General features: G+C 69.7%; 67 protein-coding genes (2 of these 67 running past the window's edge). 53 read left to right on the top strand and 14 right to left on the bottom strand.

What is annotated here, in order from left to right; all coding sequences use genetic code 11:
* Positions 1–1,194: the 5' portion of a poly(A) polymerase gene (locus ACWCXB_RS18055; protein WP_450723895.1), read on the bottom strand. The gene continues 2,037 nt to the left of window position 1, outside the view; only the first 1,194 of its 3,231 coding nucleotides appear in the window; it begins with the start codon at positions 1,192–1,194; its stop codon lies off the left edge, out of view.
* Positions 1,195–2,880, bottom strand: a complete 1,686-nt coding sequence (locus tag ACWCXB_RS18050; protein WP_450723893.1) for an RNA ligase family protein — start codon at positions 2,878–2,880, stop codon at positions 1,195–1,197.
* A 312-nt stretch (positions 2,881–3,192) separates the two neighbouring features.
* Between ACWCXB_RS18050 and ACWCXB_RS18045 the strand changes: the two genes are divergently transcribed.
* Positions 3,193–3,609, top strand: a complete 417-nt coding sequence (locus tag ACWCXB_RS18045) for a hypothetical protein (protein ID WP_450723891.1) — start codon at positions 3,193–3,195, stop codon at positions 3,607–3,609.
* 151 nt (positions 3,610–3,760) lie between these two features.
* On the opposite strand, the gene ACWCXB_RS18040 is transcribed toward ACWCXB_RS18045, so the two are convergent.
* Positions 3,761–4,621, bottom strand: coding sequence for a hypothetical protein (locus tag ACWCXB_RS18040; RefSeq protein WP_450723889.1), 861 nt, complete (start codon positions 4,619–4,621; stop codon positions 3,761–3,763).
* Between the two features lie 305 nt (positions 4,622–4,926).
* Positions 4,927–6,039, bottom strand: a complete 1,113-nt coding sequence (locus tag ACWCXB_RS18035; RefSeq protein ID WP_450723887.1) for an FAD-dependent monooxygenase — start codon at positions 6,037–6,039, stop codon at positions 4,927–4,929.
* A gap of 184 nt (positions 6,040–6,223) precedes the next feature.
* Between ACWCXB_RS18035 and ACWCXB_RS18030 the strand changes: the two genes are divergently transcribed.
* From ACWCXB_RS18030 to rplO, 22 genes are all read left to right on the top strand, one after another.
* On the top strand, positions 6,224–7,195 hold the full coding sequence (locus ACWCXB_RS18030) for a TetR/AcrR family transcriptional regulator C-terminal domain-containing protein (protein ID WP_450723885.1): 972 nt from the start codon (positions 6,224–6,226) through the stop codon (positions 7,193–7,195).
* A 529-nt stretch (positions 7,196–7,724) separates the two neighbouring features.
* On the top strand, positions 7,725–8,033 hold the full coding sequence (gene rpsJ, locus ACWCXB_RS18025) for a 30S ribosomal protein S10 (RefSeq protein ID WP_003948644.1): 309 nt from the start codon (positions 7,725–7,727) through the stop codon (positions 8,031–8,033).
* A gap of 13 nt (positions 8,034–8,046) precedes the next feature.
* On the top strand, positions 8,047–8,691 hold the full coding sequence (gene rplC / locus ACWCXB_RS18020) for a 50S ribosomal protein L3 (RefSeq protein ID WP_450723883.1): 645 nt from the start codon (positions 8,047–8,049) through the stop codon (positions 8,689–8,691).
* 8 nt (positions 8,692–8,699) lie between these two features.
* Positions 8,700–9,350 (top strand): 50S ribosomal protein L4, encoded by a 651-nt coding sequence (gene rplD / locus ACWCXB_RS18015; RefSeq protein WP_450723881.1) that lies wholly within the window; start codon positions 8,700–8,702, stop codon positions 9,348–9,350.
* A complete protein-coding gene (rplW, locus tag ACWCXB_RS18010; protein WP_385417348.1) occupies positions 9,350–9,673 on the top strand; it encodes a 50S ribosomal protein L23 in 324 nt (107 codons plus the stop codon). Before rplD ends, rplW begins: the two co-directional genes overlap by 1 nt.
* Positions 9,674–9,713: 40 nt before the next feature.
* A complete protein-coding gene (rplB, locus tag ACWCXB_RS18005) occupies positions 9,714–10,550 on the top strand; it encodes a 50S ribosomal protein L2 (RefSeq protein WP_450723879.1) in 837 nt (278 codons plus the stop codon).
* Positions 10,551–10,562: 12 nt separating this feature from the next.
* Positions 10,563–10,844 carry a 30S ribosomal protein S19 gene (gene rpsS, locus ACWCXB_RS18000; RefSeq protein ID WP_017949661.1) on the top strand — a complete coding sequence of 94 codons (282 nt, stop codon included), beginning with the start codon at positions 10,563–10,565 and terminating at the stop codon, positions 10,842–10,844.
* A gap of 43 nt (positions 10,845–10,887) precedes the next feature.
* The gene (gene rplV / locus ACWCXB_RS17995; protein ID WP_009327087.1) at positions 10,888–11,235 is read left to right on the top strand and encodes a 50S ribosomal protein L22; all 348 of its coding nucleotides are present in this window, start codon (positions 10,888–10,890) and stop codon (positions 11,233–11,235) included.
* Positions 11,235–12,071: a 30S ribosomal protein S3 gene (rpsC, locus tag ACWCXB_RS17990; protein ID WP_384238635.1), complete on the top strand. Its 837-nt coding sequence runs from the start codon at positions 11,235–11,237 to the stop codon at positions 12,069–12,071. The genes rplV and rpsC overlap by 1 nt, the downstream gene beginning before the upstream one ends.
* 5 nt (positions 12,072–12,076) lie before the next feature.
* Positions 12,077–12,496, top strand: a complete 420-nt coding sequence (gene rplP / locus ACWCXB_RS17985; RefSeq protein ID WP_005313579.1) for a 50S ribosomal protein L16 — start codon at positions 12,077–12,079, stop codon at positions 12,494–12,496.
* Positions 12,496–12,720: a 50S ribosomal protein L29 gene (rpmC, locus tag ACWCXB_RS17980; RefSeq protein ID WP_017949657.1), complete on the top strand. Its 225-nt coding sequence runs from the start codon at positions 12,496–12,498 to the stop codon at positions 12,718–12,720. Before rplP ends, rpmC begins: the two co-directional genes overlap by 1 nt.
* Positions 12,720–13,007, top strand: a complete 288-nt coding sequence (rpsQ, locus tag ACWCXB_RS17975; protein WP_262006829.1) for a 30S ribosomal protein S17 — start codon at positions 12,720–12,722, stop codon at positions 13,005–13,007. The genes rpmC and rpsQ overlap by 1 nt, the downstream gene beginning before the upstream one ends.
* A 108-nt stretch (positions 13,008–13,115) precedes the next feature.
* A complete protein-coding gene (gene rplN / locus ACWCXB_RS17970; RefSeq protein WP_003956455.1) occupies positions 13,116–13,484 on the top strand; it encodes a 50S ribosomal protein L14 in 369 nt (122 codons plus the stop codon).
* Positions 13,485–13,486: 2 nt separating this feature from the next.
* Entirely contained in the window at positions 13,487–13,810 is a 324-nt protein-coding gene (gene rplX, locus ACWCXB_RS17965; protein WP_105868304.1) for a 50S ribosomal protein L24, read from the top strand.
* Positions 13,810–14,367 (top strand): 50S ribosomal protein L5, encoded by a 558-nt coding sequence (gene rplE, locus ACWCXB_RS17960; RefSeq protein ID WP_019329632.1) that lies wholly within the window; start codon positions 13,810–13,812, stop codon positions 14,365–14,367. The genes rplX and rplE overlap by 1 nt, the downstream gene beginning before the upstream one ends.
* A 5-nt stretch (positions 14,368–14,372) precedes the next feature.
* Positions 14,373–14,558 carry a type Z 30S ribosomal protein S14 gene (locus ACWCXB_RS17955; protein ID WP_003956452.1) on the top strand — a complete coding sequence of 62 codons (186 nt, stop codon included), beginning with the start codon at positions 14,373–14,375 and terminating at the stop codon, positions 14,556–14,558.
* 212 nt (positions 14,559–14,770) lie between these two features.
* Positions 14,771–15,169: a 30S ribosomal protein S8 gene (gene rpsH / locus ACWCXB_RS17950; protein ID WP_450723877.1), complete on the top strand. Its 399-nt coding sequence runs from the start codon at positions 14,771–14,773 to the stop codon at positions 15,167–15,169.
* Between the two features lie 24 nt (positions 15,170–15,193).
* Positions 15,194–15,733, top strand: a complete 540-nt coding sequence (gene rplF, locus ACWCXB_RS17945; protein WP_450723875.1) for a 50S ribosomal protein L6 — start codon at positions 15,194–15,196, stop codon at positions 15,731–15,733.
* Positions 15,734–15,736: 3 nt separating this feature from the next.
* Positions 15,737–16,120 (top strand): 50S ribosomal protein L18, encoded by a 384-nt coding sequence (gene rplR / locus ACWCXB_RS17940; RefSeq protein ID WP_336547169.1) that lies wholly within the window; start codon positions 15,737–15,739, stop codon positions 16,118–16,120.
* Between the two features lie 43 nt (positions 16,121–16,163).
* On the top strand, positions 16,164–16,775 hold the full coding sequence (rpsE, locus tag ACWCXB_RS17935; protein ID WP_242329302.1) for a 30S ribosomal protein S5: 612 nt from the start codon (positions 16,164–16,166) through the stop codon (positions 16,773–16,775).
* The gene (gene rpmD, locus ACWCXB_RS17930) at positions 16,775–16,957 is read left to right on the top strand and encodes a 50S ribosomal protein L30 (RefSeq protein ID WP_071273185.1); all 183 of its coding nucleotides are present in this window, start codon (positions 16,775–16,777) and stop codon (positions 16,955–16,957) included. Before rpsE ends, rpmD begins: the two co-directional genes overlap by 1 nt.
* A gap of 2 nt (positions 16,958–16,959) precedes the next feature.
* Positions 16,960–17,415, top strand: coding sequence for a 50S ribosomal protein L15 (gene rplO / locus ACWCXB_RS17925; RefSeq protein ID WP_351226540.1), 456 nt, complete (start codon positions 16,960–16,962; stop codon positions 17,413–17,415).
* A gap of 81 nt (positions 17,416–17,496) precedes the next feature.
* Here rplO and ACWCXB_RS17920 read toward each other — a convergent pair whose 3' ends face one another.
* From ACWCXB_RS17920 to ACWCXB_RS17910, 3 genes are all read right to left on the bottom strand, one after another.
* On the bottom strand, positions 17,497–18,123 hold the full coding sequence (locus ACWCXB_RS17920) for a LuxR C-terminal-related transcriptional regulator (RefSeq protein ID WP_450723873.1): 627 nt from the start codon (positions 18,121–18,123) through the stop codon (positions 17,497–17,499).
* Positions 18,124–18,352: 229 nt separating this feature from the next.
* On the bottom strand, positions 18,353–19,009 hold the full coding sequence (locus tag ACWCXB_RS17915; RefSeq protein ID WP_450723871.1) for a hypothetical protein: 657 nt from the start codon (positions 19,007–19,009) through the stop codon (positions 18,353–18,355).
* 105 nt (positions 19,010–19,114) lie between these two features.
* Complete coding sequence (locus ACWCXB_RS17910) at positions 19,115–19,600, bottom strand: hypothetical protein (protein WP_450723869.1); 486 nt, start codon at positions 19,598–19,600, stop codon at positions 19,115–19,117.
* A 334-nt stretch (positions 19,601–19,934) separates the two neighbouring features.
* Between ACWCXB_RS17910 and secY the strand changes: the two genes are divergently transcribed.
* The 10 genes from secY to truA all read left to right on the top strand — a co-directional run bounded on the left by secY (position 19,935) and on the right by truA (position 27,250).
* On the top strand, positions 19,935–21,251 hold the full coding sequence (gene secY, locus ACWCXB_RS17905; RefSeq protein ID WP_450723867.1) for a preprotein translocase subunit SecY: 1,317 nt from the start codon (positions 19,935–19,937) through the stop codon (positions 21,249–21,251).
* On the top strand, positions 21,251–21,916 hold the full coding sequence (locus ACWCXB_RS17900; protein ID WP_450723865.1) for an adenylate kinase: 666 nt from the start codon (positions 21,251–21,253) through the stop codon (positions 21,914–21,916). Before secY ends, ACWCXB_RS17900 begins: the two co-directional genes overlap by 1 nt.
* 202 nt (positions 21,917–22,118) lie before the next feature.
* On the top strand, positions 22,119–22,955 hold the full coding sequence (gene map, locus ACWCXB_RS17895) for a type I methionyl aminopeptidase (protein ID WP_450723863.1): 837 nt from the start codon (positions 22,119–22,121) through the stop codon (positions 22,953–22,955).
* Positions 22,956–23,096: 141 nt separating this feature from the next.
* Positions 23,097–23,318, top strand: a complete 222-nt coding sequence (infA, locus tag ACWCXB_RS17890; protein ID WP_003956442.1) for a translation initiation factor IF-1 — start codon at positions 23,097–23,099, stop codon at positions 23,316–23,318.
* Between the two features lie 58 nt (positions 23,319–23,376).
* A complete protein-coding gene (gene rpmJ / locus ACWCXB_RS17885) occupies positions 23,377–23,490 on the top strand; it encodes a 50S ribosomal protein L36 (protein ID WP_003956441.1) in 114 nt (37 codons plus the stop codon).
* A gap of 200 nt (positions 23,491–23,690) precedes the next feature.
* The gene (gene rpsM / locus ACWCXB_RS17880) at positions 23,691–24,071 is read left to right on the top strand and encodes a 30S ribosomal protein S13 (RefSeq protein WP_093656368.1); all 381 of its coding nucleotides are present in this window, start codon (positions 23,691–23,693) and stop codon (positions 24,069–24,071) included.
* A 64-nt stretch (positions 24,072–24,135) separates the two neighbouring features.
* Positions 24,136–24,540, top strand: a complete 405-nt coding sequence (rpsK, locus tag ACWCXB_RS17875; protein ID WP_003948617.1) for a 30S ribosomal protein S11 — start codon at positions 24,136–24,138, stop codon at positions 24,538–24,540.
* 127 nt (positions 24,541–24,667) lie between these two features.
* Positions 24,668–25,690: a DNA-directed RNA polymerase subunit alpha gene (locus ACWCXB_RS17870; protein WP_003956430.1), complete on the top strand. Its 1,023-nt coding sequence runs from the start codon at positions 24,668–24,670 to the stop codon at positions 25,688–25,690.
* Between the two features lie 117 nt (positions 25,691–25,807).
* Entirely contained in the window at positions 25,808–26,302 is a 495-nt protein-coding gene (gene rplQ, locus ACWCXB_RS17865) for a 50S ribosomal protein L17 (protein WP_450723861.1), read from the top strand.
* 75 nt (positions 26,303–26,377) lie between these two features.
* On the top strand, positions 26,378–27,250 hold the full coding sequence (truA, locus tag ACWCXB_RS17860; RefSeq protein WP_450723859.1) for a tRNA pseudouridine(38-40) synthase TruA: 873 nt from the start codon (positions 26,378–26,380) through the stop codon (positions 27,248–27,250).
* On the opposite strand, the gene ACWCXB_RS17855 is transcribed toward truA, so the two are convergent.
* A complete protein-coding gene (locus tag ACWCXB_RS17855) occupies positions 27,218–28,081 on the bottom strand; it encodes a hypothetical protein (RefSeq protein ID WP_450723857.1) in 864 nt (287 codons plus the stop codon). The genes truA and ACWCXB_RS17855 overlap by 33 nt on opposite strands.
* A 56-nt stretch (positions 28,082–28,137) precedes the next feature.
* On the opposite strand from ACWCXB_RS17855, the gene ACWCXB_RS17850 reads away from it, so the two are divergent.
* The 5 genes from ACWCXB_RS17850 (at position 28,138) to ACWCXB_RS17830 (ending at position 34,161) form a co-directional block, all read left to right on the top strand.
* A complete protein-coding gene (locus ACWCXB_RS17850) occupies positions 28,138–29,757 on the top strand; it encodes an ABC-F family ATP-binding cassette domain-containing protein (protein WP_450723855.1) in 1,620 nt (539 codons plus the stop codon).
* A gap of 258 nt (positions 29,758–30,015) precedes the next feature.
* Positions 30,016–30,459 carry a 50S ribosomal protein L13 gene (gene rplM / locus ACWCXB_RS17845; protein WP_450723853.1) on the top strand — a complete coding sequence of 148 codons (444 nt, stop codon included), beginning with the start codon at positions 30,016–30,018 and terminating at the stop codon, positions 30,457–30,459.
* Positions 30,460–30,501: 42 nt separating this feature from the next.
* On the top strand, positions 30,502–31,023 hold the full coding sequence (gene rpsI / locus ACWCXB_RS17840; RefSeq protein WP_450723851.1) for a 30S ribosomal protein S9: 522 nt from the start codon (positions 30,502–30,504) through the stop codon (positions 31,021–31,023).
* Between the two features lie 178 nt (positions 31,024–31,201).
* Positions 31,202–32,560 carry a phosphoglucosamine mutase gene (glmM, locus tag ACWCXB_RS17835; RefSeq protein ID WP_450723849.1) on the top strand — a complete coding sequence of 453 codons (1,359 nt, stop codon included), beginning with the start codon at positions 31,202–31,204 and terminating at the stop codon, positions 32,558–32,560.
* Between the two features lie 209 nt (positions 32,561–32,769).
* Positions 32,770–34,161 carry an alpha/beta hydrolase family protein gene (locus tag ACWCXB_RS17830; protein WP_450723847.1) on the top strand — a complete coding sequence of 464 codons (1,392 nt, stop codon included), beginning with the start codon at positions 32,770–32,772 and terminating at the stop codon, positions 34,159–34,161.
* On the opposite strand, the gene ACWCXB_RS17825 is transcribed toward ACWCXB_RS17830, so the two are convergent.
* Together ACWCXB_RS17825 and coaA are read right to left on the bottom strand one after the other, a co-directional pair.
* Complete coding sequence (locus ACWCXB_RS17825; protein WP_450723845.1) at positions 34,150–35,097, bottom strand: DUF389 domain-containing protein; 948 nt, start codon at positions 35,095–35,097, stop codon at positions 34,150–34,152. The two genes, ACWCXB_RS17830 and ACWCXB_RS17825, sit on opposite strands and share 12 nt — an antisense overlap.
* Before the next feature lie 10 nt (positions 35,098–35,107).
* Positions 35,108–36,100 carry a type I pantothenate kinase gene (gene coaA, locus ACWCXB_RS17820; RefSeq protein WP_450723843.1) on the bottom strand — a complete coding sequence of 331 codons (993 nt, stop codon included), beginning with the start codon at positions 36,098–36,100 and terminating at the stop codon, positions 35,108–35,110.
* A gap of 186 nt (positions 36,101–36,286) precedes the next feature.
* Here coaA and glmS point away from each other — a divergent pair, with 186 nt between their 5' ends.
* Together glmS and ACWCXB_RS17810 are read left to right on the top strand one after the other, a co-directional pair.
* Complete coding sequence (gene glmS, locus ACWCXB_RS17815; protein WP_450723841.1) at positions 36,287–38,134, top strand: glutamine--fructose-6-phosphate transaminase (isomerizing); 1,848 nt, start codon at positions 36,287–36,289, stop codon at positions 38,132–38,134.
* Positions 38,131–38,499 carry a holo-ACP synthase gene (locus tag ACWCXB_RS17810; protein WP_450723839.1) on the top strand — a complete coding sequence of 123 codons (369 nt, stop codon included), beginning with the start codon at positions 38,131–38,133 and terminating at the stop codon, positions 38,497–38,499. The genes glmS and ACWCXB_RS17810 overlap by 4 nt, the downstream gene beginning before the upstream one ends.
* Before the next feature lie 48 nt (positions 38,500–38,547).
* Here the strand turns inward: ACWCXB_RS17810 and ACWCXB_RS17805 are convergent, their stop codons facing one another.
* Together ACWCXB_RS17805 and ACWCXB_RS17800 are read right to left on the bottom strand one after the other, a co-directional pair.
* Positions 38,548–39,993 carry an extracellular solute-binding protein gene (locus ACWCXB_RS17805; protein WP_450723837.1) on the bottom strand — a complete coding sequence of 482 codons (1,446 nt, stop codon included), beginning with the start codon at positions 39,991–39,993 and terminating at the stop codon, positions 38,548–38,550.
* On the bottom strand, positions 39,990–40,139 hold the full coding sequence (locus ACWCXB_RS17800) for a hypothetical protein (RefSeq protein ID WP_450723835.1): 150 nt from the start codon (positions 40,137–40,139) through the stop codon (positions 39,990–39,992). Before ACWCXB_RS17800 ends, ACWCXB_RS17805 begins: the two co-directional genes overlap by 4 nt.
* Before the next feature lie 126 nt (positions 40,140–40,265).
* Between ACWCXB_RS17800 and ACWCXB_RS17795 the strand changes: the two genes are divergently transcribed.
* From ACWCXB_RS17795 to ACWCXB_RS17775, 5 genes are all read left to right on the top strand, one after another.
* On the top strand, positions 40,266–41,699 hold the full coding sequence (locus ACWCXB_RS17795; RefSeq protein ID WP_450723833.1) for an NAD(P)H-hydrate dehydratase: 1,434 nt from the start codon (positions 40,266–40,268) through the stop codon (positions 41,697–41,699).
* A 137-nt stretch (positions 41,700–41,836) separates the two neighbouring features.
* The gene (gene alr, locus ACWCXB_RS17790; RefSeq protein ID WP_450723831.1) at positions 41,837–42,985 is read left to right on the top strand and encodes an alanine racemase; all 1,149 of its coding nucleotides are present in this window, start codon (positions 41,837–41,839) and stop codon (positions 42,983–42,985) included.
* A 66-nt stretch (positions 42,986–43,051) separates the two neighbouring features.
* Positions 43,052–44,242 carry an alpha/beta fold hydrolase gene (locus ACWCXB_RS17785; protein ID WP_450723829.1) on the top strand — a complete coding sequence of 397 codons (1,191 nt, stop codon included), beginning with the start codon at positions 43,052–43,054 and terminating at the stop codon, positions 44,240–44,242.
* Positions 44,243–44,383: 141 nt separating this feature from the next.
* Positions 44,384–44,896: a tRNA (adenosine(37)-N6)-threonylcarbamoyltransferase complex ATPase subunit type 1 TsaE gene (tsaE, locus tag ACWCXB_RS17780; protein WP_450723827.1), complete on the top strand. Its 513-nt coding sequence runs from the start codon at positions 44,384–44,386 to the stop codon at positions 44,894–44,896.
* A gap of 168 nt (positions 44,897–45,064) precedes the next feature.
* Complete coding sequence (locus ACWCXB_RS17775) at positions 45,065–45,253, top strand: hypothetical protein (RefSeq protein WP_450723825.1); 189 nt, start codon at positions 45,065–45,067, stop codon at positions 45,251–45,253.
* 85 nt (positions 45,254–45,338) lie between these two features.
* Here ACWCXB_RS17775 and ACWCXB_RS17770 read toward each other — a convergent pair whose 3' ends face one another.
* Positions 45,339–45,902, bottom strand: coding sequence for a hypothetical protein (locus ACWCXB_RS17770; RefSeq protein WP_450723823.1), 564 nt, complete (start codon positions 45,900–45,902; stop codon positions 45,339–45,341).
* 100 nt (positions 45,903–46,002) lie between these two features.
* Here ACWCXB_RS17770 and tsaB point away from each other — a divergent pair, with 100 nt between their 5' ends.
* The 8 genes from tsaB (at position 46,003) to ACWCXB_RS17730 (ending at position 52,101) form a co-directional block, all read left to right on the top strand.
* Positions 46,003–46,656: a tRNA (adenosine(37)-N6)-threonylcarbamoyltransferase complex dimerization subunit type 1 TsaB gene (tsaB, locus tag ACWCXB_RS17765; RefSeq protein ID WP_450723821.1), complete on the top strand. Its 654-nt coding sequence runs from the start codon at positions 46,003–46,005 to the stop codon at positions 46,654–46,656.
* Positions 46,653–47,159 carry a ribosomal protein S18-alanine N-acetyltransferase gene (gene rimI / locus ACWCXB_RS17760; RefSeq protein ID WP_450723819.1) on the top strand — a complete coding sequence of 169 codons (507 nt, stop codon included), beginning with the start codon at positions 46,653–46,655 and terminating at the stop codon, positions 47,157–47,159. Before tsaB ends, rimI begins: the two co-directional genes overlap by 4 nt.
* The gene (gene tsaD / locus ACWCXB_RS17755; protein ID WP_450723817.1) at positions 47,152–48,252 is read left to right on the top strand and encodes a tRNA (adenosine(37)-N6)-threonylcarbamoyltransferase complex transferase subunit TsaD; all 1,101 of its coding nucleotides are present in this window, start codon (positions 47,152–47,154) and stop codon (positions 48,250–48,252) included. The genes rimI and tsaD overlap by 8 nt, the downstream gene beginning before the upstream one ends.
* Entirely contained in the window at positions 48,249–48,518 is a 270-nt protein-coding gene (locus tag ACWCXB_RS17750) for a hypothetical protein (protein ID WP_450723815.1), read from the top strand. Before tsaD ends, ACWCXB_RS17750 begins: the two co-directional genes overlap by 4 nt.
* A 169-nt stretch (positions 48,519–48,687) precedes the next feature.
* Positions 48,688–49,512 carry a polysaccharide deacetylase family protein gene (locus ACWCXB_RS17745; protein ID WP_450724011.1) on the top strand — a complete coding sequence of 275 codons (825 nt, stop codon included), beginning with the start codon at positions 48,688–48,690 and terminating at the stop codon, positions 49,510–49,512.
* 120 nt (positions 49,513–49,632) lie between these two features.
* The gene (locus ACWCXB_RS17740) at positions 49,633–49,989 is read left to right on the top strand and encodes a YciI family protein (protein WP_450723813.1); all 357 of its coding nucleotides are present in this window, start codon (positions 49,633–49,635) and stop codon (positions 49,987–49,989) included.
* Positions 49,990–50,136: 147 nt separating this feature from the next.
* Positions 50,137–51,411, top strand: a complete 1,275-nt coding sequence (locus ACWCXB_RS17735; RefSeq protein ID WP_450724009.1) for an RNA polymerase sigma factor — start codon at positions 50,137–50,139, stop codon at positions 51,409–51,411.
* 33 nt (positions 51,412–51,444) lie between these two features.
* Positions 51,445–52,101, top strand: a complete 657-nt coding sequence (locus ACWCXB_RS17730; protein WP_450723812.1) for a hypothetical protein — start codon at positions 51,445–51,447, stop codon at positions 52,099–52,101.
* Between the two features lie 92 nt (positions 52,102–52,193).
* Here ACWCXB_RS17730 and ACWCXB_RS17725 read toward each other — a convergent pair whose 3' ends face one another.
* On the bottom strand, positions 52,194–52,800 hold the end of the coding sequence (locus tag ACWCXB_RS17725) for a class I SAM-dependent methyltransferase (RefSeq protein WP_450723810.1). It continues 665 nt past the right edge of the window; only the last 607 of its 1,272 coding nucleotides appear in the window; its start codon lies beyond the right edge, outside the window; the stop codon is at positions 52,194–52,196.

Here is a 52,800-nt window from a genome sequence, read left to right as displayed (position 1 = left end):
CCATAGCTCCGGCGGCGGGAGCCACGCCACCGCCGTACGGGCCGTCGGCCGTACGTCGAGGACGCCCGCCGGCGCCTCGCCGACGCCGTCGTGGCTGTCGAGGCTCAGGTCGGCCTCCACGCCGTAGTGGTCGGAGACGTACAGCCCGTCCGGGCCCGGCGCGTCTCCCGTCAGCGCGACGCCGTCCACCCGCAGCCCCTCCGCGCGCAGCAGCACCCGGTCCAGCCGGGATGCCCGCCCGTGCAGCGACGAGACCGCGGCGAGCGGATTGACGCCCGGGTCGAATGTGGGCGTCCGGTCGTCGAGGCCGTGGAGCTCGCTCCAGGCGTCCCGCATGCCGAGCGCGGTCTCGGGTCCGTCCCCGCCCTCGTTGAAGTCGCCGAGCAGGACCACATCGCCCTCGATGCCCGCCAATCCCTCCGCGAGCTGGGTGAGTTCGGCGTCCCGCCGGGCCGCCCCGTTCTCGGAGTGGTCGCTGCTCAGATGGGTCGCGGCGACGGTGACCGGCCCGGACCCGGTCTCCACGACGACGGCCGTGACGGCCTTGTGCGGGCCGAGGGCGTGGGCACCGGCCTCACGGACGGGCAGTCGGCTGAGGAGCAGCAGCCCGCAGTCGTCCACGTCCCTCCCGCCCGGATCGGCGCCCAGCGTGTACTCCTCGCGTACCCACTCCGCCTCCAGCAGCAGCGCGAGCAGCTCCGCCTCGACCTCCTGCAGCGCGATGACGTCGGCGTCGGCGTCGCGCAGCGCCGCGAGCAGCAGCGGGCGGCGCAGGGCGGTGTCGATGAGGTCGCTGTCGTAGCGGTCCCAGAGCGTGTTCCAGGTCAGCACGCGCAGGCCGGCCGTGGCCGGTACGCCGCGGGGCTCCGCCGCCGGGACCCAGCCGCCCGCCGCGTCCCAGACGTACGGCGTCCTCGCCGCGAAGAACGGCGCCCGCAGCCGCCGCGGGTCCCGCACCCGCCCCGCGTCCGTGGCGTCGATCCGGTCCACGCCCGTGGACCGGTCCCAGACCACCTCGCCGTCCGCCTCGAAGAACAGCACCCGGTGCCACGGGATCTCCCCGCCGGGGTCGAAGTCGTCCAGCGGCATCCGCTCGGGCGCGGCGCCGCGCTGGTTGACCCCGATCACGAAGCGGGCCGGGTCGAAGCGCGGATCCCAGCGGACCCGGTGGTAGATCTCCTCGCTCGTACGCACCTACGCCTCCTCCTCGACGGTTCCGCCCGCTCCGATGTACCAGGTGCGGTGGGCCTGACCCGGGTACGGCGGGACGAACCGGCGCAGCTGCGAGGTGAGCACCTCGGGCGGCACCGGGTGCGTCCGGCCGGCGTTGCGCCGGGCCAGCTCGTCCTCGTCGACCAGCACCACCGCGTGCGTGACGAGCGCGTCGCGGCGGTGGGCGACCGCGTGCACCAGGGAACGCTGGTGCGGGTTGAGGGATGTGGCGTCCCACACCACCGTGCCACCTCCGGCCAGTGCGGTGTCGAGCTCGGCGAGGGCGGCGCGGAGGATGTCGCCGTTGGCGCGCTGGTCGGCGCGCGAGCCGCGGGCCTCACGCAGCTCGTCCAGCGAGACGTACGCGTCGACACCCGGCAGAGCCCGTGCGAAGGAGCTCTTCCCGCTGCCCGAGGGGCCCACCGTGTGGATCAGCTTCGGGAACTCCCCGGACCGCCACCGCCAGGTCGCCGCGACCGCCTCCTCGACGGTCCGGATCCGGCCCTGCGCGTACGCCTCCCGCGCCTCGGCCCAGCAGCGGGCGGCGGCGTCCCGGGGCAGGTCGGCGAAGGCCTCGCGCAGCCCCTCCAGGGGGCCGGCCTCCTCGGCGTGCAGCGCCGACCACTCCACCAGCTCGCGCGCCTCGGCGTCGGGCGCGAGCGCCCCGGCGACGGCATGCAGGACGCCCAGGTCTACGGCGCACGACATCCGTACGAGCCCGGTCCTGCGCTGCTCGTCGGGGTACGGGCGGTGCAGCCCGGCATGCAGCCCGACCAGGTCAGCGACCTGCCGGGCGAGCGGCAGCCCCAGCGCGCCGGCCAGCCGTCCGGCGAGCGCGCCCCGGCGACTGCGATGCAGGAGCGCGGCCAGCACGCCCGCGAGCCGCGCGTCCCCGGTCGTCCCGATGCGGGTGGCCACCTCGGCGGCGGCCGTCTTGTCGCCCTCCGACACGCCCACGGCTTCCAGCAGGGCGGAGGTGTCCGGCGCGGCCCCGGACCGCACGGCCCAGAACGGGGCGGCCCGGCCGAGACCGTTCTCGACGACAGCGGCGTGCATCCAGTGCGTATCGGTCTGTACGTGCCCGGGCCGCACCCACTTGGCGATCCGCCGCGCGAACTCGTCCGACCCGAAGCCGTCGACGGTCCGTACGACGTACCCCTCCTGCCGGGCGGTCTCCGGCTTGATCCCCCGCAGGGCCTTCTCGTCGAAGACCCCTCGCCACAGCACGGGCGGCACCGGAACCCCCAGCCCCTGCAGGAACCCCACGGTCCGGTCCCAGTCCAGGCACCGCCCGCCCCCGTCCCAGACCGAGAACCCGTAGAACCAGCTCTCCAGCTCCTCGTACGCGAGCGAATGCCGCGCGTACATGTTCTCCCCGCACACCCGCCACCCGGCCGGGATGCTCTGCCCGATCCGCCCCTGCAGCGCCTTCACCCAGGCCCGCGACGGGTGGTGCGCCGAGTCGAGCGACCGCGCGTGCAGCCCGTCGGCGTACAGCGTCGTGTTCTCGCCGTCGAGCTTCTCGGTGACGACGACCTCCCGGCCGGCGAACCCCGACAGATCGGCGACCCGTACGTCGTCGGAGGTCGCGCCGGGCGACCACGGCAGGTGCGGCGTCCGCGGATAGTGCGTGCGCGGATGGTGCGTGCGCGGAGGGTGCGTCCGCATGGTGATCGGCCCCCGGTCAATCGGTATGTGGTGCCCGGTCACTCTAGGAGCGCGGGGGAGCGGTGCTCGATCGAATTTCGCCGACTCCATGCCGAGCTCCGGGGCTCAACCCTGAATCGAATACTCCGGAAATGAGGTGAGAAAAAGCTGGGCCTGAGGGAACAGCTGATGGCACTGTTTCCTCAAGTGGTCTGCATGAGGCCGCAGTTGGGGGATTTCGTAGTGACGCGAGCATTGCGGCGTCCCATCCGAGGGCGACGCCCTACGCCTTCCGTACCTGATGGCGGCGGGCGGCGCCTCGCCGCACTGCTCATGGCCGCGCTCTGCGCGATCCTCCTCTCCGCGTGCGGGGGAAGCGGGGGCGGGGACGACTCCAGGGCCCCGGACCTCGCCGACCAGGACCGCTTTCTGCGTGAGTACGTGGAGTACCTCAACGAGTCGGACGAGGCCGGGCTGGAGCGGCTGCTCGGTGCTCACCCCAAGGGCTCGGAGGACGCCCGCGCCAGGATCAAGGCGTACGGCGGGCAGGACTGGGACGTGCGGTGGAACCGCACCTCCGAGTTCGCCGGGGTGTGGAACGTCGAAATGACCGGCACCGCACGAGCCGACAACCGGTCCGTCCAGGTCACCGAGACGGTGGCCTGGGAGGACGAGCACTGGGTGATGACACCGCTACCGGGCGTCGTCCCGACGCCGTCGAACGCCGCGGGGACCACACCGCCGGCATGAGGTGGCGCAGCAGGTGACAGGAGGTCTGCGCTTTCCCGGACAAGAACGTGCGGACCTCTGTCCGCCTCGGCGAGCCCCAGGTGACGCCTCGCCCGGACCCGGCAGAGCGCCGTCCGGCTCGGCGGTGAGTCGCTGGGCTACGAGTACCGGGCTACTCCTCGGCGAAGATCTCCTCGGTGGAGGAGGCGGTGACGGCATGGCCGAGCCATTGGCGCAGGATCTCGGGGTCGTCACAGTCGGTGATGCGCTCACGAACCTCGTCCGACACGTCCATGCCGCGCCGCTCCAAGACGAGAAGGATGTCCTGGGCGCGGCTCTCGGCGCGGATCTCCTCGGAGATGGGGGACTTGAAGAACGACAGGTCGACGGCCATCAGGTGCCTCCAATAGCGTGCGGCTGGGCGCCTGCCCAGGCCTTGCGCGACGAATTCGGCGAGGATGATCGAGAGGTCTTCAGGGACGGCGCGCAGGGCGCTGGAGAGTGCCTTCAGTATCCCACTGAATTCCTGGGCGTCGGCGTGGGTGATTGCCGCCAGGGTGGCCAGTGCGAGGTCCTTGCTGGCGTCGCCAGGGTCGGTGATCTTGGGCATGTTGTGCGGGCCCGCCACGAGGGGACGCAGGGTGAGCGCGGCCCACTGTCGGGGGCCGATGTCGACGGGGCGTGTCGCCCATTCGGCGGTTGCGCGGTCCTGGCAGACGACGAGCAGCACGGGCGGCAGCCGGTGCTTCGTGTGCAGATACGAGAGGTAGTACGCCCAGCTGGCGGGCTTGTCCGGGTCCTTCTTGCCCTGGGCCTCGACCGCGAGGAGGAAGGACTCGCCGGCCTCCGTGTCGAGCTGTAACAGGGTGTCGACGCGGCGTTCGACGGGTCTGGCCTCGGTGAGGTCGGTCGGGAGGACGGTGACTGATGTGGGGCGGGGGAAGGGGACACCCAGCACCTCGGAGACCCGGGAGAAGAGCTCCGGGTGCTCCTGGAAGATGCGGTGCATCGCCTCATGGGACGAGCTGACCATGCGGCTCCTTGCTGTCATGACGGACGGCATGTGCCAACGGCGTATGCCGCAATGTCTCGTCGGCGAGCTTAGGTGGGCAAGGCGCCGTGAATGCGGGCGAGTTCGCGACGTTCACCCGCAGGGGTGAGAGGGCCGCACGAGGTCCAGCTCGGTCCATACCGTCTTGCGCGGAACCGGGCCCGACGTCACACCCCACCGGTCCGCCAGGCCCTCGACGAGCAGGAGGCCACACCGCAACACCCAGCACCGCAGCACCGCAACACCGCACCCGGCTCACCCGAGCGCGGGGCGCACTGCCGTCTCGCTCACCCGTCGAGCGCGATCGCGTTCTTCGCCCCCGTCACCGACTCCTCCATCGCGGGCCCGTCAGGGTTCTCCGTCGCCAGTGCCTGGTTCAGCGCGACGAACGGCCGCATCCGCTCCTCGTACCGGGCGAACCCCGCCACATGGTCCCCTCCCGCCCCGCCGAGTGCCTCCGCCAGGACGTACGCCCCGACCAGGGCCAGGCTCGTCCCCTGCCCCGACAGCGGTGACGCGCAGTACCCGGCGTCACCCAGCAGCGTCACCCGGCCTCGCGACCAGCGGTCCATGTGGATCTGCGCCATCGCGTCGCAGAAGAAGTCCGGAGCCTCGCGCGCGGCTTTGGCCAGCCGAGGCGCCTCCGCCCAGCGCAGCCCCTCGATCCGGTCGAGGATGAGCCCGCGCAGCCACTCCGTGTCCCGGTGGTCGCCGTCCAGAGGCCCGGACTCGAACCCGACCGCCACCCGCAGCCCTGCGTTGCCGCGCACGGACATGGCGGCGAGGCCGGCCTCGCCGTCGCGGAGCCATACCTGCCAGTCCTCCAGACCCAGGAAGTTCTCCGCGCTGAAGACCGACAGGTACTTGCCGAGGTGACTGCTGAACCGCTCCTCCGGCCCGAAAGCCAGCCGCCGCACCCCGGAGTGCAGCCCATCGGCGCCCACGACCAGATCGAACTCCTGAGACCGTCCGGACGCGAAGTCCACCCGCACCCCGTCCGCCGTCTCCGTCAGCCCGCTGATCGCGTCCCCGAACGCATACTCCACGTCGTCGCGCGTGACCGTGTGCAGCAGCCCCACCAGGTCGTCGCGCATCAGCTCGATGTCCTCGCTGTCGAGGCGCCCGCTGCTGAACGCGTACTCCGTCGACCGGTGCACTTCGTTGCCGTCCGCGTCGAGGATCGACATGCCCTGCATATGGGTGCGCAGCTCCTGGGCCTGCTGCCGCAGTCCCATCCGGTCGAGGACGTCGAGTGCGACGCCCCGCACGTCGATCGCCTGACCGCCGCGGCGCGGCTCGGGCGCCCGCTCGACGACGGTCGGCGCGAACCCGTGCCGACGCAGCCAGAACGCGAGCGCGGACCCGGCGATGCCGCCGCCGGAGATGAGTACGGTCTGCATGTTCCTCTTCCCTTCGTACGGTGTACATGCTGAATGTACGACGTACATTCACCCTCCCCAACAGGCAATATTGGCCGTCTGTACTAGGTCAGGTTCAGTCGGCGACGGCCATTCAGGCGGTAGGGTCTGCACTAGTACAGATCTGAAGTGGCCGAAGAATGGCCGAAAGACTCCGGAGGTGCGCATGGCCGATCGCGTCGACCCGCCCTATCTGCGCATCGCCGCGGACATCCGGCGGCGCATCACCACCGGTGAGCTCGCCCCCGGCGACCGGGTCCCCTCCACCCGCTGCATCGCCCAGGACTGGGGCGTCGCCCTCGCGACCGCGACCAAGGCGCTCACCACCCTCCGCCTGGAGGGGTACGTGGAGGCCCGCCCGCGCGCGGGCACCGTCGTTGCCGGACGGCGGCCGGCGGCGCCCGGACCGCCGCGCCACGCCACCGCCGCCCCGGACACCGCCGAGCGGATCGCCCCCACACCTGCCGCCGACCACGAACTGACCCAGGAGCGCATCGTCCGCGCCGCCATCGGTATCGCCGACGCCGAGGGGCTCGCCGCCCTCTCCATGCGCGGTGTCGCCGCCCGGCTCGGCGTGGCGGCGATGTCGCCGTACCGCTACGTCGGCAGCAAGGAGGAGCTCGTCGCGCTCATGGCCGACGCGGCGTTCGGCGAGCTCGGCTACCCCGAGCCGCCCCCCGAGGGCTGGCGCGCCCGCCTGGAACTGGGCGCTCGCACTCAGTGGCGCCTCTACCGCCGCCATCCGTGGCTGGCGCAGCTCAGCCCGCTCACCCGCCCGATGATGCTGCCGAACCTGCTGGCGCACGGCGAGTGGCTGCTCAGCGCCCTGGACGGCCACGGGCTCGACCCGGTGACGATGATGGACCTCCAGATCGTGGTCTACACCTATGTGCAGGGCGTCGCCGTCAACCTGGAGCGCGAGGCCCATGCCATGGCCACCACCGGGCAGACCGAGGACGAGTGGATGGACGACCAGGCGGCCGCGATCCAGATGCTCGTCGCCTCGGGGCGGTACCCCACGTTCAGCCGGATGCTCCGGGGCTTCGACGGCGGGTACGACCTCGACCTCGACGCCCTCTTCGAGTTCGGACTCCGGCCCCTCCTCGACGGCCTCGCCCCCGTCGTGGAGGGCGGCTGAGCGGGGCGGGGGACCGCTTTCACGGTCACCCGTACCTGCCGGAGCCCGGCAAGCCGCCGGCATGACCACCCCGCACCTGAGCAGAACCTGTCAAGACGCGGGACTTCGCGTGCCGCGGTTTGACACGCGACCCCGTCGGGGTAATCTCTTCCGCTCGATTGGCGGCCCGAGCGCTCCGTATGGCAGACTGTCGGGGTTGCTCGGTTGAGTGCCGATGCTGCGCGCCTCCCGCCGGGAGGACCGGAAGCGAGTCCCACAGTACTCGTCGCCCCAACTGCCTCACGGCAGCGCTGAGGCGGACGTACGGGAATCTTCCGGGAAGTGTCAGCGGGGCCCCGGCCAGGCACCCGGTGGGTTTTCGCCCCCGTCCTGCGGTCTCTTCTGCGGCTCGCAATCCCCTCCAGCGGGAATCCGTCTTTGGATATCTGCGTAGCGGGAGTGCGACACGCCCGACCGCGTGGGTCGGAGGAGAGGGCTGGTAACACCGGGTTCCAGAGCGTTACGAGACAGACAGGACTACGAAGTAGCCATGGCGGGACAGAAGATCCGCATCCGGCTCAAGGCCTACGACCACGAGGTCATCGACTCCTCGGCGAAGAAGATCGTCGAGACGGTGACCCGCACTGGTGCGTCGGTCGCGGGCCCGGTGCCGCTGCCCACTGAGAAGAACGTGTACTGCGTCATCAAGTCGCCGCACAAGTACAAGGACTCGCGCGAGCACTTCGAGATGCGCACGCACAAGCGCCTCATCGACATCCTCGACCCCACGCCGAAGACGGTTGACTCGCTCATGCGTCTCGACCTGCCGGCCGGCGTCGACATCGAGATCAAGCTCTGAGGTGACGCGCGAGATGGCTAAGCAGATCAAGGGCATCCTGGGCGAGAAGCTCGGCATGACTCAGGTCTGGGACGAGAACAACCGTGTCGTCCCGGTCACCGTCGTCAAGGCCGGCCCCAACGTCGTCACCCAGGTCCGTACGAACGACACCGACGGCTACGAGTCGGTCCAGATCGCCTTCGGCGAGATCGACCCGCGCAAGGTGAACAAGCCCCTCAAGGGCCACTTCGCCAAGGCCGACGTCACCCCCCGTCGTCACCTCGTCGAGATCCGTACCGCCGACGCCGGCGAGTACACCCTCGGCCAGGAGATCACCGCTGAGGTCTTCGAGGCGGGCGTGAAGGTCGACGTCACCGGCAAGAGCAAGGGCAAGGGCTTCGCCGGTGTCATGAAGCGTCACAACTTCAAGGGCCTCGGCGCCGGTCACGGCACCCAGCGCAAGCACCGCTCTCCCGGCTCCATCGGTGGCTGCGCCACCCCGGGCCGTGTGTTCAAGGGCCTCCGCATGGCGGGCCGCATGGGCAACGAGCGGGTCACCACCCAGAACCTGACCGTCCACGCCGTTGACGCGGAGAAGGGTCTGCTGCTCATCAAGGGCGCGGTTCCTGGTCCGAACGGCGGCCTCGTCCTGGTCCGTACCGCGGCCAAGGGGGCCTGAGGTAACCGATGAGCACCATTGACATCCTTTCGCCCGCTGGCGACAAGGCCGGTAGCGTCGAGCTCCCCGCGGAGATCTTCGACGCCAAGGTCAGCGTTCCGCTGATCCACCAGGTCGTCGTCGCGCAGCTGGCCGCTGCCCGTCAGGGCACGCACAAGACCAAGTCCCGCGGCGAAGTCCGTGGTGGTGGCAAGAAGCCTTACCGCCAGAAGGGCACCGGCCGCGCCCGTCAGGGTTCGACCCGTGCGCCGCAGTTCGCCGGCGGTGGCGTCGTCCACGGCCCCGTGCCGCGTGACTACTCGCAGCGGACCCCGAAGAAGATGAAGGCCGCCGCCCTGCGCGGTGCCCTCACCGACCGGGCCCGCCACTCCCGTATCCACGTCGTCTCCGGCGTGGTCGAGGGCGAGGCGTCCACCAAGGCCGCCAAGACGCTGTTCGGCAAGATCTCGGAGCGCAAGAACCTGCTCCTGGTCGTCGAGCGCGCCGACGAGGCCGCGTGGCTGTCCGCCCGCAACCTGCCCCAGGTGCACATCCTGGAGCCGGGCCAGCTGAACACGTACGACGTGCTCGTCTCCGACGACGTGGTCTTCACCCAGGCCGCTTTCGAGTCCTTCGTGTCTGGCCCCAAGGCCGCTGAGACCGAAGGGAGCGAGGCCTGATGACTGAGGCCGTCGTCACCAGCAAGACGTTCTCGGACCCGCGCGACATTCTCGTCAAGCCGGTCGTCTCCGAGAAGAGCTACGCGCTGCTGGACGAGAACAAGTACACGTTCATCGTCGACCCGCGCGCCAACAAGACCCAGATCAAGCAGGCCGTCGAGGCGGTCTTCTCGGTCAAGGTCACCGGGGTCAACACGATCAACCGCCAGGGCAAGCGCAAGCGCACCCGCACTGGTTTCGGTAAGCGCAAGGACACCAAGCGCGCCATCGTGACCCTTGCCGAGGGCAGCCGAATCGACATCTTCGGCGGTCCGACCGCCTAAGGGCGGTCCGGATCGTCCGATATCGGACGAGGACTGAGAAATGGGTATCCGCAAGTACAAGCCGACGACTCCGGGCCGTCGTGGCTCCAGCGTCGCCGACTTCGTCGAGATCACGCGGTCCACGCCGGAGAAGTCGCTGGTCCGCCCCCTGCACAGCAAGGGCGGCCGTAACAACGCCGGTCGTGTGACCGTTCGCCACCAGGGCGGTGGCCACAAGCGCGCCTACCGAGTGATCGACTTCCGTCGTCACGACAAGGACGGCGTGCCGGCCAAGGTCGCGCACATCGAGTACGACCCCAACCGCACCGCGCGTATCGCCCTTCTGCACTACGCGGACGGCGAGAAGCGCTACATCATCGCGCCGCGTGGCCTGAACCAGGGCGACCGTGTCGAGAACGGCCCGGCCGCCGACATCAAGCCCGGCAACAACCTGGCGCTGCGCAACATCCCGGTCGGTACGACCATCCACGCCATCGAGCTGCGGCCCGGCGGCGGCGCGAAGTTCGCCCGTTCCGCGGGTGCCTCCGTGCAGCTGCTGGCGAAGGAGGGCGCCATGGCGCACCTCCGTATGCCGTCCGGCGAGATCCGCCTGGTCGACGTCCGCTGCCGCGCCACCGTCGGCGAGGTCGGCAACGCCGAGCAGTCGAACATCAACTGGGGCAAGGCCGGCCGCATGCGCTGGAAGGGCGTTCGCCCGACCGTCCGCGGTGTCGCCATGAACCCGGTTGACCACCCGCACGGTGGTGGTGAGGGCAAGACCTCCGGTGGTCGCCACCCGGTCTCCCCGTGGGGTCAGAAGGAAGGTCGTACGCGTTCTCGCAACAAGGCGAGTGACAAGTACATCGTCCGCCGCCGCAAGACGAACAAGAAGCGCTAGGAGCGGGTTTAGATGCCGCGCAGTCTCAAGAAGGGGCCCTTCGTCGACGACCACCTGATCAAGAAGGTGGACGCCCAGAACGAAGCAGGCACCAAGAACGTCATCAAGACCTGGTCCCGTCGCTCGATGATCGTCCCGGCCATGCTGGGCCACACGATCGCGGTGCACAACGGCAAGACCCATGTCCCGGTGTTCGTCACCGAGTCCATGGTCGGCCACAAGCTCGGCGAGTTCTCGCCGACTCGCACCTTCCGCGGCCACGTCAAGGACGACCGGAAGTCGAAGCGCCGCTAATCGCGGGGTGGAAACGACTATGACTTACACCGAAGGGACAACCATGGAAGCCAGGGCCCAGGCGCGGTACATCCGCGTCACGCCCATGAAGGCCCGCCGCGTGGTGGACCTCATCCGTGGCATGGACGCCACGGAGGCTCAGGCGGTCCTGCGTTTCGCCCCGCAGGCCGCGAGCGTGCCGGTCGGCAAGGTGCTGGACAGCGCCATTGCCAACGCCGCGCACAACTACGACCACACGGACGCCTCTTCGCTGTTCATCAGCGAGGCGTACGTCGACGAGGGCCCGACCCTGAAGCGGTTCCGTCCGCGTGCTCAGGGCCGTGCCTACCGGATCCGTAAGCGGACCAGCCACATCACCGTGGTCGTCAGCAGCAAGGAAGGAACCCGGTAATGGGCCAGAAGGTTAACCCGCATGGGTTCCGGCTCGGCATCACCACGGACTTCAAGTCCCGCTGGTACGCCGACAAGCTGTACAAGGACTACGTCAAGGAAGACGTCGCCATCCGTCGGATGATGACGTCCGGCATGGAGCGCGCCGGTATCTCGAAGGTTGAGATCGAGCGCACCCGTGACCGCGTGCGGGTGGACATCCACACCGCGCGTCCCGGCATCGTCATCGGCCGCCGTGGCGCCGAGGCCGACCGCATCCGCGGCGACCTCGAGAAGCTCACGGGCAAGCAGGTCCAGCTGAACATCCTCGAGGTCAAGAACCCCGAGGTCGACGCTCAGCTCGTGGCCCAGGCCGTTGCCGAGCAGCTGTCCTCCCGCGTCTCCTTCCGTCGGGCCATGCGCAAGAGCATGCAGTCCGCCATGAAGGCCGGCGCCAAGGGCATCAAGATCCAGTGTGGTGGCCGTCTCGGCGGCGCCGAGATGTCCCGCTCGGAGTTCTACCGCGAGGGCCGTGTGCCGCTGCACACGCTCCGCGCGAACGTCGAGTACGGCTTCTTCGAGGCCAAGACCACCTTCGGCCGCATCGGCGTGAAGGTCTGGATCTACAAGGGCGACGTCAAGAACATCGCCGAGGTCCGCGCCGAGAACGCCGCTGCCCGCGCCGGCAACCGCCCGGCCCGTGGTGGCAACGACCGCCCGGCCCGTGGTGGCCGTGGTGGCGAGCGTGGCGGTCGCGGTCGCAAGCCGCAGCAGCAGTCCGCGCCGGCTGCCGAGGCCCCCAAGGCCGACGCTCCCGCCGCCGCTCCGGCTGCTGAGAGCACCGGAACGGAGGCCTGACCGAAATGCTGATCCCCCGCAGGGTCAAGCACCGCAAGCAGCACCACCCCAAGCGCCGCGGTATGGCCAAGGGTGGTACGACGGTTGCGTTCGGCGAGTACGGCATTCAGGCCATGACTCCGGCGTACGTGACCAACCGCCAGATCGAGGCGGCTCGTATCGCGATGACCCGCCACATCAAGCGTGGCGGCAAGGTCTGGATCAACATCTACCCGGACCGCCCGCTGACGAAGAAGCCTGCCGAGACCCGCATGGGTTCCGGTAAGGGTTCCCCGGAGTGGTGGGTCGCGAACGTGCACCCGGGCCGGGTCATGTTCGAGCTGTCCTACCCGAACGAGAAGATCGCACGTGAGGCTCTGACTCGCGCGGCTCACAAGCTGCCGATGAAGTGCCGGATCGTCAAGCGCGAGGCAGGTGAAGCGTGATGTCGGCCGGTACCAAGGCGTCCGAGCTGCGCGAGCTGGGCAACGAGGAGCTTGTTGCCAAGCTCCGCGAGGCCAAGGAAGAGCTGTTCAACCTCCGCTTCCAGGCGGCGACGGGCCAGCTCGAGAACCACGGCCGGCTGAAGGCCGTCCGCAAGGACATCGCGCGGATCTACACCCTGATGCGTGAGCGCGAGCTGGGCATCGAGACGGTGGAGAGCGCCTGATGAGCGAGAGCAACGTGACTGAGAACAAGACCGCCGAGCGCGGGTTCCGCAAGACCCGTGAGGGTCTGGTCGTCAGCGACAAGATGGACAAGACCGTCGTCGTCGCCGTCGAGGACCGCGTCAAGCACGCGCTGTACGGCAAGGTCATCCGCCGTACGAACAAGCTCAAGGCGCACGACGAGCAGAACGCCGCGGGTGTCGGCGACCGCGTCCTCCTCATGGAGACCCGGCCGCTGTCCGCGACGAAGCGCTGGCGCGTCGTCGAGATCCTCGAGAAGGCCAAGTAATTACTTGAAGGGGTAACCCTTCGAGTTCGTTCCGCCAGGCTCGGCAGGGGCCGTACCTCTTCGGAGGGAAGCCCCTGCCGGGAACCGGCAGACAAACAGGAGATAGACGTGATCCAGCAGGAGTCGCGACTTCGCGTCGCCGACAACACTGGTGCCAAGGAGATCCTTTGCATCCGTGTTCTCGGTGGCTCGGGTCGCCGCTACGCGGGCATCGGTGACGTCATCGTCGCCACCGTCAAGGATGCGATCCCCGGTGGCAACGTGAAGAAGGGTGACGTCGTCAAGGCGGTCATCGTTCGCACCGTCAAGGAGCGCCGCCGCCAGGACGGCTCGTACATCCGCTTCGACGAGAACGCCGCCGTCATTCTGAAGAACGACGGCGACCCTCGCGGCACCCGTATCTTCGGCCCGGTGGGCCGTGAGCTGCGCGAGAAGAAGTTCATGAAGATCATCTCGCTCGCGCCGGAGGTGCTGTAAGCATGAAGATCAAGAAGGGCGACCTGGTCCAGGTCATCACCGGTAAGGACAAGGGCAAGCAGGGCAAGGTCATCGCGGCCTTCCCCCGCGAGGACCGTGTCCTGGTCGAGGGTGTCAACCGGGTCAAGAAGCACACGAAGGCCAACCAGCCGGGCCGTGCGTCGCAGGCCGGCGGCATCGTCACCACCGAGGCCCCCATTCACGTGAGCAACGTTCAGCTCGTCGTGGAGAAGGACGGCAACAAGGTCGTGACCCGCGTCGGTTACCGCTTCGACGACGAGGGCAACAAGATCCGCGTTGCCAAGCGGACGGGTGAGGACATCTGATGGCTACCACCACCACTCCGCGTCTCAAGACGAAGTACCGCGAGGAGATCGCGGGCAAGCTGCGTGAGGAGTTCTCGTACGAGAACGTCATGCAGGTTCCCGGCCTCGTGAAGATCGTGGTCAACATGGGTGTGGGCGACGCCGCCCGCGACTCCAAGCTGATCGAGGGCGCCATTCGCGACCTCACCACGATCACCGGCCAGAAGCCGGCCGTCACCAAGGCCCGTAAGTCCATCGCGCAGTTCAAGCTGCGTGAGGGTCAGCCGATCGGTGCCCACGTCACGCTCCGTGGCGACCGCATGTGGGAGTTCCTGGACCGCACCCTGTCGCTCGCGCTGCCGCGCATCCGCGACTTCCGTGGCCTGTCCCCCAAGCAGTTCGACGGCCGTGGCAACTACACCTTCGGTCTCACGGAGCAGGTCATGTTCCACGAGATCGACCAGGACAAGATCGACCGCGTCCGGGGTATGGACATCACCGTGGTGACCACGGCGACCAACGACGCTGAGGGCCGTGCCCTTCTCCGTCACCTCGGCTTCCCGTTCAAGGAGGCGTAAGCGAGATGGCGAAGAAGGCTCTTATTGCCAAGGCTGCTCGTAAGCCCAAGTTCGGTGTGCGTGCGTACACCCGCTGCCAGCGCTGCGGCCGCCCGCACTCCGTGTACCGCAAGTTCGGCCTGTGCCGCGTGTGCCTTCGTGAGATGGCTCACCGTGGCGAGCTGCCGGGCGTGACCAAGAGCTCCTGGTAATCCCCGTATTCACGGGAATTACCGGAGGCTCTCGGTAAGCAACGGGTCGGCGGGGCCCACCTCCACATGCCGTAGGCTTGTGGGGTTGGGCGCCCGCCGCCCTGATCGACTTACTACGCCGTAGGTCCCCGCGCCGCACCCGTCCCGCCCATGTGTGGGGAGAGGGATGGCGCATACAGGAAACCCCGGCGAGAGAGGCCGAAGGCCAATTCATGACCATGACTGATCCGATCGCAGACATGCTTACGCGTCTGCGGAACGCGAACTCGGCGTACCACGACTCCGTGACGATGCCGCACAGCAAGATCAAGTCGCACATTGCGGAGATCCTCCAGCAGGAGGGCTTCATCACGGGCTGGCGTGTCGAGGATGCCGAGGTCGGCAAGAACCTCGTCCTCGAGCTGAAGTTCGGCCCGAACCGTGAGCGCTCCATCGCGGGCATCAAGCGGATCTCCAAGCCCGGTCTCCGGGTGTACGCGAAGTCCACCAACCTGCCGAAGGTGCTCGGCGGCCTGGGCGTGGCCATCATCTCCACGTCGCACGGGCTCCTCACCGACAAGCAGGCGCAGAAGAAGGGCGTGGGTGGGGAAGTCCTCGCCTACGTCTGGTAGTCGGGAAAGGGAGGAGACACAGCAATGTCGCGTATCGGCAAGCTCCCCATCCCGGTTCCCGCCGGCGTGGATGTCACCATCGATGGCCGTACGGTTCAGGTGAAGGGCCCCAAGGGCACCCTGACCCACACCGTTGCCGCGCCGATCGAGATCGCGAAGGGTGAGGACGGCGTTCTCAGCGTCACCCGCCCCAACGACGAGCGTCAGAACAAGGCCCTCCACGGCCTGTCCCGCACGCTGGTGGCGAACATGATCACCGGTGTGACCCAGGGATACACCAAGGCGCTCGAGATCAGCGGTGTCGGTTACCGCGTTGCCGCGAAGGGCTCCAACCTGGAGTTCCAGCTCGGCTACAGCCACCCGATCCTGGTGGAGGCCCCCGAGGGCATCTCCTTCAAGGTCGAGTCGCCGACCAAGTTCTCGGTCGAGGGCATCGACAAGCAGAAGGTCGGCGAGGTCGCCGCGAACATCCGCAAGCTGCGCAAGCCCGACCCGTACAAGGCCAAGGGCGTGAAGTACGCGGGCGAGGTCATCCGCCGCAAGGTCGGAAAGGCTGGTAAGTAAGCCATGGCATACGGCGTGAAGATTGCCAAGGGCAAGGCCTACAAGGGCGCTTCCCTGAAGCGTCGCCACATCCGCATCCGCAAGAAGATCTCGGGTACGCCGGCGCGTCCGCGTCTGGTCGTCACCCGGTCCAACCGCGGCATTACGGCTCAGGTCATCGACGACCTCGCGGGTCACACCCTCGCGTCGGCGTCCACCCTGGACTCGTCCATCCGCGGCGGCGAAGGCGACAAGTCGGCGAAGGCGAAGCAGGTCGGCCAGCTCGTGGCCGAGCGTGCCAAGGCCGCCGGTGTCGAGGCTGTCGTGTTCGACCGTGGCGGCAACCAGTACGCCGGGCGCATCGCCGCCCTGGCGGACGCCGCCCGCGAAGCCGGCCTGAAGTTCTGAGCCGGTTCCGTAGCTCAGCGGAAAACGAAGAGAGGTAATTCCAATGGCTGGACCCCAGCGCCGCGGAAGCGGTGCCGGTGGCGGCGAGCGGCGGGACCGGAAGGGCCGTGACGGCGGCGCAGCTGCCGCCGAGAAGACCGCTTACGTTGAGCGCGTTGTCGCGATCAACCGTGTCGCCAAGGTTGTGAAGGGTGGTCGTCGCTTCAGCTTCACCGCGCTGGTCGTGGTGGGCGACGGTGACGGCACCGTGGGTGTCGGTTACGGCAAGGCCAAGGAGGTGCCGGCCGCCATCGCCAAGGGTGTTGAGGAGGCCAAGAAGCACTTCTTCAAGGTCCCCCGTATCCAGGGCACCATCCCGCACCCGATCACGGGCGAGAAGGCTGCGGGCGTCGTCCTGCTCAAGCCGGCTTCCCCCGGTACCGGCGTTATCGCCGGTGGCCCGGTGCGTGCCGTGCTCGAGTGCGCCGGCGTTCACGACATCCTGTCGAAGTCGCTCGGCTCGTCCAACGCGATCAACATCGTTCACGCGACCGTGGCGGCCCTGAAGGGTCTGCAGCGTCCCGAGGAGATCGCGGCTCGCCGTGGTCTGCCGCTCGAGGATGTCGCCCCCGCGGCTCTGCTGCGTGCGCGTGCCGGTGCGGGAGCGGGTGCGTAATGGCTCGCCTCAAGATCACGCAGACGAAGTCGTACATCGGCAGCAAGCAGAACCACCGTGACACGCTGCGTTCGCTTGGCCTGAAGAGGGTCAACGACGTGGTCGTCAAGGAGGACCGCCCCGAGTTCCGCGGCATGGTGCACACCGTCCGCCACCTCGTGACGGTTGAGGAGGTCGACTGATCATGGCGGAGAACAACCCGCTCAAGATCCACAACCTCCGTCCCGCCCCGGGCGCCAAGACCGCCAAGACCCGTGTCGGTCGTGGTGAGGCGTCGAAGGGTAAGACGGCCGGTCGTGGTACCAAGGGTACGAAGGCCCGCTACCAGGTTCCGGAGCGCTTCGAGGGTGGGCAGATGCCCCTCCACATGCGCCTTCCGAAGCTGAAGGGCTTCAAGAACCCGTTCCGCACCGAGTACCAGGTCGTGAACCTGGACAAGCTGGCCGCGCTCTACCCGCAGGGTGGCGAGGTCACGGTGGCCGATCTGGTCGCCAAGGGTGCGGTGCGCAAGAACAGCCTCGTCAAGGTCCTGGGCCAGGGCGAGATCTCCGTGGCGCTGCAGGTTTCGGTTGACGCCGTCTCCGGCTCCGCCAAGGAGAAGATCGCCGCCGCCGGCGGCACGGTCACCGAGCTCGTCTGAGCTTCGGTCTGACAGAACAGAGCCTGGCCGGTGCCCCTCGTGGGCGCCGGCCAGGCTTTCTTCATGCATGGTGACAGGTGATCAGGCCGCTGCCTCGAAACCCCGGGCCTTGAGACAGGCCTGAAGTCGGCTTTCGACGTTGAGCTTGGCCAGCACCTGAGTCACATACATCTTCACCGTGGTTTCCTTGATTCCGAGGGCCTTTGCAATTCGATGATTGCTCAGACCGCCGGAAAGGAGATCGAGCACCTCCTGCTCCCGAGTGGTCAGCTGCGGGAACCGGATGCGGTAGTCGATTAATTCCTCAGTCATGTTCTGAGGGAAATAGGTGAATCCTGCCAGGACGCTGGACAAGGCGCGATCGAAGTCCTCGCGAGTTGCGCTGGAAGGCAGGAACCCGTAGAGCCCGACCGAAACGTTGGGTGGATTTATTCGGGTGCTGGTCGAGTCCCCGAACGTGATGATTCGGCATCCGCCGGTCAGTGCCTGCAGTCGGGCGAAGGTGTGCTGCTCGCCGTCGGGCAGGCTGGAGGGGCCGAGCAGGATGACGTCCGGTGTGCTGTGTGTGGCTGCGCTGTAGAGGCCGGAACCCGTGCTGGTGCTGATCGCTGTCACGTACGAGAATTGCTCGACGATCTGCTGAATTCCGAGAGTGCGGGTCAAGTCATCGTCGACGACAAGGGCGTGGGCACTCTTCTCAGTGGTCATTTCCCCCGCTTAGTTATCGATTCCGGGGGCGGAATGTCGCGCCCTCGTTCCCGCCCCGAGTGATCGCTGATGATTGCGAGTGTAACCGACGGCACCGTGGCGACGTAGGGGGTTGAAGCGGTATCTGAGATTCCGTTTCACTTGCTCTCAGAAAAGCCGAAAGCCGACCCCTTCCGCACCCTCGGCGGGTGATGAAGAGGCCGGCTCGTCCTGCTGCCGCGGGGACCGATCAGGCGGATCCTGCCGTGGGCCGGCATGTCTGCCACCCGTCGCGCCATTCCGGCAGGGCGGCGGCGTGACTGATTCTCGAGTGGTCGATGACAGAGCCGATCGAGCCGTCCGGCCCTTTGATCTCGACCACTCTGTCGGGATATGGACCGCCGTTGTCCGTGTACTTCGTGGTGACGAGACCTGCTGTGCTCACCCAGCTGGTCGCGCCCCCCGGCGCCTTCTTCGCGCCGGGCGGGACGGAGTCGGGCCCGAAGAGTTCGGTGACGATCACCTCGAGGCTGTCCGGTCTCGGCGCCGGGGTCGGCTCCGATGTCGTACTGCACGAGTCCCAGTTCCGGACGGTGATCGAGTCGGGGTGTTCTGCCTCCCAGAGGCGCTCCTCCGTCACCCTTCCCTCTGTCGTGATGACGAACCGGAGGGTGCTGACCGCGTCGGCCCTGTGCTCGGCGTAGATGTCGACCTGGCGCGTGGCCGTCATGGACCCTGTGGGATCCAGCCGTGCCACTTCCTTGAACCCGATGAGGGTGACAGTCGATTCGGTGCCGGTGCGCCGTCCGGCGTCCGGGGCGTCCGGGGCTCCCGGATTGGTGATGACGACGACGGCGGCCGTCGTCGCGGCAGCCCCTGCGAGGGCCGCCCAGATTCGCTTCCTCATGATGATCCGGTCCTGATCGGTCCGCTCGGCAGCAGGCCGGGGTCGTTCATCCAGCCATGAACGACCCCGGTGCATCTGATGAGATGGGGTCAGCCGAGAGAGGCGTCAGCAGCTGAAGCGGCGCTCCGGGCCCCAGCCACGGCCGACGCGCGGCTCCTCGCCGGTGCTGCCGCCGCGAACGGTGCCGTACATGCGGTAGGTGAACGTGCCCTTGCCCTGGCACTTCCACTGGAGGATCCGGGTGGAGCGGTTGCCCGCCCAGCTCGCGCTGGAGAGGCCGGACCAGCCGTGCCAGCGGTGGTACTGCAGCGTGGCGCTGAGGGCGAAGCCACTGCAGTTGTTCAGGGTCGAGTAGGTGCCCCGAGCGTGGTCGCTCCTGCCCACGCGCGCGATGTTCTCCTTCCAGGGCTTGCCCAGCTTGAGGGTGCACGTCGCGGCGGCCGCCATGGGCGCGGCAGCGGTGCTCTTCGCGCTGACCAGGACGGCGCTGCTCTCCGCCGGCGCGGGCGCGGACTCCGCCGCCGTGGCGCCGGTAGCCCCGAACAGCAGGGCGGCGCTCGCCGCGGTCGCAACGGTCAATGACTTCTTCATGGGTGGTTCCCCCGGGTGGTCGGCTGCAACGAACGGTTCCGGCCACACCGGAACCGCGCGATCAGTCTTCTGGGGGTGGCATCCCGTGTCATCACGTCCCTTGGTCGGCAGCGCCCCCGACGAAAGTCGGATGCCCGGGCCCACGGGTCGCCCTGGGCGAACGGGCCGCTGACGTGCCTCGGTGACGTTTCACGCTCGCCGTGCGGCCGGGTATGGTAGCCGCTGTTAGGATTCCCGGCAGTCTGCGCTCGTGCGTGGGGCTGCCGTGTTCTGTACCTGCTCACTTACCAACCGTCACCCTCACGCGCGTAACGCGGGGGTCGCAGGAGGCACCGTGCTCACCGCGTTCGCCCGGGCGTTCAAGACGCCCGACCTGCGCAAGAAGCTGCTCTTCACGCTCGGCATCATCGTGCTGTACCGGATCGGAGCACACATTCCGGTCCCCGGTGTCAGCTATGAGAACGTCCAGATCTGTGTCGACCAGGCATCGAAGGGCAACAACCTCCTGGGTCTGGTCAATCTGTTCAGTGGCGGTGCCCTGCTGCAGATCACGATCTTTGCGCTCGGCATCATGCCGTACATCACCGCGAGCATCATCCTGCAGTTGCTGACCGTGGTCATCCCGCGTCTGGAGGCCCTCAAGAAGGAGGGTCAGGCCGGCACGGCCAAGATCACGCAGTACACGCGTTACCTCACGGTCGCGCTGGCCGTGCTCCAGGGCACCGGCCTGGTGGCCACTGCCCGCAGCGGCGCTCTGTTCTCCGGCTGCCCGGTCGCGACCGAGATCGTTCCGGATCAGTCGATCTTCGTGACCGCCACCATGGTCATCACCATGACCGCCGGTACGGGCGTCGTCATGTGGCTCGGTGAGCTGATCACCGACCGCGGCATCGGCAACGGCATGTCCATCCTGATGTTCATCTCCATCGCCGCCGGTTTCCCCGGCGCGCTGTGGGCCATCAAGGAGAGCGGCAAGCTCGCCAAGGGCTGGATCGAGTTCGGCACGGTCATCCTGATCGGCTTCGTGATGGTCGCCCTCGTCGTCTTCGTCGAGCAGGCCCAGCGCCGGATCCCCGTGCAGTACGCGAAGCGGATGATCGGCCGCAGGTCCTACGGCGGTACGTCCACCTACATCCCGCTGAAGGTGAACCAGGCGGGTGTGATTCCCGTCATCTTCGCGTCGTCGCTGCTCTACATCCCGGCGCTCGTCGCCCAGTTCTCCAGCTCGAACGCGGGCTGGAAGACGTGGATCGAAACCCACTTCCGTACCGGTGACCACCCCTATTACATCGTCACCTACTTCCTCCTGATCGTTTTCTTCGCCTTCTTCTACGTGGCCATCTCGTTCAACCCCGAGGAAGTCGCGGACAACATGAAGAAGTATGGTGGCTTCATCCCGGGTATCCGGGCTGGTCGACCTACCGCCGAGTACCTGAGCTACGTGCTCAACCGGATCACCTGGCCGGGCTCGCTGTACCTGGGTCTGATCGCTCTTGTGCCGACGATGGCGTTGGCAGGCTTCGGTGGTGCCAACCAGAACTTCCCGTTCGGTGGCACGAGCATCCTCATCATCGTGGGTGTCGGTCTCGAGACCGTGAAGCAGATCGAGAGCCAGCTCCAGCAGCGCAATTACGAAGGGTTCCTCCGCTGATGCGAATCGTCCTCGTCGGACCGCCCGGTGCCGGCAAGGGAACGCAGGCCGCGTTCCTTGCCAAGAACCTGTCGATCCCGCACATCTCCACGGGCGACCTCTTCCGGGCCAACATCAGCCAGGGCACGGAACTGGGCAGGAAGGCCAAGGCGTACATGGACGCCGGGGACCTCGTGCCCGACGAGATCACCGTCGGGATGGCCAAGGACCGCATGGAGCAGCCGGATGCGGAGAACGGCTTCCTGCTGGACGGCTTCCCGCGCAACGTCTCGCAGGCCGAGGCCCTGGACGAGATGCTGACCACCGAGTCCATGAAGCTCGACGCGGTCCTGGACCTGGAGGTCCCCGAGGACGAGGTCGTGAAGCGGATCGCCGGGCGCCGGCTGTGCCGCAACGAGGACAAGCACGTCTTCCACGTCTCGTACAGCCCGCCGAAGCAGGAGGGCGTCTGCGACATCTGCGGCGGCGAGCTCTACCAGCGCGACGACGACTCCGAGGAGACCGTGCGTCGGCGGCTCGAGGTCTACCACACGCAGACCGAGCCGATCATCGACTACTACAAGGCCCAGGGCCTGGTGGTCACCATCTCCGCGCTCGGCAAGGTCACGGACGTGACCGAGCGGGCGATGGAGGCTCTCCGTACCGACCGGGCCGCGCAGGCCTGAGCCGTACGCTTCACCTCTCGGCCGCGGCGCCCTCACAGGGCGTCGCGGCCGATGTGCTGAGGTGGCGCAACGTGCCCGGCCCACCACGGCCGTATCGTGGTACGAGGCGCTCACCACAATGATGTGGGCGCCTCGCCGTGCCCGGCGGGCCGCCCACACGCCGGCAACCCGAACCACTGGTCCTAGAAAGGCGTCAGCCGTCATGGTGCAGATCAAGACCCCCGAGCAGATCGCGAAGATGCGCGAGGCGGGACTGGTCGTCGCCGCCATCCATGCGGCGACCCGTGCGGAGGCGGTCCCCGGCGCCACCACGAAGGATCTGGACGAGGTCGCCCGCAAGGTGATCGCCGACCACGGCGCCAAGTCGAACTTCCTCGGGTACGGCGGCTTCCCCGCCACCATCTGCACCTCGGTGAACGAGGTCGTCGTCCACGGCATCCCCGACGAGAAGACCGTCCTCAAGGACGGCGACATCATCTCCATCGACGCAGGCGCCATCGTCGACGGCTGGCACGGCGACGCGGCGTACACGGCGTTCGTGGGCGACGGTCACGCACCGGAGCTGATCGAGCTCTCCCGGGTGACCGAGGAGTCCATGTGGGCCGGTATCGCCGCGATGAAGAACGGCAACCGGCTGGTCGACATCTCCCGCGCCATCGAGACGTACATCCGCCGCCAGCCGAAGCCCGGCGGCGGGAAGTACGGGATCATCGAGGACTACGGCGGCCACGGCATCGGCACCGAGATGCACATGGACCCCCACCTGCTGAACTACGTCACCCGCAAGCGTGGCAAGGGCCCGAAGCTGGTCCCCGGCTTCTGCCTGGCCATCGAGCCGATGGTGTCCCTCGGCACCGCGCACACCGAGGTCCTCTCGGACGACTGGACCGTCATCACGACGGACGGCACGTGGTCCTCCCACTGGGAGCACTCGGTGGCGCTGACGGAGGAGGGCCCGCTGGTGCTGACCGCGGTGGACGGGGGCAAGGCGAAGCTGGCCGAGCTGGGCGTCACGGCGGCTCCGGATCCCCTCGCATGATGATCTGTCCTGCCGGGCAAACTCCCCGGATTCGTCTTTTCCCGGGGGCCTGACGTAGACTGATGCGTCGGCTCTCGTGCACCCGTGTGTCTGCATACGGAGGCGAAAGTCGATCAAGGTAGCCGATTCGAAGGGCAAAGAGTGGCCAAGAAGCAAGGTGCCATCGAAATTGAGGGCACCGTGATCGAGTCCCTGCCGAACGCCATGTTCAAGGTGGAGCTCCAGAACGGTCACAAGGTCCTCGCGCACATCTCCGGCAAGATGCGGATGCACTACATCCGTATCCTCCCGGACGACCGGGTCGTCGTGGAGCTGTCTCCGTACGACCTGACGCGTGGCCGGATCGTCTACCGGTACAAGTAGATCTTGCCTTCACCCCTCCCGTGGGGTGGTGGCACTGACCCGGAGAACCTCACATCCCATGAAGGTCAAGCCGAGCGTCAAGAAGATCTGCGACAAGTGCAAGGTGATCCGCCGTCACGGCCGGGTCATGGTCATCTGCGACAACCTGCGCCACAAGCAGCGCCAGGGCTGACGCACGACCTCCTGCATTTCGCAGTTACTTCGCGCGACGCGAGCAATACATGTAGATACGCAGAGCCCGCCCAGCCCGCAAGGGTCGGCGGCACCTCCGGCGGGGGCCGGGGACCCGGACGTACCACCCTCTCCTTCGGGAGCGGTCGGCGGTCGGGAGTGGTTCTGCGGAAGACCCCCGAACACCACAGGAGCCATTGAATGGCACGCGTTTCCGGTGTTGACATCCCGCGCGACAAGCGTGTGGAGGTCGCACTCACCTACGTTTTCGGCATCGGCCGCACCCTGGCGAAGGAGACCCTCGCCGCGACCGGTGTGAACCCGAACACCCGCGTTCGTGACCTGGCCGAAGAGGACCTGGTCAAGATCCGCGAGTACGTGGACGCCAACCTCAAGACCGAGGGTGACCTCCGCCGCGAGATCCAGGCCGACATCCGCCGCAAGGTCGAGATCGGCTGCTACCAGGGTCTGCGCCACCGCCGTGGTCTGCCGGTCCACGGTCAGCGCACCAGCACGAACGCTCGCACCCGCAAGGGCCCGCGTCGCGCCATCGCCGGTAAGAAGAAGCCGGGCAAGAAGTAGTCCTCAGCAGGACGCTCATCAGCGGTCTTCGCTGTAGGACCGACCACCTCCACGGGAGAAATACATGCCCCCCAAGGGACGCCAGGGCGCTGCCAAGAAGGTGCGCCGCAAGGAAAAGAAGAACGTCGCGCACGGCCACGCGCACATCAAGAGCACGTTCAACAACACGATCGTGTCCATCACGGACCCGACCGGCAACGTGATCTCCTGGGCCTCCGCCGGCCACGTCGGCTTCAAGGGCTCGCGCAAGTCCACCCCGTTCGCCGCGCAGATGGCCGCCGAGTCGGCCGCTCGCCGCGCGCAGGAGCACGGCATGCGCAAGGTCGACGTCTTCGTCAAGGGTCCGGGCTCCGGCCGTGAGACCGCGATCCGCTCCCTCCAGGCCACGGGCCTCGAGGTCGGTTCGATCCAGGACGTCACCCCCACCCCGCACAACGGCTGCCGTCCGCCCAAGCGCCGCCGCGTCTGACTCGTCGCGCTTGACCTGAGGCTTCGGGCGGTACGGCTCCTTCGGGCCGTGCCGCCCGTACCCTTGCAGTACGCAGTACTCCGTCGGACGTCAAATAGTGGGCGTCCACGACTGAAGGAAAAACACCATGCTGATCGCTCAGCGTCCTTCGCTGACCGAAGAGGTTGTTGACGAGTACCGCTCGCGGTTCGTCATCGAGCCGCTGGAGCCCGGCTTCGGCTACACGCTCGGCAACTCTCTGCGCCGTACGCTCCTCTCCTCGATCCCGGGCGCTGCCGTCACGTCCATCCGGATCGACGGTGTCCTGCACGAGTTCACCACCGTGCCGGGCGTCAAGGAGGACGTCACCGACCTCATCCTGAACATCAAGCAGCTGGTCGTCTCCTCGGAGCACGACGAGCCGGTCGTGATGTACCTGCGCAAGCAGGGTCCGGGTCTGGTCACCGCCGCCGACATCGCGCCCCCGGCCGGTGTCGAGGTCCACAACCCCGACCTGGTCCTGGCCACCCTGAACGGCAAGGGCAAGCTGGAGATGGAGCTGACCGTCGAGCGCGGTCGCGGCTACGTCTCCGCCGTGCAGAACAAGCAGGTGGGCCAGGAGATCGGCCGTATCCCGGTCGACTCCATCTACTCGCCGGTGCTCAAGGTCACGTACAAGGTCGAGGCGACCCGCGTCGAGCAGCGCACCGACTTCGACAAGTTGATCGTCGACGTCGAGACCAAGCAGGCCATGCGTCCGCGTGACGCCATGGCGTCGGCCGGCAAGACCCTGGTCGAGCTGTTCGGTCTGGCGCGCGAGCTCAACATCGACGCCGAGGGCATCGACATGGGCCCGTCCCCGACGGACGCGGCCCTGGCCGCCGACCTGGCGCTGCCGATCGAGGAGCTGGAGCTCACGGTCCGCTCGTACAACTGCCTCAAGCGCGAGGGCATCCACTCCGTGGGTGAGCTCGTCGCCCGCTCCGAGGCCGACCTGCTCGACATCCGCAACTTCGGTGCGAAGTCGATCGACGAGGTCAAGGCGAAGCTGGCCGGCATGGGCCTGGCCCTCAAGGACAGCCCGCCCGGATTCGACCCGACCGCCGCTGCCGACGCCTTCGGCGCCGACGACGACGCGGACGCCGGGTTCGTCGAGACCGAGCAGTACTAAGAGAATTACGGGGGCGCGGGTTCCGGCCCGCGCCTCTCGTACGCCCTCCCGCGACCGCGGCGAGGGAACTGACACCGGTACCTGACACGGCCGGTGCAGCACTCAAGGAGAAGAACCATGCCGAAGCCCGCCAAGGGTGCCCGTCTGGGCGGCAGCGCCGCGCACGAGAAGCTGCTTCTCGCGAACCTCGCGAAGTCGCTGTTCGAGCACGGCCGCATCACCACGACCGAGGCCAAGGCCCGCCGCCTGCGTCCGATCGCGGAGCGTCTGATCACGAAGGCGAAGAAGGGCGACATCCACAACCGTCGCCTGGTGCTGCAGACGATCACGGACAAGAGCATCGTCCACACGCTCTTCACCGAGATCGCCCCGCGCTACGCCGAGCGTCCGGGTGGCTACACCCGTATCACCAAGATCGGCAACCGTCGTGGTGACAACGCCCCGATGGCCGTGATCGAGCTCGTCGAGGGCGAGATCGCGAAGAAGGCCACCGTCGCCGAGGCCGAGGCCGCCACCAAGCGTGCGGTCAAGGAGGCCGAGGAGGCCAAGGTCGAGGAGACCAAGGCCGAGGACGCCGCCGAGGCTCCGGCCGAGGAGTCCAAGGACGCCTGAGCGTTCTGAAGACCAGTGAACGGGCCCGTTCCCCTTTGTGGGGGCGGGCCCGTTCCGCTGAAAGGGATATGAGACGTGAGCGATGACGTGAGGCCCGGCTTCGTACGGGTGCGGCTGGACCTGTCGTACGACGGCAAGGACTTCTCCGGCTGGGCCAGGCAGACCCGGGGACAGCGGACCGTACAGGGCGAGATCGAGGACGCGATCCGTACGGTGACCCGGTCGTCGGAGTCGTACGAGCTGACCGTCGCCGGCCGCACGGACGCCGGTGTGCACGCCCGCGGCCAGGTCGCCCACGTCGATCTGCCGCAGGAGCTGTGGGACGAGCACCGCGAGAAGCTGCTGCGGCGCCTTGCCGGGCGGCTCTCGCACGATGTGCGGGTGTGGAAGGCGGAGGGGGCCCCGGCGGGCTTCAACGCGCGTTTCTCGGCGATCTGGCGGCGGTACGCCTACCGCGTCACCGACCACCCCGGCGGTGTCGACCCGCTGCTGCGCGGCCATGTGCTGTGGCACGACTGGCCGTTGGACGTGGATGCCATGAACGCCGCAGCCGCACGGCTGCTGGGGGAGCACGACTTCGCGGCGTACTGCAAGAAGCGCGAGGGTGCCACCACCATCCGGACGCTGCAGGAGCTGCGCTGGGAGCGCGGCGCGGACGGGATCCTGACCGCGACGGTCAAGGCCGACGCCTTCTGCCACAACATGGTGCGCTCGCTGGTGGGCGCCATGCTGTTCGTCGGGGACGGGCACCGGCCGGTGGACTGGCCGGGGAAGGTGCTGGCCGCGGGGGTACGGGACTCGGCCGTGCACGTCGTACGGCCCCACGGGCTCACGCTGGAGGAAGTCGGCTACCCCGCCGACGAGTTGCTGGCCGCCAGGAATCTGGAGGCCCGCAACAAGCGGTCACTGCCGGGCTCACCCACCGGCGGGAGCGGTGGCTGCTGCTGACGCCTGCATCTCGCCGCGCGCGACGATCTGACGGAACGTGAATTCCGCCAGGTCGTCGCCCGGCTGGAACGCCTTGGTGTCGCCCTTGGTGACGGACTTTCCGTTGAGGTAGCCGGTCGCCGTGAAGTACGCGTACCGGCCGTAGGAGTTGCCCACGAAGCGGCAGACCGGACCGCCCTTGCAGAAGCCGTCCACGCCCGAGCCGGAGAGCGGGGCGATGTTGCGGGCCGACCGCTTGACGGCCGCCTGGGCCTGAGCCTCCGTCGGGAAGGTGGCGACACCGATGGTGACGGCCACGCCGTCCTTGGTGTACGTGGCGCGGAAGACCTGCTCGCAGCCGTTGGCGGTGAGGGCCGCGCCGAGCGAACCCTGGGTGGCCGAGGCGCAGTTGCCCGTGCGGGCCGTCGGGCCCTTGGCGTACACCCGGTTGCCCATCGTCAGCTTCTTGCCCGGGAAGAGGGTGTCGGCGCTGAGCGGCGCCTTGTCCTTCTTCTCGTTGGAGATGAAGTCCTTGGGGTTGGGCGGGGGAGGCGGCGCCACCGACGAGAACGAAGGCTCGGGCCGGCCCGTCTCGTTCGGCAGATCGGGAGCCGTGGGCAGGTCACTGGCGTTCTTGCCGGAGTCGCCGTTGTCCTCGTTCATCGAGACGACGGCCGTGGCCACGATCGCGGCGACCGCCGCCGTCGCGACCGCGCCGCCGCCGATGAGCAGCCACTTCTTGCGCCGGGCGCGCGACGCGGACGCGTCCGCGAGCGCGGCCCAGTCGGGTGTCTGCGACGGCTGTGCGTGCTGATGCGGCTCCTGCGGCCACTGTGGTCCCCCAAAGCTCATGCCGCGCATCCTAAACCGGTTGGGCGGAAGCGTGTCCGGCGGTGAGAATGCCCGCCATGGGACATCTCGAGGCCGGACATCTGGAGTACTACCTGCCGGACGGGCGGCCGCTGCTCGGCGACGTCTCCTTCCGGGTGGGGGAAGGGGCGGTGGTCGCCCTCGTCGGGGCGAACGGCGCGGGCAAGACCACGCTGCTGCGGCTGCTCTCCGGGGAGCTCAAGCCGCACGGCGGGACCGTGTCGGGGAGCGGCGGGCTCGGGGTGATGCAGCAGTTCGTGGGCTCGGTGCGGGACGAACGCACGGTCCGTGACCTGCTGGTCTCGGTGGCCCAGCCGAGGATCCGCACGGCGGCGCGCGCGGTCGACGAGGCCGAGCAACTGATCATGACGGTCGACGACGAGGCCGCGCAGATGCGGTACGCCCAGGCGCTGAGCGACTGGGCGGAGGTGCAGGGGTACGAGGCCGAGACGGTCTGGGACATGTGCACCATGGCCGCGCTCGGGATGCCGTACGAGAAGGCGCAGTGGCGGCTCGTACGGACGCTCTCGGGCGGTGAGCAGAAGCGGCTGGTGCTGGAGGCGCTGCTCCGTGGGCCGGACGAGGTGCTGCTGCTCGACGAGCCGGACAACTATCTGGACGTGCCGGGCAAGCGGTGGCTGGAGGACCAGCTGCGCGAGACCCGTAAGACCGTGCTCTTCGTGTCCCACGACCGGGAGCTGCTGGCGCGGGCAGCGCAGAAGATCGTCGCGGTGGAGCCGGGGCCGTCGGGCAGCGACGTCTGGGTGCACGGCGGCGGCTTCGACACCTTCCACGAGGCGCGGCGGGAGCGGTTCGCGCGCTTCGAGGAGCTGAAGCGGCGCTGGGAGGAAAAGCACGCGCAGCTGAAGAAGCTGGTCGTCAATCTGCGGCAGGCCGCCTCGGTCAGTCATGAGATGGCGTCCCGGTACGCGGCGGCGCAGACGCGGCTGCGGAAGTTCGAGGAGGCAGGACCGCCGCCGGAGCCGCCGCGCGAGCAGGACATCCGGATGCGGCTGCGGGGCGGACGGACGGGTGTGCGGGCGGTGACCTGCTCCGGACTGGAGCTGTCCGGCCTGATGAAGCCGTTCGACCTGGAGGTCTTCTACGGGGAGCGGGTCGCGGTGCTGGGGTCGAACGGCTCGGGCAAGTCCCACTTCCTGCGGCTGCTGGCCGGGGAGGACGTGGCGCACACGGGCGAGTGGAAGCTGGGGGCGCGGGTCGTGCCCGGGCACTTCGCCCAGACCCACGCCCACCCGGAGCTGATGGGCCGCACCCTCGTCGACATCCTGTGGACGGAGCACGCCAAGGACCGGGGCGGGGCGATGAGCGCGCTGCGGCGGTACGAGCTGGAACGGCAGGGCGACCAGACGTTCGACCGCCTGTCGGGCGGCCAGCAGGCGCGCTTCCAGATCCTGCTGCTGGAGCTGCGCGGGACGACCGCGCTGCTGCTGGACGAGCCCACGGACAACCTGGACCTGGAGTCGGCGGAGGCGCTGCAGGAGGGGCTCGAGGCGTACGAGGGCACCGTCCTGGCCGTCACGCACGACCGCTGGTTCGCGAGGTCGTTCGACCGCTACCTGGTCTTCGGCGCGGACGGCCGCGTACGGGAGACGGCGGAGCCGGTGTGGGACGAGCGTAGGGTGGTGCGGGAGCGGTAACGGCGCCTGGGCCTTCGGACGTGTCCCCGGCTGTGGGGCCGAGGCGTTTTGACCCGGGTGGGTGCCCGAAGGTATTCTTCTGGTTCGTTATGCGTATTGGCTTGGTCGTTCTCACGCGAGGGGCCCTTACGCCGGTCCACCGGGCCGATGACCAGCGGCAGGCACTCGGGTTGCGTCCCCGATGTGCGGCCAAGGCTGTCGTGATCGTCCGGGTGGCCTTGTCAGGACCCACTCACTGAAGAAGCGAAGGCTACGACCGTGCGTACGTACAGCCCCAAGCCCGGCGATGTCACCCGCCAGTGGCACGTCATCGACGCCCAGGACATCGTCCTGGGACGTCTGGCGACCACTGCCGCCACCCTTCTGCGGGGCAAGCACAAGCCGATCTACGCGCCGCACGTTGACGCTGGTGACTTCGTCATCATCATCAACGCCGCGAAGGTGCACCTGTCCGGCAACAAGCGGACCCAGAAGATGGCGTACCGCCACTCCGGCTACCCGGGTGGTCTGCGTTCCGTCCGTTACGACGAGCTCCTCGAGAAGAACCCCGAGAAGGCCATCGAGAAGGCCGTCAAGGGCATGCTCCCCAAGAACTCCCTGGGCCGTCAGATGCTCTCGAAGCTGAAGGTCTACGCGGGCGAGAACCACCCGCACGCTGCTCAGCAGCCGGTCCCGTTCGAGATCACCCAGGTCGCGCAGTAAGTCCGGCCACCCCCTAAGACGAAGAGAATTCTGAGGAGAATCGTGGCCGACGAGACCACCACCGAAGTTCCGCTCGAGGGCGAAGAGACCTACGCCGAGGTCACCACCTTCGAGTCCGAGGCCCCCGTCGAGGGCGAGTACACCAGCGAGTCGCTCGCGTCCCGCTTCGGCGAGCCGCAGCCGGCCGCCGGCCTCGGCCGTCGCAAGAACGCCATTGCCCGCGTCCGGATCGTTCCGGGCACCGGCAAGTGGAAGATCAACGGTCGCACCCTTGAGGACTACTTCCCCAACAAGGTGCACCAGCAGGAAGTCAACGAGCCCTTCAAGGTGCTCGAGCTCGACAACCGCTACGACGTCATCGCCCGTATCTCGGGTGGCGGCGTCTCCGGCCAGGCCGGCGCCCTGCGCCTCGGCGTGGCCCGCGCGCTGAACGAGGCGGACGTGGACAACAACCGCGGCCCGCTGAAGAAGGCCGGCTTCCTGAGCCGCGACGACCGTGCGGTCGAGCGCAAGAAGGCCGGTCTGAAGAAGGCCCGTAAGGCGCCGCAGTACAGCAAGCGCTAATCCCGCCTGCTTGCCACAACGGCATACGTTCGCCCCGGCGGCACTCCGTGCTGCCGGGGCGTTCCGTTTATCGCACCTGGGGCGACCCCCCGGGGTGACACAGCTCGATGCCTCGGGCGTATAAACACAGGAAAGCGCTAAGAGGCTCGCGTTTTCGGAGCATTTTCGGAGGACACCAGTGGGACGACTCTTCGGCACGGACGGTGTGCGCGGTGTCGCCAACGCGGATCTGACGGCGGAGCTCGCGCTCGGTCTGTCGGTCGCGGCGGCGCACGTGCTCGCTGAGGCGGGCACGTTCGAGGGCCATCGGCCGACGGCGGTGGTCGGGCGTGATCCCCGTGCGTCCGGGGAGTTCCTGGAGGCCGCCGTCGTGGCGGGTCTCGCGAGCGCGGGCGTGGACGTCCTGCGCGTCGGTGTGCTGCCCACCCCCGCTGTGGCGTACCTCACCGGTGTGCTGGGCGCCGACCTCGGCGTGATGCTCTCCGCCAGCCACAACGCCATGCCCGACAACGGCATCAAGTTCTTCGCCCGCGGCGGCCACAAGCTGGCCGACGAGCTGGAGGACCGTATCGAGGCCGTGTACGAGGAGCACCGCACCGGCGCGCCGTGGGACCGGCCGACGGGCGCCGGGGTCGGCCGCGTACGGGACTACGACGAGGGCTTCGACAAGTACGTCGCCCATCTGATCGCGGTCCTGCCGAACCGGCTCGACGGGCTCAAGGTCGTCCTCGACGAGGCGCACGGCGCCGCGGCCCGGGTCTCGCCCGAGGCGTTCGCGCGGGCGGGCGCGGAGGTCGTGACGATCGGCGCGGAGCCGGACGGGCTCAACATCAACGACGGGTGCGGGTCCACGCACCTGGATCTGCTGAAGGCCGCGGTCGTCGAGCACGGCGCGGACTTCGGTATCGCCCACGACGGTGACGCCGACCGCTGCCTCGCCGTCGACGCGGCGGGCAACGAGGTCGACGGCGACCAGATCCTGGCCGTGCTGGCCCTGGCCATGCGCGAGGCGGGCACGCTGCGGGGGAACACGGTCGTCGCGACCGTGATGTCGAACCTCGGCTTCAAGCTGGCGATGGAGCGCGAGGGCGTGAAACTCGTGCAGACGGCGGTCGGCGACCGCTACGTCCTGGAGGCGATGAAGGCCGAGGGGTACGCGCTCGGCGGCGAGCAGTCCGGCCATGTCATCGTCCTCGACCACGCGACGACGGGCGACGGCACGCTGACCGGTCTGATGCTGGCGGCGCGGGTCGCGGCGACGGGACGCTCGCTGGGGGAGCTGGCCGGTGTGATGGACCGCCTGCCGCAGGTCCTGATCAACGTCCCGGACGTCGACAAGTCGCGCGTCGCGACGTCGGACGAGCTGGCGGCGGCGGTCGCCGACGCGGAGCGCGAGCTCGGCTCCACGGGCCGGGTGCTGCTGCGCCCGTCCGGCACCGAGCCTCTCGTCCGCGTGATGGTCGAGGCCGCGGACATCGACCAGGCGCGGTCGGTGGCGGGGCGGCTGGCGGACGAGGTGAAGTCGGCGCTGGGCTGACGTCTCCGCAGGGGGTGCCCCCTGCGGGTACCCCCTGGCGGGGTGCGGGCTTGGCCGGTGCCGTGGGCTTGGCCGGTGCCGGGTGCGGCTGCTGTGGGTGGTAGTCCGCCCTCCGGCACCGGGCTGCAGACGGCAACGCTCCGCCGTTCGGGCGAGTCGGGGTGTGGCGCGGTGGGCGCCGGTGGTTGAGGCTCGTACGTTCGGGTCGTATGACGGACGTATCCAGGGAGCGGCCCAGTCGGCGCGCCGCGCTTGCCGGGCTCGTCGGCGGGGCCGCGATGGTCGCCGGGTGTACGCGTTCGGACGCGGCGCCCACATCCAGCCCGAGCCCCACGGCGTCGGCCCCCGCCGGCGCGGGCGGTCCGACGCCCGGAGCGATGACGCTCTTCAAGGACCCGGCGTTCAACTTCAGCGGGCTCCTCGCGCTCGGCGGGTCCGGCTTCGGCGGCGCTGAGGTCGGTGAGGTGCTCACCGCCGTGAACGCGATCAACAAGGCCGGCCTGTCCTCGCAGACGTACGTCGAGACCTTCAGGAAGCTCGGCGACCAGCTGATGGAGGCGCCCGAGGACAGCAAGCCCGACGACCAGACCACGCGCTTCCGTGCGCTGCGGGCCGCGCAGTACTACGGCCAGGCGCTGTTCTTCGTCCTTGGCTCCGAGAACCCGGGCAGCGAGGAGCAGCTGTACAAGGCCGGGCGCGGCGCCTGGGACAAGTTCTGCGATCTGTGCGACCCGGCACCGGTGAAGGCGAACGTCCCGTACGGGAAGACGCCGCTGCCGGTGTGGTTCTTCCGGCCGGACGAGTCCACTACGCGCCGCCCCACCGTGATCCTCACGAACGGCAGCGACGGACAGAACGTCGACATGTGGACCTACGGTGTCGCGGCCGCTCTGGACCGCGGCTGGAACGCTCTCGTCTACGACGGGCCCGGCCAGGGGCAGCTGCTCTTCGTCGACCAGGTGGTCTTCACGCCGACCTGGGAGAAGGTGGTCACCCCGCTCGTCGACTGGCTTTCCGGCCGCCCGGACGTCGACACCGGCAAGATCGCCCTGACCGGGCTGAGCATGGGGGGTGACCTGGCACCCCGGGCCGCGGCCTTCGAGAGCAGGATCGCCGCTCTGGTGGCGATGCCCGGCTGTGTGGATCCCTGGCTGGGCTTCCCTCCGGAGCTCCGGGAGATCCTCGGGCCGAGCAAACAGGAGACCAACGACATCTGGAACAAGGAGGTCGTCCCCGAGCTGCCTCCGGCCGATGCAGCGACGGTGAAGAAGCGCTTCGAGCCCTTCTCGATCCCGGCGATGCTGGCCGCCAGACAAGGCAAGATCTTCACCGACTTCTACACACCGGCCAAGCTCATCGAGTCGATGAAGATCACGGACATCGTCGGCCGCATCAAGGCGCCCACACTGGTCCTCGACTACGACGACGAGCAGTTCTATCCCGGTCAGCCGCGCCAGATGTTCGACAAGCTCACCGCCCCCAAGGACTACGTGAAGCTCACCACCGCCCAGGGCGCGCAGCTGCACTGCTCCCCGATGGCCCCGCAGCTGCACTGCGAGGTCGTCTTCGACTGGCTGCGGGAGACGCTGTCAGGCCGCTGAGTTCCTCGCCGTACGCCGCCGCTGGTTCTTCCACAGCCATTTCTGGGTGTACAGCGTGAGCGTCCCGGCGAGGATGATGCCGAGCAGATTGAGCAGCAGCTGCTCGCTGGAGCCCCAGGCCTGGCCGTACTCGCTGTAGCTCAGGGCCACCGCCGCGTTCGCCGCGGCCGGGACCGTCGTCACCGAGATCGCCACGCCGACCAGGGCGCCCGATTTGGCCGAGGTCAGCGAGAGGGTGCCGGCGATGCCCGCGAGGACGGCGACGACGAAGGAGAACTCGTCGGGGGCGTAGATGAAGGCGGTGTTGGGCCGGTCCGCCTCCAGCATCGAGCGCTCGAAGAGGCCGATGCCGTTCATGAAGTAGCTGAAGCCGACCGTGAGCAGCATCGCCGCGGCGAAGCCCACGATCAGCGCCACCAGTGAGCGCCACGCCAGCCGCGGCAGGCGCTGCACCACTGCCGTGCTGAAGCCGGCGAGCGGCCCGAACTCGGGGCCGACGGCCATCGCGCCCACGATGAGGATCGCGTTGTCGAGCACCACACCGCACGCGGCGATCATCGTCGCCAGCGTCAGGAACGCCATGTACGTGAAGGAGAGCGTCGACTCCTCGTGGGTCGCGTCGGTCAGCTGCTCCCACAGCACCGCGTCCGCGCCCTCGCCCGGAGCCTCTTCCTCCGCCTTGTCGGCGCGCTTGGACAGCGACAGGTCGATGTTCTCGACGGCGATGGAGCCGTCCCTGTCCAGGCCGAGTTCCCGGAGGCGGCCGATCAGCTCGTCGCCGGCCTCGCGTGCCACGTCGCACAGGACCAGATCGCCCGAAGGGTTGCGGGCGGCGCCCGTCACCACGGCGAGATGGGCCGTACCGACCGTCTTCTCGACGGTACGAACGACCTCGTCGGTGCGGTCCGTCGGGACGATCAGGCGCAGGTGCAGCACGCGGCGCTCCTCAGAGTTTGCGAAGGGACAGGCGCTGGACCTTGTGGTCCGGGCCCTTGCGCACGACCAGCGTGGCACGTCCCCGGGTCGGGGCGACGTTCTCCATCAGATTGACGCCGTTGATCGTGCGCCACATGGTGCGGGCGTAGTCGAGCGCGTCTTCCTCCGACACCTGGGTGTACCTCCGGAAGTACGAGGACGGGTCCTGGAAGGCCGTCTCGCGGAGCTTGCGGAAGCGGTTGAGGTACCAGCGCTCGATGTCCTCGGGCCGTGCGTCGACGTAGACGGAGAAGTCGAAGTAGTCGGCGAGTCCGACCCGGGTGCGGCCGTCCTTGCCGGGGAGCGCGGGCTGGAGGACGTTGAGGCCCTCGACGATGAGGATGTCGGGGCGGCGGACGGTGAGGCGCTCGCCGGGCACGATGTCGTAGATGAGGTGCGAGTAGACGGGGGCGGTGACCTCGTCCTTGCCCGCCTTGATGTCGGCGACGAAGCGGGTCAGTGCGCGCCGGTCGTACGACTCGGGGAAACCCTTCCGCGACATCAGGCCGCGGTCCTGGAGCTCCTTCATGGGGTACAGGAACCCGTCGGTGGTGACGAGTTCGACGCGCGGGTGCTCGGGCCAGCGGGCGAGCAGGGCCTGGAGCAGACGGGCGACCGTGGACTTGCCGACGGCGACGGAGCCCGCGACGCCTATGACGAAGGGCGTGCCGCGCTGGGTGCCGTGGCCGTTGCCCGCGTCGCCGAGGAAGGTGTTGAGCGCGCCGCGGAGATTGGCGGTGGCACCGACGTACAGATTGAGCAGCCGGGAGAGCGGCAGGTAGATGTCCCGTACCTCGTCGAGGTCGATGACGTCACCGAGCCCGCGCAGTTGCTCGACCTCGGCTGCGGTCAGCGGGAGCGGAGTCTTGTCGCGGAGGGCGCTCCACTCCTCCCGGGTGAGGTCGACGTAGGGGGACGTCTCTGTCCTGTCGGCCCTGCGGCTTCGTGGCGGCGAAGTGATCACATGCTCATTGTCGGTCCAGGCCGGACGGAGTGCGGCGTGGCGTCGCTCACGCCGGGGGGCGTCTGTGGACACGCCGGGCAGGAATGTCGGTGGCGTACGTCACAGTTGCGGGTGGGCGGGCGGTCGGCCGGGACAGCCGCACCCCGGGTCCGGGGCGGCGCGCGGTGCACGCCGTAGGCTGCGGCCATGTGCGGAATCGTGGGTTACGTGGGAGCGCAGTCCGCGCTCGATGTCGTCATCGCGGGGCTCAAGCGGCTCGAATACCGGGGGTACGACTCGGCGGGCGTCGCCGTGCTGGCCGACGGCGGGCTGGCCGCGGCCAAGAAGGCGGGCAAGCTCCTGAACCTGGAGAAGGAGCTGGTCGACCGGCCGCTGCCGAGCGGTTCGACGGGCATCGGGCACACCCGGTGGGCCACCCACGGCGGGCCGACCGACGCCAATGCGCATCCGCATCTGGACAACGCGGGGCGCGTGGCGGTCGTGCACAACGGCATCATCGAGAACTTCGCGGCGCTGCGGGCCGAGTTGACCGAGCGCGGGCACGATCTCGCGTCCGAGACCGACACCGAGGTCGTGGCGCATCTGCTCGCCGAGGAGTTCTCGTCCTGCGGTGAGCTGGCGGAGGCGATGCGGCTGGTGTGCCGGCGGCTGGAGGGCGCGTTCACTCTGGTCGCGGTGCACGCGGACGAGCCCGACGTGGTCGTGGGTGCCCGCCGCAACTCGCCCCTGGTGGTCGGCGTGGGGGAGGGGGAGGCCTTCCTGGCCTCGGACGTGGCGGCGTTCATCGCGTACACGCGGTCGGCGATCGAGCTGGGGCAGGACCAGGTGGTCGAGCTGCGGCGCGACGCCGTCACGGTGACCGACTTCGAGGGTGCGCCGGCCGAGGTGCGGACGTACCACGTGGACTGGGATGCCTCCGCCGCGGAGAAGGGCGGCTACGACTACTTCATGCTCAAGGAGATCGCCGAGCAGCCGAAGGCGGTCGCCGACACGCTGCTCGGGCGGATCGACGCGAGCGGGTCGCTGACGCTGGACGAGGTGCGGATTCCGGCCGCGGTGCTGCGGGAAGCGCACAAGGTGGTCATCGTGGCGTGCGGTACGGCCTTCCACGCGGGGATGATCGCCAAGTACGCGATCGAGCACTGGACGCGTATTCCGTGCGAGGTGGAGCTGGCGAGCGAGTTCCGCTACCGGGACCCGATCCTCGACCAGCGGACGCTCGTGATCGCGATCTCGCAGTCCGGCGAGACCATGGACACGCTGATGGCGTTGCGGCACGCGCGGGAGCAGGGCGCGAAGGTCCTGGCCATCTGCAACACCAACGGGTCGACGATTCCTCGGGAGTCCGACGCGGTGCTGTACACCCATGCCGGCCCCGAGGTCGCCGTCGCGTCGACGAAGGCGTTCCTGACGCAGCTGGTGGCGTGCTACCTGGTGGCGCTGTACCTGGGGCAGGTCCGGGGGACCAAGTGGGGCGACGAGATCCAGGCGGTCGTCCGCGAGCTGTCGAAGATCGCGGACGAGGTCGACCGGGTCCTGGAGACGATGGAGCCGGTGCGGGAGCTGGCCCGGTCCCTGGCGGACAAGAACACCGTGCTCTTCCTGGGGCGGCACGTGGGGTACCCGGTCGCCCTCGAGGGAGCGCTGAAGCTCAAGGAGCTCGCCTATATGCACGCGGAGGGCTTCGCGGCGGGCGAGCTCAAGCACGGGCCGATCGCGCTGATCGAGGAGGACCTTCCGGTGGTGGTGATCGTGCCGTCGCCGCGGAGCCGGTCCGTGCTGCACGACAAGATCGTGTCGAACATCCAGGAGATCCGGGCGCGGGGAGCGCGGACGATCGTCATCGCGGAGGAGGGTGACGAGGTGGTGGCGCCGTACGCGGATCATCTGATCCGGATCCCGGCGACGCCCGCGCTGCTGCAGCCGCTGGTCGCGACGGTGCCGTTGCAGGTGTTCGCGTGCGAGCTGGCGACGGCCCGGGGCAATGAGGTGGACCAGCCGCGCAACCTGGCGAAGTCGGTCACCGTCGAATGATCATCGGGGTGGGGATCGACGTCGCCGAGATCGACCGGTTCGACGATGCGCTGCGGCGGACGCCGGGGCTGGCGGACCGGCTGTTCCTCGACAGCGAGCTGCACCTCCCGAGCGGGGAGCGGCGAGGAGTCGCCTCGCTCGCGGTCCGTTTCGCCGCGAAGGAGGCGGTCGCGAAGGCGTTGGGCGCACCGGCCGGGCTGCTCTGGACGGACTGCGAGGTGTACGTCGAGGAGTCCGGGCAGCCGCGGCTACGGGTGCGGGGAACGGTCGCGGCGGCTGCGGAGGCGCGTGGGGTGCGCTCCTGGCACGTCTCGCTCAGCCACGACGCGGGCGTGGCGTCGGCGGTGGTGATCGCGGAGGGGTGACGTCCCCCGTGCCGGACGGACGTGTGCCCCGAGGGTGACGCCGTGGCGTCACCCTCGGGGCAGCGCCTTCGCCAGCTTTTCGTCCAGGGCCTTGGCGAGCTGTGCGGCGGAGGGCGGGCTGTCACCGAACAGCCTTCCCAGCTCGGCGGCGAAGGTCTGGGTGAAGGCGCCGTAGAGCGGGGTGCGGGGGCGCTGGACGGCGTTCCGCAGTGCGGGCAGCAGGATGGTGCGTGCGTACGCGGGACGGCCGTACCCGTCCCGCGGCATCCGGTCGGTGGTCTCGCCGGACGGGGAGGTGGACGGGGACGGGCCTGCCGTGCCGGGCGGCCGCACCGACTCGCAGGTCAGGCCGTCGTCGTCGTACGCGGACACCCTGGTCGCCGCGAACCCCGCGTTGAGCAGGCAGCGTTCGCTCTCCCTGCTGGTGAGGAACTCGATCAGCTCCTGTGCGGTGGCGCTCCGCTGCGACGCCTGGGTCACGGCCAGGTTCTGGCCGCCCAGCACCGCCCTGCCCGGCAGCGGGACCACTCCGAGCTGCTGGTCGGAGAGCGTCTGGTGCAGGGAGCCGTAGGCGTACGGCCAGTGGCGCAGGAAGGCGGTGCGGCCGTCGGCGAAGTCGGTGAGCGACCGGGCCTCGTCGGAGTGGATGGCGTCCCCGAGGGTGTACGGGGCCTGGGCGCGGTTGCGCAGCTCGTCCAGCCCCGCTTGCAGGTCCGTCACCGAACCGGCGTAGCGGCCGTCACCGTCGGTGAGGGAGAAGCCGTCGGTGGCCGAGGCGAACGCCTCGATGCCGTTGACGGTGAGGCCCTCGTACGACGCGTCGAGCTGCGTCGTCCAGCCCTTCTCGTAGCCGGCCGGCACCTTCTGGCCCGCGTCGTCGAGAGTGTCGATCAGCTGCTGGATCTCGGACCACCGGGTGACCTTGCCGAGGTCGGTGTCCGTCACGCCCGCCTTCTTGAGGTAGTCGTGCCGGTAGTAGAGCAGCCCGACGTCGCTGTTGAACGGAACGGCGTACACCTTGTCGTTCCAGCGGGCCGTGGCGGCAACGGACTCGATGACATCCCCGTCGACCAGGCCGTCGGGCAGTGGCCGGACGAGACCCGCTTCCGCGAATTCCGGTACCCAGGTCACGTCGAGATTGACCACGTCGTACTCCGCGCTGCCGGACTGGAGCGCGCCCAGCAGCTGGCTGCGCTGCTGGTCGGCGGAGCCCGACAGCTCGACCAGGCGGGCCCGGTGGCCCTTCCCCGCCTGCCGCCGGTTCCACTCGTCGATGAGCTGCTGGCGGATGCCGCCCCTGCCGGTGACGTCACGGCCGCTGGCCACCACGATGTCGCCCGCGGGCTCCGCGGCACCCGTGGCTCCGGGGTTGCCGGTGCCGTCGGTGCCGGCCCCGCCGTCGCCGGTGCAGGCGCCGACGGCGAGGAGGAGGGCGAGGCCAAGGGCGCCGACGACATGGCGCCTTCCGCTCGTGCGCCTCGTTCGCCTCGTCATTCCTCCCCCGTTCCGGTCCTGGCGACCTCGTCCCGCAGTGCCGCGACGAGATCGCTCCTCGTGTCCAGGCAACGCCCGCCGCTCGCCTCGGAGATGGCCGCATCCGGCTTGCCCTTGTCGCATCCGCCGCTGTCCAGGGACGCCATGAGGACAGGAACCTTCCTGTTGAGGTGCGGGGAGAGATCGGACAGGCCCTGCGGCCACGGCCCGGCACACGGCCGTTCGGGGGCGGCAGCCCCCGGGGAGAGGGAAATCGCGGCAGACTGCTGACCATGCGTCATGCCTACAGCGTCGAGACCGTACGGGCCGCCGAGGCCGAGCTGATGGCCCGGCTGCCGGAGGGCGCGCTCATGCAGCGCGCCGCCGCCGGCCTCGCCGCCGCGGCCGCCGGTCTGCTCGGGCGGGTGTACGGGTCCAGGGTCGTGGTGCTCGCGGGCAGCGGGGACAACGGGGGCGACGCGCTGTACGCGGGGGCCAGACTCGCCCGGCGCGGCGCCGCCGTGCACGCCGTGCTGCTCAGCCCCGACCGCGCCCATCGGGCCGGTCTTGCGGCACTCGTGAAGGCCGGGGGCCGGGTCGCCGACGACCCGTACGAGGTGCTGGCGGTGGCGGACCTGGTCCTGGACGGGATCACGGGCATCGGCGGCCGCGGCGGCCTGCGGCCCGACGCCGTGCCGGTCGCACGCGCGGCGCGCGGATCCAACGCCGTGGTCGTCGCCGTCGACCTGCCGAGCGGGATCGAGGCGGACACGGGCGAGGTCGCGGGGGAGGCGCTGCGGGCCGATGCGACCGTCACGTTCGGTACGTACAAGCCGGGCCTGCTGATCGACCCCGCGCGCGAGTACACGGGCGCCGTCCGGCTCGTCGACATCGGGCTCGAGCCGCATCTGCCGTCGGTGCCGGAGCTGGAGGCCCTGCAACACGCGGACGTGGCCCAGCTGTTGCCGGTGCCCGCCGCGGAGAGCGACAAGTACCGGCGCGGGGTCGTGGGCGTCGTCGCCGGGTCCCCGCGCTACCCGGGCGCCGCCGTGCTCGCCGTGGCGGGCGCGCTGCGCGGCGGCGCGGGCGCCGTGCGGTACGTGGGCCCGGGCGCCGACGCCGTCATCGCCCGCTTCCCGGAGGCGCTGGTCCACGGCTGGCCCCCGTCGAAGGCGGGCCGCGTCCAGGCCTGGGTCGTCGGTCCCGGCCTGGGCGACGGGCCCGGCGTGGACGAGGTACTGGACTCCGACGTACCGGTGCTGGTCGACGCGGACGGGCTCAGGGGCCTCGACCCGGCCGCCGTGCGCGCCCGTTCCGCCCCGACGCTGCTCACCCCCCACGCGGGTGAGGCCGCCGCGCTGCTCGGCGTGTCGCGCGCGGAGGTCGAGGGGGCGAGGCTGGCCTCCGTGCGGGCGCTGTCCGCGCAGTACGGGGCGACGGTGCTGCTCAAGGGCTCCACGACCCTCGTGACGAGCCCCGATCCGCGCCGCCCGGTCCGGGTGAACCCGACCGGCACCTCCTGGCTGGCCACCGCGGGGAGCGGCGATGTGCTGTCCGGGCTGGCCGGCTCCCTGCTCGCGGCGGGCCTGGCACCGTTCGACGCCGCTTCGGTGGCCGCGTATCTGCATGGGCTCGCCGCCCGACTCGCATCCCACGACGCCCCGGTCTCGGCCCATGACGTGGCCACGGCGATTCCACGCGCCTGGCGCGACACGAGGACGCCCTGACGGACGGGCGCCGGCCCACCCGTTCCGGATGCTTGTCGTACGAAACCACGAGGTCCGACCCGTCACGCGGGTGACCAGGGCCACTCGTGGTCGCTGCCGTACGAACTCTGTCGTGGGGCTCTGAGAGACTGACGGCGATGACTCAGAACGCACCCTTTCGAGCCCGCGCCGAGATCGACCTCGCCGCGCTGCGCGCCAACGTCCGCGCCCTGCGCGCGCGGGCGCCCCGCGCTGCCGTGATGGCCGTGGTGAAGTCGGACGCGTACGGACACGGGATGGTGCCCTGTGCGAAGGCCGCGCTCGAGGCGGGCGCGACCTGGCTCGGCACCGCGACGCCCGAGGAGGCGCTCGCGCTGCGGGCGGCCGGGATCCGCAGCCGGGTGCTGTGCTGGCTGTGGACGCCCGGCGGGCCCTGGCGCGACGCCATCGAGGCCGACCTGGACATGGCGGTGAGCGGCCTGTGGGCGCTGCGCGAGGTCACCCGCGCCGCGCGCGAGGCGGGCCGCCCGGCCCGTATCCAGCTCAAGGCCGACACCGGCCTCGGGCGCAACGGCTGCCCGCCGGCCGACTGGGCGGAGCTGGTCGCCGCCGCGCGCGCCGCCGAGGAGGCGGGCACGGTCGAAGTCACGGGCCTGTGGTCGCACTTCGCGTGCGCGGACGAGCCGGGGCATCCCTCCATCGCCGCCCAACTGGCCGTCTTCAAGGATCTGGTGGCGTACGCCGAGAAGGAGGGCATCGAGCCCGAGGTCCGGCACATCGCCAACTCCCCGGCCACACTGAGCCTTCCCGAGACGCACTTCGACCTGGTGCGCACGGGCATCGCGGTGTACGGCATCTCGCCCAGCCCAGAACTGGGCACACCGGCCGATTTCGGGCTCAGGCCCGTCATGACGCTCAAGGCCTCCGTGGCGCTCGTCAAGCACGTCCCGGCGGGCCACGGAGTCAGCTACGGGCATCACTACGTCACGGAGGGCGAGACCACGCTGGGCCTGATCCCCGTCGGTTACGCGGACGGCATCCCCCGGCACGCGTCGGGCCGCGGCCCGGTGCTGGTCGGGGACAGCGTGCGGCGCGTGGCGGGCCGGGTCGCGATGGACCAGTTCGTGGTCGACCTCGGCCCGGACGGCGGCACCGTCCAGGAGGGGGACGAGGCGGTGCTGTTCGGCCCGGGCGACCGTGGCGAGCCGTCCGCCGAGGACTGGGCCGAGGCCGCCGGCACCATCGCGTACGAGATCGTCACCCGGATCGGCGCGCGCGTCCCGCGCGTCTACATCGACGAGCAGTGACGAGACCCTGAGACCTGGACCACTGAGACCTGGACCACTGAGACCTGGACCTGTAGGAGCGGCACGGTGAGCGAGAACAGCGCGGGGGACGTGGCGGCGGCGATGACCGACGCCGCCACGGGCAACTGGCGCCGGGCGGGCTTCGCCGGCGCCGCCATAGGGGTGATCGCCGCCGGTGCGGCGGCGGGCGTCGCGATAGAGCGCATGACCGTGGGCCGCGGTATGCGGCGCAAGGCCCGGCTCGCCCTGGACGCCTCCGGTCCCTACGGTGGGCTTCGCGGCACCCCCGGCCGGGCCACCGCGGACGACGGCACGGCGCTCTACTACGAGATCGACGAGGTCGACCCGGAGGCGGGCGGCGCGGCGCCGCGCAGGCGCCGGCTGTTCGGCCGCAAGTCACCCGCGCCGGTCACCGTCGTCTTCAGCCATGGCTACTGCCTCAGCCAGGACTCGTGGCACTTCCAGCGGGCCGCCCTGCGCGGCCTGGTCCGCACGGTCCACTGGGACCAGCGCAGCCACGGCCGCTCCGGCCGTGGGGCCTCCCAGTCCGGTCCCGACGGTGTGCCGGTCTCCATCGACCAGCTGGGCCGCGACCTCAAGGCGGTCATCGAAGCGGCCGCGCCCGAGGGCCCGCTGGTGCTGGTCGGCCATTCCATGGGCGGCATGACGATGATGGCCCTGGCCGACGCGTACCCCGAGCTGATCCGGGAGCGCGTCGTCGGCGTCGCCTTCGTCGGTACGTCGGCGGGCAGGCTCGGCGAGGTGAACTACGGCCTGCCGGTGGCGGGCGTGAACGTGGTACGGCGCGTGCTGCCGGGGGTCCTGAAGGCGCTCGGCTCGCAGGCGGAACTGGTCGAGCGGGGCCGCAGGGCCACGGCCGACCTGTTCGCGGGCCTGATCAAGCGGTACTCGTTCAGCTCGAAGGACGTGGACCCGGCCGTGGCCCGGTTCGCCGAGCGGATGATCGAGGGCACCCCGATCGATGTGGTCGCCGAGTTCTACCCGGCGTTCCAGGAGCACGACAAGGCCGACGCGCTCGATGTCTTCCAGGAGGTCCCGGTGCTGGTCCTGGCCGGGGACAAGGACCTGGTCACGCCCAGTTCGCACAGCGAGGGGATCGCGGATCTGCTGCCCGACTCGGAGCTGGTGATCGTGCCGGACGCCGGGCATCTGGTGATGCTGGAGCACCCCGAAACGGTCACGGACCGGCTGGCCGATCTGCTGGCGCGTGTCGGGGTGCTCCTGCCGTGCGGCTAACGTTGGCACGTGTGACTCCGTCCACCGCTGGCGCGGCGGACTTCCAACCCAAACGGGTTGCGGTCCAGCCCGAACCGGCCTCCGAAAAGGCGAGAAAAAGCTAGCACGGCGATCAGTGTCGGCGCAGCGAATGGGAAACAGATGGAAGCAACCCACAGCCCGGCGGCTGAGGCCGCCACTCGTCTGACCCTCACCTCCCCGGACCAGATGCAGGAGCTGGGCCGCCGGCTCGCGAAGCTGTTGCGGCCCGGCGATCTGGTGTTGCTCTCCGGTGAGCTCGGCGCGGGCAAAACGACGCTGACGCGCGGGCTCGGTGAGGGCCTGGGTGTGCGCGGCGCCGTCACGTCCCCGACCTTCGTCATCGCCCGCGTGCACCCCTCGCTGGTCGGCGGCCCTGCTCTGGTGCACGTCGACGCGTACCGCCTGGGCGGCGGGCTCGACGAGATGGAGGACCTCGACCTCGACGTCTCGCTGCCCGAGTCGGTCGTGGTCGTGGAGTGGGGTGACGGCAAGGTCGAGGAGCTGTCCGACGACCGTCTGCACGTGGTCATCCACCGGGTCGTCGGCAACACGGACGACGAGCGCCGCACGGTCACCCTGACGGGTGTCGGGGCGCGCTGGGAGGACGCGGGGCTCGAGGGGCTCACGGCCTGACCGGCCCGACGGGTTCTGCCCGCGCGGAAGCATTGGTCTTTTCCGACAACGTTCCGACAAGACGTCGGCAAACTGTTGCGTCCGCCGCTCCGGGCGTGGTCACATGGATACCACGACCTGGTTAGGTCTACCTAACCTCGCCTGCCCCCGGAGCCCCAGGAGGCATTCATGTCGGCGTCCGAGCGCGAAGCGCAGCCGCAGTCGCGGCCGCGGTCACCGTCGGCCTTCTCGATGCGGGATCTGCTGGCGTCGTGCGCGGCGGCCAGTGCGGTCTCCACTCCGCCGCGGCAGCGCGACGCGGAGAAGGCGGAGTCTGCCGAGGCCGGCCGGCGGGAGGAGCGGCGCGACGCCGCGTAGCCCGTACGAGTGGTGTACGTACGAGTGGCGCACGCGCGTGTGCGGCCGTGCGGCAGTAGGTGCTGCAGCCGTTCGGTCGTAGGTGCTACGGAACGACGACGACCTTGGAGCCGATCGTCGCGAACGTCCACATCGCGTTTCCGTCCGCGCGCTTCATCCGCACGCCGCCGGTCTTCTTCTCCGGGTCCGGGCTCTCCATCGACCCGTCCACCGCGGCGCTGAACCCGACGTGCACGCCGTCGACGTTCGCGAACCGCACGACGTGCTCGATCTGCGCTCCGTCCGATCCGCGGATGCTGCCGCTCCGCGAGGTCACGACGTACGCGCCGGGCGGCGGGCTCACCGTGCTCGGCATGACCGGGAAGGTCCGCGAGGGCTGCCCCTTCTCGTCCACGAGCCAGACCCGCTGTTCGCCCAGTGCGTAGACGACGCGCATGCCCTTACCGGAGTCCGGCGGCAGGTCCAGCGGGTTCTTCCGCGGCTGCTCGGCCGCGCTGCCGGAGGGGCGTTCGGCGGGTGACACACCGGCGACGGAGGGCTTCTTGAGGGTCTCGGGCACGTTCGCCGAGGCCTGGTAGGCGAGGAACGCGACCACGGCGAGGGCCGCAGCGGTGAGCCCGGCCACCGTTCCCGAGCTGCTCCTTGCCACCTTCGCTCCCCTCTCGCACGCACGTACCGGGCTGACGGTAGCAGGAGCGGCAGGACGGTACGGGAACCGTGCCCCCCGCGCGTGGCCGTAGGCTGTTTGCGTGCTTCTGCTCGCCGTGGATACCGCCACCCCCGCCGTCACCGTCGCCCTCCACGACGGCAGCTCCGTCGTCGCCGAGGCCACCTCGACCGACGCGCGCCGGCACGGGGAGCTGCTGCTGCCCGCCGTCGACCGCGTCCTCGCCGACGCGGGGCTCAAACTCGCCTCCGTCACGGACCTCGTGGTCGGCGTCGGCCCCGGACCGTACACGGGGCTGCGCGTCGGACTCGTGACCGCCGCGACGTTCGGCTCGGCGCTCGGGGTCCCGGTCCACGGCCTGTGCACGCTCGACGGGCTCGCGTACGCCTCCTGGCTCGACGGGCCCTTCGTGGTGGCGACGGACGCGCGCCGCAAGGAGGTCTACTGGGCGCGCTACGACGGCTTCCGCACCCGGGTGAGCGAGCCGGCCGTCGACCGTCCCGCCGAGATCGCCGACGAGGTCGCCGGGCTTCCGGCGGTCGGTGCCGGGGCGCTGCTGTACCCCGAGACGTTCCCGGACGTCCGCGGCCCCGAGCACCAGTCGGCCGCCGCCCTCGCGTCGCTCGCCGCCGAGAAGCTGGCCGCGGGCGAGGAACTGCTGCCGCCGCGGCCGCTGTATCTGCGCCGCCCGGACGCGCAGGTCCCGAAGAACTACAAGGTGGTCACACCGAAATGACCACCACGACCGCCGCTGTGCTGCGCGAGATGCGGTGGTGGGACATCGAGCCGGTACTGAGCCTCGAGCACGACCTCTTCCCCGAGGACGCCTGGTCGCCCGGGATGTTCTGGTCCGAGCTGGCGCACTCCCGCGGCCCGCGCGCCACCCGCCGCTATGTCGTCGCGGACGATCCCGCGGACGGCCGGATCGTCGGGTACGCGGGCCTCGCCGCGGCCGGCGGACTGGGTGACGTACAGACCATCGCCGTCGCCCGCGACCACTGGGGCACCGGACTCGGGGCCCGGCTCCTGACCGATCTGCTGCAGCACGCCACCGCCTTCGAATGCGACGAGGTGCTTCTGGAGGTGCGCGTGGACAACACCCGCGCCCAGAAGCTGTACGAGCGGTTCGGCTTCGAGCCGATCGGCTTCCGCCGCGGCTACTACCAGCCCGGCAACATCGACGCCCTCGTCATGCGCCTACACGTACACGACGTACAAGGAACCGATAACCATGGCTGACGAACCGCTCGTCCTCGGCATCGAGACGTCCTGCGACGAGACCGGCGTCGGCATCGTCCGCGGCACCACCCTGCTCGCCGATGCCGTCGCCTCCAGCGTCGACGAGCACGCGCGCTTCGGCGGGGTCGTGCCGGAGATCGCGTCGCGCGCGCATCTGGAGGCGATGGTCCCGACCATCGAGCGCGCCCTGAAGGACGCGGGCGTGACCGCCCGCGACCTCGACGGCATCGCGGTCACGGCGGGCCCCGGGCTCGCCGGGGCGCTGCTGGTGGGCGTGTCGGCGGCGAAGGCGTACGCGTACGCGCTGGACAAGCCGCTGTACGGGGTGAACCACCTGGCCTCGCACATCTGCGTCGACCAGCTGGAGCACGGCCCGCTGCCCGAGCCGACGATGGCCCTGCTGGTCTCCGGTGGCCACTCGTCGCTGCTGCTCGCGCCGGACATCACGAGCGACGTACGGCCGATGGGCGCGACGATCGACGACGCGGCGGGCGAGGCCTTCGACAAGATCGCGCGGGTGCTGAACCTGGGCTTCCCGGGCGGTCCGGTCATCGACCGGCTCGCGAAGGAGGGCGACCCGACGGCGATCGCGTTCCCGCGCGGGCTGAGCGGCCCGCGGGACCCGGCGTACGACTTCTCCTTCTCCGGGCTGAAGACGGCCGTCGCCCGCTGGATCGAGGCCAAGCGGAACGCGGGCGAGGACGTGCCCGTACGGGATGTCGCGGCGTCCTTCCAGGAGGCCGTGGTGGACGTGCTGACCCGGAAGGCCGTGCGGGCCTGCAAGGAGGAGGGCGTCGACCACCTCATGATCGGCGGCGGTGTCGCGGCCAACTCGCGGCTGCGCGCGCTCGCGCAGGAGCGCTGCGAGCGGGCGGGGATCCGGCTTCGGGTACCGCGGCCGAAGCTGTGCACGGACAACGGGGCGATGGTCGCGGCGCTCGGCGCGGAGATGGTCGCCAGGAACCGGCCGGCCTCGGACTGGGAGCTGTCCGCCGACTCCTCGCTGCCGGTGACGGACCCTCATGTGCCGGGCGTCCAGCACCACGACCACGACCATGTGCACGAGATCAGCAAGGACAACCTGTACTCATGACGGTCGTCACGCTGATGTGGGAGGCGCGGGCGGCCGAGGGGCGGGGCCCGGAGCTGCTGGAGTGGGCGCGGACGCGGACCCTCGACGCCGTGCCCCTGCGGAGGGAGACCTTCCGGGCGCCGGGTGAGCGGGTCCTGGTGCTGACCTGGTGGGAGACGCCGGGGGACGGCGCCGAGCTGCCGGAACTCCCCGAGCCGGCCACGGACCTGATCACGCGGCCGGTGCACCGCTGGCGCTTCGAGTCGCTCGACTTCCCCAGGGATTGAATCCCGCACCCCCGCACGCAACATCCCGCACCCCCGCACGCAACCCCGTGCGCCGTTCGGCCATCAAGCAGGGCGAACCGGTTCAGGCGTACGGACATGAGGTGCTGGGGTGGGCGGGAACATCGCGGGGCGGCGGCGGGCTGCCGGGGTACTGCTCGCGGCAGGGCTGATGTCCGGGCTGATATCGGGGTGCTCGACCCCCTCGGAGGCGTCGTCCACCCCGCCCTCGTCCACCGCGTCCGCGGCCGCGCCCGGGAGCGCGTCACCGAGCGCGACCGGGCACGGCTCCGCGCCCGGAGCAGCTGCCGACACCGCGGCCGCCTACCGCAAGTGGGGCCTCGAGCCGCTCGCCGCGCCGCCCGCCCCGCCCGCGAAGAAGCCGGTCATGCTGCGCCAGGGCGGTGAGATACCCGTGATCAGTGAGATCCCGACCAAGGACAAGGTCGTCTTCATCACCGTCGACGACGGGGCCGAGAAGGACCCGGAGTTCGTGACGATGATGAGCGAGCTGAAGATCCCCTTCACGATGTTCCTCACCGACGCGGCCATCGCCAGTGACTACGGCTACTTCGAGCGGCTGCAGCGGCTCGGCAACGGCGTACAGAACCACACCCTCACCCACCCCAACCTGCGCACCCTGGGCGCCGCCGCCCAGAAGCGGGAGATCTGCGGCCAGCAGAACAGGCTGGAACGGCACTACGGAACCGCCCCGCGCCTCTTCCGCCCGCCCTACGGCAACTGGAACGAGGACACCCGCGCCGCCGCCAAGGCCTGCGGCGTCGAGGCGATCGTGCTGTGGCGCGAGTCCATGCAGATCAAGAACATGCAGTACCAGCGAGGCGACAGGAAGCTGCACCCCGGCGACATCGTCCTGGCCCACTTCCGGGGGCCCTCCGAGCTGAAGGGCAGGACGATGACCGAGATGACGGCGAACATGCTGCGCCGCATCCAGGAGCAGGGCTTCACGGTCGCGCGCCTCGAGGACTACTTGTGAGAAGCGTCGAGGACCGCGTGCAAAAAACTTGGGCCGCCGTGTCGATCGGCCCGACTCCCGTTCGACGTACAGGGTGAGAGGCGGGGAACAGCCCCCGCCGACCCGACCCGAGGAGTCACCATGCCCCGCTATCTGACGATGGTCCGTGTCAACGAGGCCGAGGCCCCCGCAGAGGGCCCCAGCCATGAGCTCATGGAGCGGATGGGGAACCTGATCGAGGAGATGACCAAGGCCGGCGTCCTGCTGGACACCGCCGGGCTCACCCCGACTTCGCAGGGCACCCGCGTCACCTGGTCCGGCGGAAAGCTCACCGTCACCGACGGACCGTTCACGGAGTCCAAGGAGGTCGTCGGCGGTTACGCGATCATCCAGGCCAAGGACAAGGCAGAGGCCCTGGAGTGGACGAAGCGCTTCCTGCAGATCCACGAGGCCCACTGGAACGTCACCTCCGAGATCCGCGAGATCGTCGAGGGCTGAGCCGCCGATTGCCGCTGCGCCGCGCGGGTGCTCTGATGGGTACCCGTGAGCGCACGAAACGCAGTCGGCGGCGGGACCGGTGGGACCGGCGAACCCGCGGAGACAGCCGAGACCGTTGAGACAGCCGAGACCGTTGAGACAGCCGAGATCGCCGAGACCCTTGAGACAGCCGAGACCGTCGAGACCGTCTTCCGGATCGAGTCCGCACGGATCATCGCCGGCGTGACCCGCATCGTCCGGGACATCGGTATCGCCGAGGAACTCGCGCAGGACGCTCTGGTCGCCGCGCTGGAGCAGTGGCCGGAGTCGGGCGTCCCGGACAACCCGGGCGCCTGGCTCATGGCCACCGCGAAACACCGCGCGATCGATCTCGTACGCCGCCGTGAGACATACGCGCGCAAGCTCGCCGAGATGGGCCGCGACCTGGAGACGGCGGCCGCGGCGTACGAACCGGATCCCGCCGACCTGGTCAGCGGCCCCGGCGACATCGACGACGACCTGCTGCGGCTCGTCTTCACCGCCTGCCACCCGGTCCTCTCCGCCGAGGCGCGCATCGCGCTCACGCTGCGCCTGCTCGGCGGCCTCACCACCGAGGAGATCGCCCGGGCCTTTCTCGTGCCCGAGCCGACCGTCGCGCAGCGCATCGTGCGCGCCAAGCGGACCCTGGCGAAGGCGAGCGTGCCCTTCGAGGTCCCGTACGGCGAGGACCGCGCCGACCGCCTCTCCTCGGTGCTCGAGGTCATCTACCTCATCTTCAACGAGGGTTACGCGGCCACCGCCGGCGACGACTGGCTGCGCCCCGCGCTGTGCGAGGACGCCCTGCGGCTCGCCCGCGTCCTCACCGGCCTCATGCCCAAGGAGCCCGAAGTGCACGGCCTCGCCGCGCTCCTGGAGCTCCAGGCCTCCCGTACGACGGCCCGCACGGGACCCGACGGCGAGCCCGTTCTCCTCGCCGACCAGAACCGCCGCCGCTGGAACCAGCTCCTCATCCGCCGCGGCTTCGCGGCCCTCGGCCGTGCGAACGCCGCGGGCGGCCCGCCCGGCCCGTACGCCCTCCAGGCCGCGATCGCCGCGTGCCACGCGCAGGCCGTGACGTACGAGGACACGGACTGGGCCACCATCGCCGCGCTGTACCGGCGCCTCGCCGCCGTCGCCCCGTCCCCGGTCGTCGAGTTGAACCGCGCGGTCGCCGTCTCCATGGCCGAAGGGCCTGAGGCCGGTCTCGCGATCGTGGACCTCCTCGCAGTCGAACCCGCCCTGAGGGACTACCACTTGCTGCCGAGCGTGCGCGGGGATCTGCTCGCCCGCCTGGGCCGTACCGCCGAAGCCCGGACGGAGTTCGAGCGGGCGGCGTCGCTGGCCCGCAACGCCCGGGAGCGTGAGCTGCTGCTCGCGCGCGCGGGCGAGGTCGCCGGCGACTGACGAGACAAGATCAACCGCCGGTAGTCTCGGGACATGTCCCGCCGTAACCCTCTGCCGCCACCACCGCCGCCCGAGCACATACGCACATGGCCCGACCGCGATGCACTGCTCGCCGACCGGGCGGTGGTGCTGGGGGACCTCGTCAAGCGGCTCCTCGGGGTGCCGAGGCTGCTGTGGTTCCTGCTCGTGGTCGCTGTGCTGCAACTGGGCTGGGGCTTCGTGGGCGCCGGACTGACCTCGCTGGGGCACGGCCTCGTCGATCCTCTGACCCTGCTCGTCATGGTGTTCGGCGGAGCGATCGGTGTCGGGATCATGGTCGCGGGCGGTCTCGCGGTCGGTTCCGGCATCCGGCGCGACCGCCGCCTCCGTGAACTGCTCACCCAGTGGGCCTCGTTGGACCGCGATCCGGCGGGCGACGTCCGCTTCCGCGCGCCCGGCCCGAGCCTGTGCTGGTTCCTGGTCTCCTTCCTCACCGGCGCCTTCGGCCTCTGGCTCTCCTTCGCGACCCCGGCGACCGCACGCCCCGGCAGCTCGACGTACGGCGAGGTCGCGTACCTGATGGGCGTGGGCGTCATCCTCTGGGTGGCGGGCCTGATCGGCGCCACGAAGGCGGTGGCCCACTACCGCTGGGCCGTCCGCCTCACCACGGCCGCACCACCTGCGAAGGCGCCCGGCGGCGCGCACCACTGACCGCCCGCGGGGCGATCCGGCACGCTCACCGCCGGCACACAGGGACGAGGGTTGCGGCCCGAGGCGTGGATGACCCCCGCTGCGCCGCCGGATTACGCCACCGGTCCGCCGATCAGCATCGTCGGCGCGCCCGCCACGCGGGTCAGGAAGACCGTCGCCGCGTTCGGGCCCTTCGGCTTGACCTTGCGGCGGACCTCCTCCGGCTCGACCGCCGAGCCGCGCTTCTTGACCGTCAGGTTGCCGACCTCGCGCTCGTGCAGGAGGGCCTTCAACCTCTTCAGGTTGAAGGGGAGTTCGTCGCTGATCTCGTAGGCCGTGGCGTAGGGCGTCGGGCGGAGCTCGTCCGCCGTGATGTACGCGATCGTCTCGTCGACGAGGCCGCCGGCGAGGTCCTCGGCGATCTCGGCGACGAGATGCGCGCGGATGACGGCGCCGTCGGGCTCGTACAGATAGCGGCCGAGCTTGCGGACGGCGGGATTCGGGAGGCCGCGGGAGGTGACGGTGGCGCCGGAGGGGAGGAGGGTGGCGCGGCGGGTGCCGGGGGCGGTGCCGAACCAGAGGACCGCCTCCTTCACATCTCCGTGGTCCGAGATCCACTCGGCCTCGGCGTCCTCGGGGACCGCCTCGTGCGGGATGCCGGGGGCGATCTTGAGCGCCGCGTGCCGGGCCGTGCGGGCCACACCGGTCGCCCAGGACAGC

Source organism: Streptomyces sp. NPDC001514 (assembly GCF_053597075.1).
The sequence above is the reverse complement of the archived record's forward strand: the minus strand, read 5'-3'. Positions and strand labels throughout refer to the sequence as shown.

Bases quoted from the DNA above. Each gene is read 5' to 3' on its own strand.
- ACWCXB_RS18050 (WP_450723893.1), bottom strand. From the start codon at position 2,880: ATGCGGACGCACCCTCCGCGCACGCACCATCCGCGCACGCACTATCCG.
- ACWCXB_RS18045 (WP_450723891.1), top strand. From the start codon at position 3,193: ATGGCCGCGCTCTGCGCGATCCTCCTCTCCGCGTGCGGGGGAAGCGGG.
- ACWCXB_RS18040 (WP_450723889.1), bottom strand. From the start codon at position 4,621: ATGGTCAGCTCGTCCCATGAGGCGATGCACCGCATCTTCCAGGAGCAC.
- ACWCXB_RS18035 (WP_450723887.1), bottom strand. From the start codon at position 6,039: ATGCAGACCGTACTCATCTCCGGCGGCGGCATCGCCGGGTCCGCGCTC.
- ACWCXB_RS18030 (WP_450723885.1), top strand. From the start codon at position 6,224: ATGGCCGATCGCGTCGACCCGCCCTATCTGCGCATCGCCGCGGACATC.
- rpsJ (WP_003948644.1), top strand. From the start codon at position 7,725: ATGGCGGGACAGAAGATCCGCATCCGGCTCAAGGCCTACGACCACGAG.
- rplC (WP_450723883.1), top strand. From the start codon at position 8,047: ATGGCTAAGCAGATCAAGGGCATCCTGGGCGAGAAGCTCGGCATGACT.
- rplD (WP_450723881.1), top strand. From the start codon at position 8,700: ATGAGCACCATTGACATCCTTTCGCCCGCTGGCGACAAGGCCGGTAGC.
- rplW (WP_385417348.1), top strand. From the start codon at position 9,350: ATGACTGAGGCCGTCGTCACCAGCAAGACGTTCTCGGACCCGCGCGAC.
- rplB (WP_450723879.1), top strand. From the start codon at position 9,714: ATGGGTATCCGCAAGTACAAGCCGACGACTCCGGGCCGTCGTGGCTCC.
- rpsS (WP_017949661.1), top strand. From the start codon at position 10,563: ATGCCGCGCAGTCTCAAGAAGGGGCCCTTCGTCGACGACCACCTGATC.
- rplV (WP_009327087.1), top strand. From the start codon at position 10,888: ATGGAAGCCAGGGCCCAGGCGCGGTACATCCGCGTCACGCCCATGAAG.
- rpsC (WP_384238635.1), top strand. From the start codon at position 11,235: ATGGGCCAGAAGGTTAACCCGCATGGGTTCCGGCTCGGCATCACCACG.
- rplP (WP_005313579.1), top strand. From the start codon at position 12,077: ATGCTGATCCCCCGCAGGGTCAAGCACCGCAAGCAGCACCACCCCAAG.
- rpmC (WP_017949657.1), top strand. From the start codon at position 12,496: ATGTCGGCCGGTACCAAGGCGTCCGAGCTGCGCGAGCTGGGCAACGAG.
- rpsQ (WP_262006829.1), top strand. From the start codon at position 12,720: ATGAGCGAGAGCAACGTGACTGAGAACAAGACCGCCGAGCGCGGGTTC.
- rplX (WP_105868304.1), top strand. From the start codon at position 13,487: ATGAAGATCAAGAAGGGCGACCTGGTCCAGGTCATCACCGGTAAGGAC.
- rplE (WP_019329632.1), top strand. From the start codon at position 13,810: ATGGCTACCACCACCACTCCGCGTCTCAAGACGAAGTACCGCGAGGAG.
- ACWCXB_RS17955 (WP_003956452.1), top strand. From the start codon at position 14,373: ATGGCGAAGAAGGCTCTTATTGCCAAGGCTGCTCGTAAGCCCAAGTTC.
- rpsH (WP_450723877.1), top strand. From the start codon at position 14,771: ATGACCATGACTGATCCGATCGCAGACATGCTTACGCGTCTGCGGAAC.
- rplF (WP_450723875.1), top strand. From the start codon at position 15,194: ATGTCGCGTATCGGCAAGCTCCCCATCCCGGTTCCCGCCGGCGTGGAT.
- rplR (WP_336547169.1), top strand. From the start codon at position 15,737: ATGGCATACGGCGTGAAGATTGCCAAGGGCAAGGCCTACAAGGGCGCT.
- rpsE (WP_242329302.1), top strand. From the start codon at position 16,164: ATGGCTGGACCCCAGCGCCGCGGAAGCGGTGCCGGTGGCGGCGAGCGG.
- rpmD (WP_071273185.1), top strand. From the start codon at position 16,775: ATGGCTCGCCTCAAGATCACGCAGACGAAGTCGTACATCGGCAGCAAG.
- rplO (WP_351226540.1), top strand. From the start codon at position 16,960: ATGGCGGAGAACAACCCGCTCAAGATCCACAACCTCCGTCCCGCCCCG.
- ACWCXB_RS17920 (WP_450723873.1), bottom strand. From the start codon at position 18,123: ATGACCACTGAGAAGAGTGCCCACGCCCTTGTCGTCGACGATGACTTG.
- ACWCXB_RS17915 (WP_450723871.1), bottom strand. From the start codon at position 19,009: ATGAGGAAGCGAATCTGGGCGGCCCTCGCAGGGGCTGCCGCGACGACG.
- ACWCXB_RS17910 (WP_450723869.1), bottom strand. From the start codon at position 19,600: ATGAAGAAGTCATTGACCGTTGCGACCGCGGCGAGCGCCGCCCTGCTG.
- ACWCXB_RS17900 (WP_450723865.1), top strand. From the start codon at position 21,251: ATGCGAATCGTCCTCGTCGGACCGCCCGGTGCCGGCAAGGGAACGCAG.
- map (WP_450723863.1), top strand. From the start codon at position 22,119: ATGGTGCAGATCAAGACCCCCGAGCAGATCGCGAAGATGCGCGAGGCG.
- rpmJ (WP_003956441.1), top strand. From the start codon at position 23,377: ATGAAGGTCAAGCCGAGCGTCAAGAAGATCTGCGACAAGTGCAAGGTG.
- rpsM (WP_093656368.1), top strand. From the start codon at position 23,691: ATGGCACGCGTTTCCGGTGTTGACATCCCGCGCGACAAGCGTGTGGAG.
- rpsK (WP_003948617.1), top strand. From the start codon at position 24,136: ATGCCCCCCAAGGGACGCCAGGGCGCTGCCAAGAAGGTGCGCCGCAAG.
- ACWCXB_RS17870 (WP_003956430.1), top strand. From the start codon at position 24,668: ATGCTGATCGCTCAGCGTCCTTCGCTGACCGAAGAGGTTGTTGACGAG.
- rplQ (WP_450723861.1), top strand. From the start codon at position 25,808: ATGCCGAAGCCCGCCAAGGGTGCCCGTCTGGGCGGCAGCGCCGCGCAC.
- ACWCXB_RS17855 (WP_450723857.1), bottom strand. From the start codon at position 28,081: ATGAGCTTTGGGGGACCACAGTGGCCGCAGGAGCCGCATCAGCACGCA.
- ACWCXB_RS17850 (WP_450723855.1), top strand. From the start codon at position 28,138: ATGGGACATCTCGAGGCCGGACATCTGGAGTACTACCTGCCGGACGGG.
- ACWCXB_RS17830 (WP_450723847.1), top strand. From the start codon at position 32,770: ATGACGGACGTATCCAGGGAGCGGCCCAGTCGGCGCGCCGCGCTTGCC.
- glmS (WP_450723841.1), top strand. From the start codon at position 36,287: ATGTGCGGAATCGTGGGTTACGTGGGAGCGCAGTCCGCGCTCGATGTC.
- ACWCXB_RS17810 (WP_450723839.1), top strand. From the start codon at position 38,131: ATGATCATCGGGGTGGGGATCGACGTCGCCGAGATCGACCGGTTCGAC.
- ACWCXB_RS17805 (WP_450723837.1), bottom strand. From the start codon at position 39,993: ATGACGAGGCGAACGAGGCGCACGAGCGGAAGGCGCCATGTCGTCGGC.
- ACWCXB_RS17800 (WP_450723835.1), bottom strand. From the start codon at position 40,139: ATGGCGTCCCTGGACAGCGGCGGATGCGACAAGGGCAAGCCGGATGCG.
- ACWCXB_RS17795 (WP_450723833.1), top strand. From the start codon at position 40,266: ATGCGTCATGCCTACAGCGTCGAGACCGTACGGGCCGCCGAGGCCGAG.
- alr (WP_450723831.1), top strand. From the start codon at position 41,837: ATGACTCAGAACGCACCCTTTCGAGCCCGCGCCGAGATCGACCTCGCC.
- tsaE (WP_450723827.1), top strand. From the start codon at position 44,384: ATGGAAGCAACCCACAGCCCGGCGGCTGAGGCCGCCACTCGTCTGACC.
- ACWCXB_RS17775 (WP_450723825.1), top strand. From the start codon at position 45,065: ATGTCGGCGTCCGAGCGCGAAGCGCAGCCGCAGTCGCGGCCGCGGTCA.
- rimI (WP_450723819.1), top strand. From the start codon at position 46,653: ATGACCACCACGACCGCCGCTGTGCTGCGCGAGATGCGGTGGTGGGAC.
- tsaD (WP_450723817.1), top strand. From the start codon at position 47,152: ATGGCTGACGAACCGCTCGTCCTCGGCATCGAGACGTCCTGCGACGAG.
- ACWCXB_RS17750 (WP_450723815.1), top strand. From the start codon at position 48,249: ATGACGGTCGTCACGCTGATGTGGGAGGCGCGGGCGGCCGAGGGGCGG.
- ACWCXB_RS17745 (WP_450724011.1), top strand. From the start codon at position 48,688: ATGTCCGGGCTGATATCGGGGTGCTCGACCCCCTCGGAGGCGTCGTCC.
- ACWCXB_RS17740 (WP_450723813.1), top strand. From the start codon at position 49,633: ATGCCCCGCTATCTGACGATGGTCCGTGTCAACGAGGCCGAGGCCCCC.
- ACWCXB_RS17730 (WP_450723812.1), top strand. From the start codon at position 51,445: ATGTCCCGCCGTAACCCTCTGCCGCCACCACCGCCGCCCGAGCACATA.